The 55,881-nt window shown below is 72.9% G+C and carries 56 protein-coding genes, 1 tRNA gene, 1 pseudogene and 1 riboswitch (1 of these 59 only partly in view); of the genes and pseudogenes, 40 read left to right on the top strand and 18 right to left on the bottom strand.

The window, feature by feature from the left end; genetic code table 11:
* Positions 1-30 precede the first annotated feature (30 nt).
* Positions 31-954, top strand: coding sequence for a site-specific tyrosine recombinase XerD (locus D9V37_RS12765; protein ID WP_456299571.1), 924 nt, complete (start codon positions 31-33; stop codon positions 952-954).
* On the opposite strand, the gene D9V37_RS12770 is transcribed toward D9V37_RS12765, so the two are convergent.
* The gene (locus D9V37_RS12770; RefSeq protein ID WP_147455939.1) at positions 896-2,203 is read right to left on the bottom strand and encodes a lipopolysaccharide biosynthesis protein; all 1,308 of its coding nucleotides are present in this window, start codon (positions 2,201-2,203) and stop codon (positions 896-898) included. The two genes, D9V37_RS12765 and D9V37_RS12770, sit on opposite strands and share 59 nt — an antisense overlap.
* A 47-nt stretch (positions 2,204-2,250) precedes the next feature.
* Here D9V37_RS12770 and D9V37_RS12775 point away from each other — a divergent pair, with 47 nt between their 5' ends.
* Positions 2,251-3,120, top strand: a complete 870-nt coding sequence (locus tag D9V37_RS12775; RefSeq protein WP_121806577.1) for a glycosyltransferase — start codon at positions 2,251-2,253, stop codon at positions 3,118-3,120.
* A gap of 11 nt (positions 3,121-3,131) precedes the next feature.
* Here the strand turns inward: D9V37_RS12775 and D9V37_RS12780 are convergent, their stop codons facing one another.
* Positions 3,132-4,205: a methyltransferase domain-containing protein gene (locus D9V37_RS12780; protein ID WP_121806578.1), complete on the bottom strand. Its 1,074-nt coding sequence runs from the start codon at positions 4,203-4,205 to the stop codon at positions 3,132-3,134.
* Positions 4,206-4,218: 13 nt separating this feature from the next.
* Here D9V37_RS12780 and rfbC point away from each other — a divergent pair, with 13 nt between their 5' ends.
* Positions 4,219-4,773, top strand: a complete 555-nt coding sequence (rfbC, locus tag D9V37_RS12785; RefSeq protein ID WP_121806579.1) for a dTDP-4-dehydrorhamnose 3,5-epimerase — start codon at positions 4,219-4,221, stop codon at positions 4,771-4,773.
* Here rfbC and D9V37_RS12790 read toward each other — a convergent pair.
* Genes D9V37_RS12790 through D9V37_RS12805 form a run of 4 tightly spaced genes read right to left on the bottom strand, consistent with a single transcriptional unit; the run spans position 4,762 to position 8,513 of the window.
* On the bottom strand, positions 4,762-5,793 hold the full coding sequence (locus D9V37_RS12790) for an NAD-dependent epimerase/dehydratase family protein (protein ID WP_121806580.1): 1,032 nt from the start codon (positions 5,791-5,793) through the stop codon (positions 4,762-4,764). The two genes, rfbC and D9V37_RS12790, sit on opposite strands and share 12 nt — an antisense overlap.
* A 16-nt stretch (positions 5,794-5,809) precedes the next feature.
* Positions 5,810-6,451 carry a PIG-L deacetylase family protein gene (locus tag D9V37_RS12795; RefSeq protein WP_121806581.1) on the bottom strand — a complete coding sequence of 214 codons (642 nt, stop codon included), beginning with the start codon at positions 6,449-6,451 and terminating at the stop codon, positions 5,810-5,812.
* Positions 6,448-7,269, bottom strand: coding sequence for a glycosyltransferase family protein (locus D9V37_RS12800; RefSeq protein WP_121806582.1), 822 nt, complete (start codon positions 7,267-7,269; stop codon positions 6,448-6,450). Before D9V37_RS12800 ends, D9V37_RS12795 begins: the two co-directional genes overlap by 4 nt.
* Positions 7,266-8,513, bottom strand: a complete 1,248-nt coding sequence (locus D9V37_RS12805) for a class I SAM-dependent methyltransferase (RefSeq protein WP_121806583.1) — start codon at positions 8,511-8,513, stop codon at positions 7,266-7,268. The genes D9V37_RS12800 and D9V37_RS12805 overlap by 4 nt, the downstream gene beginning before the upstream one ends.
* Before the next feature lie 586 nt (positions 8,514-9,099).
* Here D9V37_RS12805 and D9V37_RS12810 point away from each other — a divergent pair.
* From D9V37_RS12810 to D9V37_RS12875, 14 genes are all read left to right on the top strand, one after another.
* A complete protein-coding gene (locus D9V37_RS12810; protein ID WP_121806762.1) occupies positions 9,100-10,026 on the top strand; it encodes a ParA family protein in 927 nt (308 codons plus the stop codon).
* A gap of 2 nt (positions 10,027-10,028) precedes the next feature.
* Positions 10,029-10,346 (top strand): hypothetical protein, encoded by a 318-nt coding sequence (locus D9V37_RS12815; RefSeq protein ID WP_408636201.1) that lies wholly within the window; start codon positions 10,029-10,031, stop codon positions 10,344-10,346.
* Between the two features lie 24 nt (positions 10,347-10,370).
* Complete coding sequence (locus D9V37_RS12820) at positions 10,371-11,222, top strand: segregation and condensation protein A (protein WP_121806585.1); 852 nt, start codon at positions 10,371-10,373, stop codon at positions 11,220-11,222.
* The gene (gene scpB / locus D9V37_RS12825) at positions 11,215-11,880 is read left to right on the top strand and encodes an SMC-Scp complex subunit ScpB (protein ID WP_121806586.1); all 666 of its coding nucleotides are present in this window, start codon (positions 11,215-11,217) and stop codon (positions 11,878-11,880) included. Before D9V37_RS12820 ends, scpB begins: the two co-directional genes overlap by 8 nt.
* Positions 11,873-12,601 (top strand): pseudouridine synthase, encoded by a 729-nt coding sequence (locus D9V37_RS12830; protein ID WP_121806587.1) that lies wholly within the window; start codon positions 11,873-11,875, stop codon positions 12,599-12,601. Before scpB ends, D9V37_RS12830 begins: the two co-directional genes overlap by 8 nt.
* A 97-nt stretch (positions 12,602-12,698) precedes the next feature.
* A complete protein-coding gene (locus tag D9V37_RS12835; RefSeq protein WP_121806588.1) occupies positions 12,699-13,835 on the top strand; it encodes an ABC transporter substrate-binding protein in 1,137 nt (378 codons plus the stop codon).
* Entirely contained in the window at positions 13,828-14,703 is an 876-nt protein-coding gene (locus D9V37_RS12840; RefSeq protein WP_121806589.1) for an ABC transporter permease, read from the top strand. The genes D9V37_RS12835 and D9V37_RS12840 overlap by 8 nt, the downstream gene beginning before the upstream one ends.
* Positions 14,700-15,500: an ABC transporter permease gene (locus tag D9V37_RS12845; protein WP_121806590.1), complete on the top strand. Its 801-nt coding sequence runs from the start codon at positions 14,700-14,702 to the stop codon at positions 15,498-15,500. Before D9V37_RS12840 ends, D9V37_RS12845 begins: the two co-directional genes overlap by 4 nt.
* A gap of 47 nt (positions 15,501-15,547) precedes the next feature.
* Entirely contained in the window at positions 15,548-16,588 is a 1,041-nt protein-coding gene (locus D9V37_RS12850) for an ABC transporter ATP-binding protein (RefSeq protein WP_198412533.1), read from the top strand.
* Positions 16,585-17,643 (top strand): prephenate dehydrogenase, encoded by a 1,059-nt coding sequence (locus D9V37_RS12855; protein WP_121806592.1) that lies wholly within the window; start codon positions 16,585-16,587, stop codon positions 17,641-17,643. Before D9V37_RS12850 ends, D9V37_RS12855 begins: the two co-directional genes overlap by 4 nt.
* A 25-nt stretch (positions 17,644-17,668) precedes the next feature.
* Positions 17,669-18,331, top strand: coding sequence for a (d)CMP kinase (gene cmk, locus D9V37_RS12860; RefSeq protein WP_232524901.1), 663 nt, complete (start codon positions 17,669-17,671; stop codon positions 18,329-18,331).
* Complete coding sequence (gene der, locus D9V37_RS12865; protein WP_121806594.1) at positions 18,324-19,664, top strand: ribosome biogenesis GTPase Der; 1,341 nt, start codon at positions 18,324-18,326, stop codon at positions 19,662-19,664. Before cmk ends, der begins: the two co-directional genes overlap by 8 nt.
* A gap of 62 nt (positions 19,665-19,726) precedes the next feature.
* Positions 19,727-19,864, top strand: a complete 138-nt coding sequence (locus D9V37_RS12870; RefSeq protein ID WP_121806595.1) for a ribbon-helix-helix protein, CopG family — start codon at positions 19,727-19,729, stop codon at positions 19,862-19,864.
* Positions 19,861-20,235 carry a VOC family protein gene (locus D9V37_RS12875; protein ID WP_121806596.1) on the top strand — a complete coding sequence of 125 codons (375 nt, stop codon included), beginning with the start codon at positions 19,861-19,863 and terminating at the stop codon, positions 20,233-20,235. The genes D9V37_RS12870 and D9V37_RS12875 overlap by 4 nt, the downstream gene beginning before the upstream one ends.
* Before the next feature lie 112 nt (positions 20,236-20,347).
* Here the strand turns inward: D9V37_RS12875 and D9V37_RS12880 are convergent.
* Positions 20,348-20,421 (bottom strand) — tRNA-Pro (locus D9V37_RS12880).
* Between the two features lie 544 nt (positions 20,422-20,965).
* On the opposite strand from D9V37_RS12880, the gene D9V37_RS12885 reads away from it, so the two are divergent.
* Complete coding sequence (locus D9V37_RS12885) at positions 20,966-22,186, top strand: mechanosensitive ion channel (protein WP_121806597.1); 1,221 nt, start codon at positions 20,966-20,968, stop codon at positions 22,184-22,186.
* A 107-nt stretch (positions 22,187-22,293) separates the two neighbouring features.
* Positions 22,294-23,016 carry a TetR/AcrR family transcriptional regulator C-terminal domain-containing protein gene (locus D9V37_RS12890; protein WP_121806598.1) on the top strand — a complete coding sequence of 241 codons (723 nt, stop codon included), beginning with the start codon at positions 22,294-22,296 and terminating at the stop codon, positions 23,014-23,016.
* A 31-nt stretch (positions 23,017-23,047) separates the two neighbouring features.
* Here the strand turns inward: D9V37_RS12890 and D9V37_RS12895 are convergent, their stop codons facing one another.
* Positions 23,048-25,318, bottom strand: coding sequence for a putative bifunctional diguanylate cyclase/phosphodiesterase (locus D9V37_RS12895; RefSeq protein ID WP_121806599.1), 2,271 nt, complete (start codon positions 25,316-25,318; stop codon positions 23,048-23,050).
* Positions 25,319-25,565: 247 nt separating this feature from the next.
* Positions 25,566-27,335 (bottom strand): EAL domain-containing protein, encoded by a 1,770-nt coding sequence (locus tag D9V37_RS12900; protein ID WP_121806600.1) that lies wholly within the window; start codon positions 27,333-27,335, stop codon positions 25,566-25,568.
* A gap of 189 nt (positions 27,336-27,524) precedes the next feature.
* Here D9V37_RS12900 and D9V37_RS12905 point away from each other — a divergent pair, with 189 nt between their 5' ends.
* Genes D9V37_RS12905 through D9V37_RS20080 form a run of 6 tightly spaced genes read left to right on the top strand, consistent with a single transcriptional unit; the run spans position 27,525 to position 33,834 of the window.
* Positions 27,525-28,625 carry a glycosyltransferase gene (locus tag D9V37_RS12905; protein ID WP_158604465.1) on the top strand — a complete coding sequence of 367 codons (1,101 nt, stop codon included), beginning with the start codon at positions 27,525-27,527 and terminating at the stop codon, positions 28,623-28,625.
* A gap of 50 nt (positions 28,626-28,675) precedes the next feature.
* The gene (locus tag D9V37_RS12910) at positions 28,676-29,722 is read left to right on the top strand and encodes a glycosyltransferase (protein ID WP_232524902.1); all 1,047 of its coding nucleotides are present in this window, start codon (positions 28,676-28,678) and stop codon (positions 29,720-29,722) included.
* Positions 29,719-30,741 (top strand): glycosyltransferase, encoded by a 1,023-nt coding sequence (locus D9V37_RS12915; protein WP_121806603.1) that lies wholly within the window; start codon positions 29,719-29,721, stop codon positions 30,739-30,741. Before D9V37_RS12910 ends, D9V37_RS12915 begins: the two co-directional genes overlap by 4 nt.
* On the top strand, positions 30,738-31,544 hold the full coding sequence (locus tag D9V37_RS12920) for a glycosyltransferase family 2 protein (protein WP_121806604.1): 807 nt from the start codon (positions 30,738-30,740) through the stop codon (positions 31,542-31,544). The genes D9V37_RS12915 and D9V37_RS12920 overlap by 4 nt, the downstream gene beginning before the upstream one ends.
* Positions 31,541-32,530, top strand: coding sequence for a glycosyltransferase family protein (locus tag D9V37_RS20270; RefSeq protein ID WP_158604466.1), 990 nt, complete (start codon positions 31,541-31,543; stop codon positions 32,528-32,530). Before D9V37_RS12920 ends, D9V37_RS20270 begins: the two co-directional genes overlap by 4 nt.
* A complete protein-coding gene (locus tag D9V37_RS20080; protein ID WP_158604467.1) occupies positions 32,527-33,834 on the top strand; it encodes a glycosyltransferase in 1,308 nt (435 codons plus the stop codon). The genes D9V37_RS20270 and D9V37_RS20080 overlap by 4 nt, the downstream gene beginning before the upstream one ends.
* Before the next feature lie 175 nt (positions 33,835-34,009).
* Here the strand turns inward: D9V37_RS20080 and D9V37_RS12935 are convergent, their stop codons facing one another.
* The gene (locus D9V37_RS12935) at positions 34,010-34,429 is read right to left on the bottom strand and encodes a hypothetical protein (protein ID WP_147455941.1); all 420 of its coding nucleotides are present in this window, start codon (positions 34,427-34,429) and stop codon (positions 34,010-34,012) included.
* 97 nt (positions 34,430-34,526) lie between these two features.
* Here D9V37_RS12935 and D9V37_RS12940 point away from each other — a divergent pair, with 97 nt between their 5' ends.
* Genes D9V37_RS12940 through D9V37_RS12950 form a run of 3 tightly spaced genes read left to right on the top strand, consistent with a single transcriptional unit; the run spans position 34,527 to position 37,233 of the window.
* The gene (locus D9V37_RS12940; RefSeq protein ID WP_158604468.1) at positions 34,527-35,558 is read left to right on the top strand and encodes a GDSL-type esterase/lipase family protein; all 1,032 of its coding nucleotides are present in this window, start codon (positions 34,527-34,529) and stop codon (positions 35,556-35,558) included.
* Between the two features lie 32 nt (positions 35,559-35,590).
* On the top strand, positions 35,591-36,661 hold the full coding sequence (locus tag D9V37_RS12945) for an SGNH/GDSL hydrolase family protein (protein ID WP_121806608.1): 1,071 nt from the start codon (positions 35,591-35,593) through the stop codon (positions 36,659-36,661).
* A 50-nt stretch (positions 36,662-36,711) separates the two neighbouring features.
* Entirely contained in the window at positions 36,712-37,233 is a 522-nt protein-coding gene (locus D9V37_RS12950; protein ID WP_121806609.1) for a hypothetical protein, read from the top strand.
* Positions 37,234-37,239: 6 nt separating this feature from the next.
* Here D9V37_RS12950 and D9V37_RS12955 read toward each other — a convergent pair whose 3' ends face one another.
* On the bottom strand, positions 37,240-37,677 hold the full coding sequence (locus D9V37_RS12955; RefSeq protein WP_121806763.1) for an HNH endonuclease: 438 nt from the start codon (positions 37,675-37,677) through the stop codon (positions 37,240-37,242).
* 124 nt (positions 37,678-37,801) lie between these two features.
* Here D9V37_RS12955 and D9V37_RS12960 point away from each other — a divergent pair, with 124 nt between their 5' ends.
* From D9V37_RS12960 to D9V37_RS21055, 6 genes and pseudogenes are all read left to right on the top strand, one after another.
* Positions 37,802-38,404, top strand: coding sequence for a CDP-alcohol phosphatidyltransferase family protein (locus D9V37_RS12960; RefSeq protein ID WP_121806610.1), 603 nt, complete (start codon positions 37,802-37,804; stop codon positions 38,402-38,404).
* Complete coding sequence (locus D9V37_RS12965; RefSeq protein ID WP_121806611.1) at positions 38,388-39,239, top strand: DUF881 domain-containing protein; 852 nt, start codon at positions 38,388-38,390, stop codon at positions 39,237-39,239. Before D9V37_RS12960 ends, D9V37_RS12965 begins: the two co-directional genes overlap by 17 nt.
* Positions 39,236-39,568 carry a small basic family protein gene (locus D9V37_RS12970; RefSeq protein ID WP_121806612.1) on the top strand — a complete coding sequence of 111 codons (333 nt, stop codon included), beginning with the start codon at positions 39,236-39,238 and terminating at the stop codon, positions 39,566-39,568. Before D9V37_RS12965 ends, D9V37_RS12970 begins: the two co-directional genes overlap by 4 nt.
* On the top strand, positions 39,561-40,346 hold the full coding sequence (locus tag D9V37_RS12975; protein ID WP_121806613.1) for a DUF881 domain-containing protein: 786 nt from the start codon (positions 39,561-39,563) through the stop codon (positions 40,344-40,346). The genes D9V37_RS12970 and D9V37_RS12975 overlap by 8 nt, the downstream gene beginning before the upstream one ends.
* 10 nt (positions 40,347-40,356) lie before the next feature.
* Positions 40,357-40,743 (top strand): glycine cleavage system protein GcvH, encoded by a 387-nt coding sequence (gene gcvH / locus D9V37_RS12980; protein WP_121806764.1) that lies wholly within the window; start codon positions 40,357-40,359, stop codon positions 40,741-40,743.
* 129 nt (positions 40,744-40,872) lie between these two features.
* Positions 40,873-40,920: pseudogene (locus tag D9V37_RS21055) on the top strand (hypothetical protein); the annotation flags it as partial.
* A gap of 8 nt (positions 40,921-40,928) precedes the next feature.
* On the opposite strand, the gene D9V37_RS21060 reads toward D9V37_RS21055, so the two are convergent.
* A complete protein-coding gene (locus tag D9V37_RS21060) occupies positions 40,929-41,174 on the bottom strand; it encodes a hypothetical protein (RefSeq protein WP_456299572.1) in 246 nt (81 codons plus the stop codon).
* A 48-nt stretch (positions 41,175-41,222) separates the two neighbouring features.
* Between D9V37_RS21060 and D9V37_RS21065 the strand changes: the two genes are divergently transcribed.
* The 6 genes from D9V37_RS21065 to D9V37_RS13010 all read left to right on the top strand — a co-directional run bounded on the left by D9V37_RS21065 (position 41,223) and on the right by D9V37_RS13010 (position 47,761).
* On the top strand, positions 41,223-41,384 hold the full coding sequence (locus tag D9V37_RS21065; RefSeq protein WP_456299570.1) for an FHA domain-containing protein: 162 nt from the start codon (positions 41,223-41,225) through the stop codon (positions 41,382-41,384).
* An 18-nt stretch (positions 41,385-41,402) separates the two neighbouring features.
* The gene (ftsR, locus tag D9V37_RS12990) at positions 41,403-42,143 is read left to right on the top strand and encodes a transcriptional regulator FtsR (protein WP_121806614.1); all 741 of its coding nucleotides are present in this window, start codon (positions 41,403-41,405) and stop codon (positions 42,141-42,143) included.
* 19 nt (positions 42,144-42,162) lie between these two features.
* Positions 42,163-42,705 carry a bifunctional nuclease family protein gene (locus D9V37_RS12995; RefSeq protein ID WP_121806615.1) on the top strand — a complete coding sequence of 181 codons (543 nt, stop codon included), beginning with the start codon at positions 42,163-42,165 and terminating at the stop codon, positions 42,703-42,705.
* A 155-nt stretch (positions 42,706-42,860) separates the two neighbouring features.
* Positions 42,861-43,457, top strand: coding sequence for a MerR family transcriptional regulator (locus tag D9V37_RS13000; protein ID WP_121806765.1), 597 nt, complete (start codon positions 42,861-42,863; stop codon positions 43,455-43,457).
* Between the two features lie 20 nt (positions 43,458-43,477).
* A riboswitch (glycine riboswitch) is annotated at positions 43,478-43,572 on the top strand.
* A 71-nt stretch (positions 43,573-43,643) separates the two neighbouring features.
* Entirely contained in the window at positions 43,644-46,511 is a 2,868-nt protein-coding gene (gene gcvP, locus D9V37_RS13005) for an aminomethyl-transferring glycine dehydrogenase (RefSeq protein ID WP_121806616.1), read from the top strand.
* Positions 46,508-47,761: a serine hydrolase domain-containing protein gene (locus D9V37_RS13010; RefSeq protein WP_121806617.1), complete on the top strand. Its 1,254-nt coding sequence runs from the start codon at positions 46,508-46,510 to the stop codon at positions 47,759-47,761. The genes gcvP and D9V37_RS13010 overlap by 4 nt, the downstream gene beginning before the upstream one ends.
* A 96-nt stretch (positions 47,762-47,857) precedes the next feature.
* Here D9V37_RS13010 and D9V37_RS13015 read toward each other — a convergent pair whose 3' ends face one another.
* The 6 genes in view from D9V37_RS13015 to D9V37_RS13040 are tightly spaced (at most 58 nt apart) and all read right to left on the bottom strand, a layout consistent with a single transcriptional unit that may run on beyond the window.
* Positions 47,858-49,240 carry a TldD/PmbA family protein gene (locus tag D9V37_RS13015; RefSeq protein ID WP_121806618.1) on the bottom strand — a complete coding sequence of 461 codons (1,383 nt, stop codon included), beginning with the start codon at positions 49,238-49,240 and terminating at the stop codon, positions 47,858-47,860.
* A complete protein-coding gene (locus D9V37_RS13020) occupies positions 49,240-50,784 on the bottom strand; it encodes a TldD/PmbA family protein (protein ID WP_121806619.1) in 1,545 nt (514 codons plus the stop codon). The genes D9V37_RS13015 and D9V37_RS13020 overlap by 1 nt, the downstream gene beginning before the upstream one ends.
* Positions 50,775-53,795: an AAA family ATPase gene (locus D9V37_RS13025; RefSeq protein WP_121806620.1), complete on the bottom strand. Its 3,021-nt coding sequence runs from the start codon at positions 53,793-53,795 to the stop codon at positions 50,775-50,777. Before D9V37_RS13025 ends, D9V37_RS13020 begins: the two co-directional genes overlap by 10 nt.
* Positions 53,796-54,941, bottom strand: coding sequence for an exonuclease SbcCD subunit D (locus tag D9V37_RS13030; RefSeq protein WP_121806621.1), 1,146 nt, complete (start codon positions 54,939-54,941; stop codon positions 53,796-53,798).
* A gap of 58 nt (positions 54,942-54,999) precedes the next feature.
* Entirely contained in the window at positions 55,000-55,836 is an 837-nt protein-coding gene (gene fdhD / locus D9V37_RS13035) for a formate dehydrogenase accessory sulfurtransferase FdhD (protein WP_121806622.1), read from the bottom strand.
* On the bottom strand, positions 55,833-55,881 hold the 3' portion of the coding sequence (locus tag D9V37_RS13040; RefSeq protein WP_198412534.1) for a sensor histidine kinase. Its footprint extends 1,349 nt past the window's final position; only the last 49 of its 1,398 coding nucleotides appear in the window; the start codon falls outside the window, past its right edge; it ends in the stop codon at positions 55,833-55,835. The genes fdhD and D9V37_RS13040 overlap by 4 nt, the downstream gene beginning before the upstream one ends.

The following is a 55,881-nucleotide window of genomic DNA, read 5'->3' on the forward strand; positions in this document are numbered from 1 at the left end:
GACCAGCCTCGAGGACGTCCTGTCCTGAAGCTGGACCAGGCCGTTCGGACCTACCTCGACCACCTCAGCGTCGAACGCGGGGTGGCCGCCAACACCCTGACCTCCTACCGTCGCGACCTGCGTCGCTACGTCGGCTACCTCGGCGCGCTCGGAGTCGACGACCCGGTGGAGGTGACGCCGGCCCAGGTGACCGGCTTCCTCATGGCGCTGCGCGAGGGCGACGAGGACCACCCGCCGCTCTCGGCCAGCTCGGCGGGCCGGGCGGTCGTCGCCGTGCGCGGCTTCCACAAGTTCGCGCTGCGCGACGCCATCACCACGACCGACCCCTCGGCCGGCGTCCGCCCGCCCCCGCCGGCCAAGCGACTGCCCAAGGCCCTGCCGCTGCCTGACGTGGAGGCGATCTTGGCCGCCGGGGGAGAGGGCACCGCCCTCGCCGCTCGCGACCGCGCGCTGCTCGAGGTCCTCTACGGCACCGGCGCCCGGATCTCCGAGGCGGTGGGCCTCGACGTCGACGACCTCGATCTCGACCCGGCCCACGAGCCGGGCACCGTGCTGCTGCGCGGCAAGGGCGGCAAGGAGCGGCTGGTGCCGGTCGGCTCGTACGCCCGCGAGGCGGTGGCGGCCTACCTCGCCGGCCCGCGCACCGATCTGGTCTCGGCCACCCGGAGCACGCCGGCGCTGTTCCTCAACGCCCGCGGCGGCCGGCTCTCCCGGCAGAGCGCGTGGACGATCATCACCAAGGCCGCCGAGCGCGCCGGCGTGACGGCGGACGTCTCGCCGCACACGCTGCGCCACTCCTTCGCCACGCACCTGCTCGAGGGCGGTGCGGACGTCCGCGTCGTGCAGGAGCTGCTGGGCCACGCCTCGGTGACCACGACGCAGATCTACACGATGGTCACCGTCGACGCGCTGCGCGAGGTGTACGCAGCGGCCCATCCCCGCGCTCTCGACTAGAGGATCCGACCAGGTCGAGCATCGCGAGGACGGCCAGCACCACCTGGATCACCAGGTAGCCGGCACCGAGCAGGGCCAGGCCGCGGCCGGTGGGCGCCACGCCGGCCAGGGCGACCAGGCTCAGCGCGCTGGCCCAGTGCAACGCAGCCATGTGGCCCACCCGGTCGCGGGCGAAGTGCACCGCGGCGACCAGCACGACGACCGCCCGCAGCAGCGCACCGCTCACCACCAGCCGGAGCATGGTCTGCCCCTCGGCGGCGTAGAGCGGGCCGAACAGCTGCAGCAACGGGTGCGCGAGCAGCCCCGCGACGAGCAGTGGTCCGGCGAAGAGCGGCAGCACCCGGCGGGCGGCCTGGCCGAACATGCGCCACGAGCCGCCACGGAGCCGGACGACGGCCGCGTTGCCGAACCCGATGCTGGCCACGTCGAGGGCGTTGAGGCCGAGCCAGACCACGGCGAAGACCGCTCCGGTGGCCGCGCCGTAGCGGGCCACGACCACCACGGGCACCAGGTTGTTGAGCAAGGTGGTGCCCATCATCGCGAACCAGGTGCCGCCGGCGGTCAGCGTCGCCTCCCGACGAGTCGGCAGCCGACCCGGGCCCGTGGCCCGGTGGGCGTTGCGCAGCAGGCCGGCGCTGACCGCGACCACGCACAGCGCGGTGCCGATGACCCACGACAGGATCAGCCCAAGCGCCCCGAACCGGTCGGCCAGTAGCACCAGCAGGCCGATGCGGACGATGCCGAAGCCCACGTTCTCCACCGGCACCCAGCGCGCGGCGCCCAGGCCGGTGAGCACGAAGTCCTGGACGTGGAAGAGCATCCACACCAGCGCCGCCACGACGAAGAGCGCGCGGCCGCCGACGGGACCCAGGCCGCTCCAGCGGTCCACCGGCGCCACCAGCGTCCAGAGCACGGCCGCCACCAGGCAGGAGGCCAGCGCGCCGGCGTAGACCCGGCGCAGCAGCCGTGGCGCGAGCGAGCCGGCGTGGGTGAGCCAGCGCATCGCGGCCTGGCTCAGTCCCAGCTCGGCGATCGCGGCCACGAGCAGGAAGCCGTTGACGAACGCGGCGGCGTGCCCGACCTGGGCCGGGTGCAGCAGCCGGGCCGCGAGCAGCCAGCCGACCAGCCCGATGAGGGCGGTGAACATGGCGCTGGCCCCCAGCGCCGCGCCGTCGCGGAAGAAGGCGCGGATGTCTGAACTCTCCGACTTGACCGGTTCTGTCTGGCTAGCATGGACGTGGGTGCTCATGCCGGGGCGCCCGTTCGGTCGTTCGTCGCGTCGGGGGAGGTCGGGTCGTGGCCGGTCCGCGCGCCAGCGTCGTCGTCCCGGTCTACCAGGCCGAGCGGCACGTCGAGGAGACGCTGCGCAGCGTGCTGGCCCAGACCTACGCCGACCTCGAGGTCGTCGTGCTCGACAACGCCTGCACCGACGCGACCCCGCACATCCTGGCCCGCTACGCCGACGATCCCCGGCTGCGCGTGGTGCGCAACGCCACCGTGCTGCCGCTGGCGGAGAACTGGAACGCCGCGGTGTCCCTGGCCACCGGCGACCTGGTCAAGGTGGTGTGCGCCGACGACCTGGTGCACCCCGACATCGTCGCCCGGCAGGTCGCCGCCTTCGAGGCCGACCCGGGCCTGGCCCTGGTCTCCTGCCGGCGCCACATCGTCAGCGAGGACACCCGTGTGATCGCCAGCGACCGGGGCCTGATGGGACTGACCGGCCGGCACTCGGGACGCGAGACGGTGCGCCGCGTGGTCCGCAACGGCGGCAACCCGATCGGCGAGCCCGGCTGCGTGATGTTCCGCCGGGTCGACTTCGACTCGACCGGCGGCTTCGACGCCAGCCTGGTCTTCCCGATGGACATCGACATGTGGGTGCGCCTGCTGAAGTTCGGCGACTTCCACGGCCTGCCCGACTCGCTGGCCGCCTTCCGCGCCGGCACCGGCAGCATCTCCGCCGGCGTCACCGCGGCCATGTACGCCGACCAGCGCCGGCTGACCGACCGCCTGGGCTCCGATCCGTTCTGGCAGGTCGACCGCACCAGCCGGCTGCTGGGCCGGGCGGGCAACGTCAGCTCGCAGCTGCGCCACCGGGCGCTGTTCTTGGCCTCGGCCCGCGCCAACCGTCGCTTCGGCGCCGGGCGTGAGCTCGACTGGTCGCTCTAGCGCAGCCGGCGTCAGCACGGCGCGGCCCAGCGTCCCTCGAGGCTCGGCAGGGCGTGGCCCACCTCGCGGGCGAGGTCGGGCAGCAGCAGCCACACCCGCTCGGGGTCGGCGGCGACGAGCTCGGTAGGGGAGACGATCGGCACCCGCGTCCCGGGCATGGTGCGCCCCTGCTTGCCCGGCGAGGCGTCGGCCACGGCCAGCAGCCGGTCGGGGGTGGCCCCGGCCCGGTGGAGCACCGCCACCGCCCGCGACGCGGCGCCGTAGGCGTACCAGGACCCGCCGGCCAGCGCCTCGGCGAGGGCGTCGGTCTCGGCGTCGGCCGCCTGCTGCAGCGAGCGGAGCGCAGTGGCGTCGGTGACGCCGATCCGGGCCTCCCGCTCGAGCATGGCGCTCACCCACTCGTCGGGCACGGCGTCGCGGCTCGCGGCCAGCAGCACGGTGCCGCCGTAGAGGTCGAACTCCCAGACCGTCGCGGGCGCCAGGCCGACCTGGCCGAGCAGCGTGCCGAGCGCGGTGAGCGAGTAGTAGCCGGTGTGGCCGTGACGCAGCGAGCTCCACTGCCCCTGCTCGACGATCGTGGCGAGGCTGTGGAAAAGCAGCAGCAGGACGCCGTCGTCGGCCAGCCGATCGGCCCGCTCGCGGATGGCGGCCGCCTGGTCGGGCTCGTGCATCAGGCCGAAGGTGTCGACGACGACGTCGGCCCGCTCCTCGGCGTCGAGCCAGCCGTAGGGCCGCAGCAGCGACAGCCACGACCCGCCGTGCGGCGAGCCGAACTCCACGACGCTGCGCGCGCCCGGGTACGCGGCCGTGACCAGGTCGACGGCGATCGCGGCCTGGTCGCGCAGCGCCTGCGGCTCGACGGCCAGCGGCTCCTCCGCCGCGGTGTCGTCCTCGGCCAGCTGGGCCAGGCCACACGCGGGGCACAGCCACATCGCCAGCGGATGCAACGCGTCGGGCACCGGTGCGTCGGGCAGCGGGAAGTCGTCGGCCGCCGGCACCGGGCCGAGGTCGAGCACGACGTCGCCCGCGCCGCCGAGGGCGCCGCACGCGGCGCAGTGGAGCTCACCTGGGGCCGACTCACCCATTACCGTCACTCCTATGCGGGTCGAGACCACGGCGCTGGCCGGGCTGCTGGTGCTGGTCCCGGACGTCCGCCACGACGAGCGCGGCTTCTTCACCCGGACCTTCGAGGTCGACCTGGCCCGCGCCCACGGGCTGGACCCGGACGCGTTCGTGCAGGACAGCCAGTCGCGCTCGCGCCAGGGCGTGGTCCGCGGCCTGCACGGACGCGGCGGAGCCGGCGAGGCCAAGCTGGTCCGCTGCGCGAACGGCGCCGTGCACGACGTGGTGGTCGACATCCGTCCCGGCTCGGCCACCTTCGGCCGCTGGCTGGCCACCCGGCTCGACGACGTCGAGCACCGCCACCTCTACATCCCCGCCGGGTTCCTGCACGGCCACCAGACGCTGACCCCGACCGCCGACGTCTGCTACCGCATCGACCGCGAGCACAACCAGGCCGAGGACCTCGCGGTCCGCTACGACGACCCCGACCTGGGCGTCGAGTGGCCCGCCCCGGTCACCGTGGTCAGCGACCGCGACGCCCACGCGCCGTCCTGGCAGCACCTGCAGCACCTGCTCGCCTCAGACCAGTGAGACCAGCGGCCGCATCGCGGCGTCGATCTGACCGGCCCGCTGCCGCTCGGTGAGCACGTGGAGCCGGACGTGGTCGTGGCCGAAGGCGTGCGCAGTGAGGCCGAGCTCGTCGTAGGCGGCGGCCAGCTCGGCGGCGCCGGCCGCGATGTCCCAACGGCACTCCCAGTGCGGCAGTGCGGATCGGATGGCCGCGAAGTCCACGCGGTAGGAGCGCGGGTCGCCGCCGTGCTCGCCGGTGATGTCGAGCACCGAGCCGGGCACGGCGGCCGCGACGTGCTCGGCGATCTGGGCCACGGTCACGTTGTTCTTCTCGTGTCCGACGTTGAAGGCGCGGTCGTGCACGGCTTCGCGCGGCGCGGTCAGGGCCGCCTCGAAGGCGGTCGCGATGTCCTCGGCGTGGACCAGTGGGCGCCACGGGGTGCCGTCGCTGAGCACGGTGACGCGCCCGGTCAGCACCGCCGAGCCGACCAGGTTGTTCAACACGATGTCGGCGCGCAGCCGGGGCGAGAAGCCGAAGGCCGTGGCGTTGCGCAGGTAGACGGGCTCGAAGGACGCATCGGCCAGCGCGTGCAGGTCCTCCTCCACGCGCACCTTCGACACCGCGTACGGCGTGACCGGGTGCAGGTCGGCGCTCTCGTCGACCAGGATCTCGCCCGCAGCGCCGTAGACCGAGCAGGTGCTGGCGTACAGGAAGCGCCGGACGCCGGCCTGCTTGGCCGCCCTCGCCAGCCGCACCGACGCCTCGTGGTTGATGTCGTAGGTGATCTGGGGGGCCAGCGAGCCCAGCGGGTCGTTGGACAGCGCCGCGAGGTGCACCACGGCCTCGAAGCCGGCCAGGTGGTCGGGCGTGACGTCGCGCAGGTCGACGTCGAGGCCGGGCGGGTCGAGCGGCGCGGGACCGAGGACCCGGTCGGCGAAGAGCCCGGTGTCGAGGCCGACGACGTCGTGGCCGGCGTCGCGCAGGACGCGGGTCATGACGGTGCCGAGGTAGCCGAGGTGGCCGGTGACGAGAACGCGCATGGTCAGCAGTGCTCCTTCAGGACAGGGTGAGGACGGTCTTGTCGGTGACGAAGCCTTCGGCGTAGCGCTCGTGGCACTGCGCGCCCCGCACCCGCATCAGGGCGCGGAAGGCCTCCTCGTCGAACCAGTCGTGGGCGGACTGGGACGGGTAGCTCTTCTCGATGACGGCCACCTTGGTCGCGACGACGTCCTCGTCGGCCGGGACCAGCACGGTGGTGACGGGCAGGTCGCTCTCCCACTTGAGGATCTCGTAGCCCAGGTGCAGCGCCGAGCGGAATGCCGTCGGCACCAGCTCGCCGAGCAGCCGGTGGTCCTGGTGGGCGTCGTGACGCTGGGGCGAGAGCACCAGGTCGGTGCTCCCGATCGCGGCGAGGCGTTGCAGGGCGTCCTTGACCCGGTCGCGGTGGTCGGGCAGCCGGCCGTCGGGCAGGTCGAGCACGCTCAGCCGGACGTCGGCGTCGGGCAGCATCGTCGCCAGCGCGTCGTGCTCCTCCTGCTCACGGGCGGTGCCGCCGCCGCTGAGCACCAGGGCACGCACGACCAGACCCGGGTTGGCCGCGGCCAGTCGCAGCACCGTGGCGCCGCAGCCGATGGCGATGTCGTCGCAGTGGGCGCCGACCAGTGCCAGCTCGCGGACGCCGTCCAAGCGCAGTCTCACCGCACGGCCTCCAGCGCCGGGAACGGCGCCGGGGGACGCTCCCAGACCGCCCAGGGGCGCTGCCCGCCGGCCCACAGCGCGTCGAGCTCGGCGCGCTCCTTGAAGGTGTCGGCCGGCTTCCAGAACCCGGTGTGCTCCTGCGCGATGAGCCGGCCCTGCGCGGCCAGGGCGCTGCAGGCGTCCTCCACCAGGTCGCCGTTCTCCGGCAGGTGGTCGAAGACCTCGGGGGAGAGGACGAAGTAGCCGCCGTTCACGCGCAGCGGCAGGTCGGCGGCCCGGTGGATCCGGTCGACGCGGATCGGGCCCTCGTCCAACGGCATCGGCTCGACGTAGTGGAACGAGCTGGGCGGCGGGACCACCATCATCGACGCCGCCGCGCCGGTGGTGTGGAAGCGCTCGACCATGGTGTCCAGCGGGGCGTCGGTGAGGACGTCGGCGTAGTTGGCCAAGAAGGGCTCGCCCGGGCTCAGGTGCTCGCACACCCGCCGCAACCGCTCGCCGATCGCGGTCTCCAGGCCGGTGTCGACGAAGGTGATCGTCCAGTCGGCGATGTCGCTGCCGAGCAGCTCGACGCGACCCCCGCGCAGGACGAAGTCGTTGGAGGCGGTCTCCTGGTAGTGGACGAAGTAGTCCTTGATCGCGTTGCCGCCGTAGCCCAGCGCCAGCACGAACTCGGTGTGGCCGAAGTGGGCGTAGTAGCGCATCACGTGCCACAGGAGCGGCCGCGGGCCCACCAGCTGCATCGGCTTGGGCAGCCCGGCCCCGTCCTCGCCGCGCATCCGCATGCCGTAGCCACCGCAGAACAGCACGACCTTCATCGCTCGACCCCGATCGTGCCGGCCTTCTCCACGGTGAGCTGCGGGAGCGGGTAGACCAGCCGCGCGCCCCACTCGGCGGTGTGCGCGAGCTGGGCGTCGATCTCGGTCTTGAGGTTCCACGGGAGCACCACGATCACCTCGGGCCGCAGCGTGTCGATCACGTCGGGATGGTGGATCGGGATCCTCGTGCCTGGGGTGAAGCGGCCGTGCTTGTAGGGGTTGCGGTCGACCAGGTAGGGCAGGAGGTCGGGCCGGATCCCGCAGAAGTTGAGCAGCGTGTTGCCCTTGCCGGGGGCGCCGTAGCCCGCGACCCGGACGCCGTCGCGGGCGCACTCGACCAGGAACGCGACCAGGTCGCGCCGGATCCGCGCCACGCGGTCGGCCAGGCCCAGGTGGCCCTCGACGGTGTCGAGACCGACCCCCGCCTCCCGAGCGATCACCTCGGCGACGGCCGGCGCCACCGGGGCACCGAGCTCCTCGGGCCGGGCCCAGAGGCGGATCGAGCCGCCATGGGTGCTCAGCTCCTCCACGTCGACCAGCCGCAGCCCGCCGGTGGCCAGCGCCCGCTGTGCGGTCAGGACCGTGTAGTACTGGAAGTGCTCGTGGTAGATCGTGTCGAACTGCGCGTGCTCCATCAGGTGCAGCGCGTGGTGGACCTCGATGGAGACCCAGCCGTCGTCGGCGACCAGGTCGCGCAGCGCGCGGGTGAACCCGATGAGGTCGGGGATGTGGGCGTAGACGTTGTTGGCCACGACCAGGTCGGCGGGTCCGTGCTCGGCGCGCACGGTCGCAGCGACCTCCTCGGAGAGGAACTCCGTCAGCGTCGGGACGCCGACCTTGCGGGCCTCGGCGGAGACGTTCACCGACGGCTCGATGCCCAGGCACCGCACCTGGTCGGCGACCACGTGCTGGAGCAGGTAGCCGTCGTTGGAGGCGACCTCGACCACGAAGGAGTCCGCGCCCAGTCCGGCCCGGCGCGTGGCGTCGTCGACGAAGGTGCGCGCGTGCTGGACCCAGGAGTCGGAGTAGGAGGAGTGGTAGGCGTACTCGGTGAAGGTCTCGGCCGGCGTGATCAGGGCCGGGATCTGCAGCAGGAGGCAGTCCGCGCAGACCCGCAGGTGCAGCGGGTAGGTGGTCTCCGGGAGGTCGAGCTGCCCGGGCATCAGGAACGACTCGCACGGTGGCGTCGCCCCCAGGTCCACCACACTGCGCAGATCCTCTGCGCCACACAACCGGCACTGCACGCGCGATCGCCCCCGATCCGAATCCCCCGCGACGTCCCCCGACGTCGCATCTCGCCCATGGTCGCCCATCCGGTGCGAAGTACGCACGCGAGCGCGGGCAAGAGCGGGGAAGTCTGACCGTTCGGCCGATCCACAGAAGCCGCGATACGGACAGAACGGACGCCTAGACCGGATCGTTTCACACAGGTGTGAGACGCGCCGCAGGGCTCCTTGGAGCCCGGTTGTCGCGACGCATAGGCTCCCAGACAGCAACGAGGACACGCCGTGCAGTCGACCCTGTGATCGGGACCGGCTCGGGTCCGGACCGAGAACGAGGAGGCCGCCGATGAGCGGTGGGTACGACGAACGGCACGAGCCCGGCAGCGGGTCCGAGGGCCGGTCGTCCACCCACGTCGAGGACCACGCGCCGCGGCCTCCGCGCCAGCGCGGGGCCGGATGGGGGGACCGGATGGACGAGGGACTGATGGACCTGCGGGGCACTGGCCGCGTCGGCCCTGGACATGGGCCGGGTAGCGGGTCGAACGGCGCCGCTCCCACCTACGACGACGTCCTGGCCGAGGCGCGGCGCAAGCGCGCCGCCTCCGGGATGCCGGCCACGAACCTGCCGCCGCCGCCGGCTCCGCCGGCCAAGCCCGCCGCCCCGAAGGTCGACGCCGCCGCGGCCCGCAACGTGCCCCCGGGACCGACCGGGCGGCCGATGCCGGTCATCCCGGAGCCGCCGACGCTGGACCACCACGGCCCCGCACGCGTGGTGTCGATGTGCAACCAGAAGGGCGGCGTCGGCAAGACGACCACCACCATCAACCTCGGGGCCGCGCTGGCCGAGTACGGCCGCAAGGTGCTGCTGGTCGACTTCGACCCGCAGGGCTCGCTCTCGGTGGGTCTGGGCATGAACCCGCACCAGATGGACCTGACGATCTACAACCTGCTGATGCAGCGCGACGTCACCTTGCACGACGTCGTGGTCCCCAGCGGCATCGAGGGCATGGACCTGCTGCCCTCCAACATCGACCTCTCCGCGGCCGAGGTGCAGCTGGTGCACGAGGTGGCCCGCGAGCAGACCCTCCAGCGGGTGCTGGCGCCGGCGCTGCCGCACTACGACGTCGTGCTCATCGACTGCCAGCCCTCGCTCGGCCTGCTCACGGTCAACGCGCTCACCGCCTCCGACGGCGTCATCGTGCCGCTGGAGTGCGAGTACTTCGCGCTGCGCGGGGTGGCGCTGCTGAAGAACACGATCGACAAGGTCTCCGAGCGGCTCAACCCCCGCCTGGAGATCGACGGGGTGCTGGGCACCATGTTCGACGGCCGGACACTGCACGGCCGCGAGGTCATGGCGCGGCTGGTCGAGGCGTGGGGCGACACCGTCTTCCACACCGTCATCCGGCGCACCGTGAAGTTCTCCGACTCGACGGTGGCCGGCGAGCCGATCACGACCTACGCCTCGAGCTCCTCGGGAGCGGTCGCGTACCGGCAGCTAGCCAAGGAGGTAGTGGCACGGTGGTCCGCCGAGTAAGCATGCCCTCGGCCGACGACCTGTTCCGGCCGACGAGCACGACCGACGAGGAGCAGCCGGCGACCGCCGCTCCCGAGATGGGAGCGGGCACCGACACGGGGCGCTCGCCCAGCGGCCGCGTGCGCCACGACGAGAAGATGACCGTCTACGTCACCGCCGAGGAGCTGCTCGACATCGAGTCCGCCCGCCTCTCGCTGCGCAGCCGCCACGGCGTCGCCGTCGACCGCGGCCGACTGGTGCGCGCGGCCGTCGCGCTCGCCCTGGCCGACCTCGAGGCCGAGGGCGAGGACAGCCGGCTGCTGCGACGCCTGCGCGAGTAGCGGCCCTGCGCAGATGAGCTGCCCATGAGCACCGAGACCGCCTTCGAGCTGCGGCTGGACAACTTCGAGGGTCCCTTCGACCTGCTGCTGAGCCTGATCTCCAAGCACCAGCTCGACGTCACCGAGGTCGCCCTCTCCCAGGTCACCGACGAGTTCATCGCCCACGTGCGGGCCGGGGGCTCGGTCTGGGACCTCGAGCAGACCACGTCCTTCCTGCTGGTCGCCAGCACCCTGCTCGACCTCAAGGCCGCCCGGTTGCTGCCGCAGGGCGACGTCGAGGACGAGGAGGACCTCGCGATGCTCGAGGCCCGCGACCTCCTCTTCGCCCGGCTGCTGCAGTACCGCGCGTACAAGCAGGTGGCCTCGGTGCTGCAGCAGCGGCTGGCCACCGAGTCGCGTCGCTACCCCCGCGCCGTCGGGCTCGACGAGCGGTTCGCGACGCTGCTGCCCGACGTGCTGATCGGGCTGGGGCTGCAGGAGTTCGCGGCCCTGGCCGCCCGCGCGCTGGAACCCAAGCCCGAGCCGCAGCTCTCGCTGGCTCACATCCACGCCACCACCGTCAGCGTCCGCGAGCAGGCGGCGGTGGTGGTCGAGCGACTGCGTCGCACCGGCACCGCGACCTTCCGGATGCTCGCCGGCGACGCCCCCGACGTCTTGACCCGGGTGGCGCGCTTCTTGGCGCTGCTCGAGCTGTTCCGCGAGGGCGCGGTGGGCTTCGAGCAGGTGACGCCGCTGGGCGAGCTCACCGTGCGCTGGACCGGATCGGATGACGACGAGGTCGAGATCACCGACGAGTTCGAGGGGGCGCTGGCCGAGGGGCCGCACCCCTTCCCCGAGAGCGGCGGTGCCGACGAGGATGATGGTTCCGATGAGTGAGCAGGAGTCCGAGCAGGTCCTCGACGTACCCGTCGCCGAGCTGCGCCCGGCGCTGGAGGCCGTTCTCATGGTGGCCGACCAGCCGCTGGACGACCTGACCCTGGCGCAGGCGGTCGGTCACCCGGTCGAGGCCGTGAGCGACGCGCTGGCCGCCCTGGCCGCGGAGTACGAGGAGCAGGGTCGCGGGTTCGAGCTGCGCGCGGTGGCCGGCGGCTGGCGCTACTACACGCGCGAGGCGCTCGCGCACGTGGTCGAGCGGTTCGCGCTGGAGGGCCAGCAGGCCCGGCTCACCCAGGCGGCGCTGGAGACGCTCGCCGTCGTGGCCTACCGCCAGCCGGTCAGCCGGGCCCGGGTCTCCGCGGTGCGCGGGGTCAACGTCGACGGCGTGATGCGGACGCTGCTCACCCGCGGCCTGGTCGAGGAGGCCGGCAGCGACGAGGCCAGCGGCGCGCACCTGTACCGCACCACCGGGTACTTCCTCGAGCGCATCGGCGTCTCCTCCCTCGACGAGCTGCCCGAGCTCGCCCCGTTCCTGCCCGAGCTCTCCGACATGGAGCACGAGCTGGAGCAGCTGGCCACGCCCGCCGCCCCCGCGTCAGAGTCCGCCGAGTCCCCGACCACCGAGACCCAGCCCGACCAGCCCCCCGCGGATGGCTGAGCCGGTCCGGCTGCAGAAGCTGCTGGCCTCCTCGGGCGTCGCCAGCCGCCGCAAGTGCGAGGAGCTGATGCTCGCCGGCCGGGTGGAGGTCGACGGCGAGGTGGTCACCCGGCTCGGCACGTCGGTCGACCCCGAGGTGGCCGTGGTACGTGTCGACGGCCGCCGGCTGCCGCCCGCGAGCGCCCACGTCTACCTGGCCCTGAACAAGCCGCGCGGCGTCGTGTCGACCATGTCGGACCCGCAGGGGCGCCGCACCCTGGGCGACGTCGTGGCCGACCGGCCCGAGCGGCTCTTCCACGTCGGCCGGCTCGACACCGACACCGACGGCCTGATCCTGCTCACCAACGACGGCGGCTTCGCCCAGCGGCTGGCCCACCCCTCCTACGAGGTCGACAAGACCTACGTCGCCGAGGTCGAGGGGGCCGTGGACCGCGCGACGCTGCGTCGGCTGCGCGACGGGGTGAGCCTGGAGGACGGTCCGGTCACCGTGAGCGCGGCGAAGCTGCTGGACGCGCAGGGCGGCCGCAGCATCGTCGAGCTGGTGATCCACGAGGGCCGCAACCGCATCGTGCGGCGGCTGCTGGACGCCGTCGGGCACCCGGTGCGGCGGCTGACGCGCACGCGCATCGGACCGGTGGGCCTGGGGCAACTGCGCAGCGGATCGCTACGCGACCTGACCCGCGACGAGCTCGGCGACCTGCTGGACCGCACCGAGTTGTAGCCCGATTGTCCCCGGGATGGATTACGTTCATCCCGGCGCCGCCGGACGGTCACACGGCCGACGGCGACCTGACTCCTGACGATCGGAGGTTCGCCCCATGATGAACACGCGGCTTCGAGCAACCCTCACGCTGGCGACGTCGGCCCTCGTGGTGAGCGCGGTGGCGGCCTGCGGGCCGCCCGAGAGTGGGGACAAGAGCGGCACCACCAGCTCCGGGGTCAAGGTCAGCGCCGCGACCTCCGCGAAGGACTTCGGCGGCATGAGCGCGCTGGTGAAGGCGGCGAAGAAGGAGGGCAAGCTCAACGTCATCGCGTTGCCCCCGGACTGGGCCAACTACGGCACCATCATCTCGACCTTCGAGAAGAAGTACGGCATCAAGATCACCTCGGCGCAGCCCGACGCGGCCAGCCAGGACGAGATCAACGCCGCCAACCAGCAGAAGGGCAAGAGCACCGCCCCCGACGTCTTCGACCTCGGGCAGTCGGTGGCGCTGGCCAACACCTCGCTCTACGCGCCCTACAAGGTCTCGACCTGGTCCACCATCCCGGACTCCTTCAAGGCCGGCGACGGCGCCTACGTCAACGACTACGGCGGCTACATGTCGATCGGCTACGACTCCTCCAAGGTGCCTGCCGTCACCGCGGTCTCGGACCTGTTGAAGTCGGCCTACAAGGGCAAGGTGGCGCTCAACGGCGACCCGACCCAGGCCGGCTCGGCGTTCTCGGCGGTCATGATGGTCTCGCTGGCCAGCGGCGGCTCGGCCGACGACATCGGTCCCGGCGTCGACTTCTTCAAGAAGCTGAAAAAGGCCGGCAACTTCCTGCCGCTGGACCCCACTCCGGCGACCATCGAGTCGGGTCAGACCCCGGTGGTCTTCGACTGGGACTACCTCAACGCGGCCGAGACCAAGAAGCTCCCGAGCTGGAAGGTGATCGTGCCCTCGGGCTCGCCGGTGGCGGGCTACTACTACCAAGCCATCAGCAAGGACGCCCCGCACCCGGCGGCCGCACGGCTGTGGGAGGAGTTCCTCTACTCCGACCAGGGTCAGAACCTGTGGCTGGCCGGCGGCGCCCGGCCGGTGCGCGCCGACGCCATGGTCAAGGCCGGCACCATCGACTCCTCGCTCTACGACGCGCTGCCGAAGGTCGAGGGCACCGCGGTCACGCCGACCGACGACCAGAACACCAAGGCCGCGGCCTACCTGTCGAAGAACTGGGCGAAGGCGGTTGGCTGAGGCCGCCGCGGGGCGGGGGCGGCGCGCCGGGGCCCGGTTGCGGGAGGGCGCGCCGCTGCTGCCGTTCTTCGCCTACCTGGTGATCTTCCTGGTCATCCCGACCGTCGCGGTGCTGGTGGGCTCGGTCTATCTCGACGGATCGTTCTCGTTCGGCCGGATCCACGAGCTGTTCTCCTCCACCGCGCTCGCGGCGCTGTGGAAGAGCGTGCTGCTCTCGGCCAGCACGGCGGTCGTGGGGGCGGTGCTGGGGGCGGTGCTGGCCTGGCTGGTGGCCAGCAGCCCGCCGACGTCGGTGCTGCGACGGATGATGCTCTCGCTGTGCAGCGTGCTGGCCCAGTTCGGCGGCGTCGCGCTGGCCTTCGCCTTCGTGGCCACCGTCGGCAGCACCGGCGTGCTGACGCTGTGGGTGGCGCACCTGGGCGTCGACCTGGCCGGCTCGGGCTGGCTCTACACCCTCACCGGGCTGGTGCTGGTCTACACCTACTTCCAGATCCCGCTGATGGTGATCGTCTTCCTGCCCGCGCTGGAGGGGCTGAAGGCGCAGTGGCGCGAGGCGGCGGTGAGCCTGGGCGCCACCGGCTGGCAGTACTGGCGCCAGGTCGCGGTGCCGCTGCTCACGCCGGCGTTCCTGGGCTCCATGCTGCTGCTGTTCGCCAACGCCTTCGCCGCCTACGCCACCGCGGCGGCGCTGGTGAGCATCGGCAGCCCGATCGTGCCGCTGCTCATCCGGCAGGCGTTGACCAGCGAGGTGGTGCTCGGGCAGTCGGGCTTCGCCTACGCGCTGGCCCTGGAGATGATCGTCGTCGTCGCGGTGGTGATGGTGGCCTACACGCTGCTGGTGCGGCGCACCTCGCGGTGGCTGCGATGACACGCCGGACGAGGGCGCTGCGCGTCGTGCTGCTCGTGCTGTTCGGGATCTTCTTCCTGCTCCCGATCTACGCCTCGGCGCTGTTCAGCCTGCGCCGACCCGGCGGCGGTCACTCGATGGCGGCCTGGACCGCCATCGTCTCCGACGACCAGCTCTACCCGGCGGTGCTGGTCTCGCTGGGGCTGGCGTTCGTCTCGGTGGTGCTGATGCTGCTCCTCTTGGTGCCGACGATGATCTGGGTGCGGCTGCGGGCCCCGTGGGCCAGGCGACTGGTGGAGTTCCTGTGCCTGCTGCCACTGACGATCCCGGCGCTGGTCATCGTCGTCGGGCTCAAGGGTGTCTACGCCTGGGTCACCTACTTCCTCGGCTTCATCGGGCTGGGGGAGTCCGCGCTGGCGCTGACCTTCATCTACGTCGTGCTGACGCTGCCCTACGCCTACCGCGCGCTGGACACCTCGCTCTCCGCGATCGACCTCCAGACGCTGGCCGAGGCGGCCCGCTCGCTGGGCGCCGGCTGGACCGCCACCATCACCCGCGTGGTGGTGCCGAACATCTGGTCCGGGATGCTCTCGGCCTCGTTCATCGCCATCGCCGTGGTGCTGGGGGAGTACACCATCGCCTCGCTGATGGGCTACCAGAACCTGCAGGTGGTGATCGTGCTGCTGGGCAAGACCGACGGACCGACGTCGGTGGCGGCGTCGCTGGCCACCATCCTGCTCGGCTTCGTGCTGCTGCTGGTGCTCTCGCTGGCCACTCGCGGTCGCCGTCGTCATGTCGTAGGAGGAGCGGTCCGATGAGCCAACGCCCGACAGAGCGAACCCCGTCTGACCGGTCCCGCCCCGGCGTGAGCGTCGAGCTCACCGACCTGACCCGCACCTACGGCCAGGTCAACGCCCTCGACGGTCTCACCCTTCGCCTGGAGCCGGGCGAGCTGGTGGCACTGCTGGGCCCCTCGGGCTGCGGCAAGACCACCGCGCTGCGGATCCTGGCCGGCCTGGACGAGGCGACGTCGGGCACGGTGGCGGTCGACGGCCAGGACCTCACCTCCGTGCCGGCCAACAAGCGCGACATGGGCATGGTCTTCCAGGCCTACAGCCTCTTCCCGCACCTCACCGTGCTCGACAACGTCGCCTTCGGGCTCAAGCTGCGCGGCGACGACCGCACCAACCGTCACCTGCGCGCGGCGGAGATGCTCGAGCTCGTCGGGCTCTCCGAGCACAGCGAGAAGTACGCCAGCCAGCTCTCCGGCGGCCAGCAGCAGCGGGTCGCCCTGGCGCGCGCCCTCGCGATCCGGCCTCGCGTGCTTCTGTTGGACGAACCGCTCTCGGCCCTGGACGCCAAGGTGCGGGTGCAGCTGCGCGAGGAGATCCGGCGGGTGCAGCTCGAGGTGGGCACCACGACGCTCTTCGTGACCCATGACCAGGAGGAGGCGCTCGCGGTCGCCGACCGCGTCGGGGTGATGAGCCACGGCCGGCTGGAGCAGATCGCCGCACCCGCGGAGCTCTACGCGCACCCGGCCACCCCGTTCGTGGCCGAGTTCGTGGGCCTCAACAACAAGGTCCCGGCCGTGGTCAGCGCCGGCAAGGCCGAGGTGCTCGGCGTCCAGGTCCCCACCCTGGTGGGCTCGGTCGAGGACGCCGGCCTGGCGATGGTGCGCCCGGAGTCGCTCTCGGTGCGCGCCGACTCCGAGGGCACCGCCTCGATCACGTCGGTCGCCTTCCTCGGTCCCATCTCACGGGTGCACTGCACCCTGGCCGACCAGACGCCGGTCATCGCCCAGCTCACCAGCTCGCAGGCGCGCGACCTGGCGCCCGGGCAGCGCGTGAGCCTGGAGGTCGAGCCCGCGCCCGTGCTCGTCGTGCCGGCCGCGACAATGGGGGCGTGAGCGCACCGCAGCCGGTCCTGATCGTCGGCGCCGGCCTGCTCGGCACCTCGATCGGCCTGGCCCTGAGCGGGGCCGGGCGCGAGGTCTGGCTCAGCGACGCCGACCCCGACCACGTCAGGACCGCGGCCGGCCTGGGCGCCGGCGTCGCCTACGTCGAGGGCGCGGTGCCGGCGCTGGTGGTGGTGGCCGTGCCGCCGGGCGCCATCGCACCGGTCGTCGCCACCGCGCTCGGCTCGGGTGCCGTGGTCACCGACGTCGGCAGCGTGAAGGCGCACCCGCTGGCCGAGATCGCCGCCCTGGTCGACGGCGCCCGGCTCGCCCGCTACTGCGGCAGCCACCCGATGGCCGGCAGCGAGCGCTCCGGTCCGCTCGCCGCGAGCGAGTCGCTGTTCGAGGGCCGTCCCTGGGCGATCACGCCCCACGACACCACCGCACCGGAGGCGCTGGCGGCGGTCGAGGACCTGGTCGCCACCTGCGGCGCCGTGGCGCTGCGCTTCGCCCCGGACCACCACGACCAGGCCGTCGCGCGTACCTCGCACCTGCCGCACCTGATGGCGGTGCTGGTCGCGCGCCGGTTGGCCGACGCCGCCCCCGACCAGCTCGCGCTCTCGGGGCAGGGCGTCCGCGACGTCACGCGCATCGCCGGCAGCGACCCGGTGCTGTGGCGCCAGATCATCGGCGGCAACGTCGCGGCGCTGCGCGCGCTGCTGAGCGACGTGCGTACCGACCTCGAGCGGATGATCGAGGACCTCGACGACAGCGAGGCGCTGCAGGCACTGCTGCAGCGCGGCGTCGAGGGCACCCGCGCGATCCCCGGCAAGCACGGCGGCGAGGCCGCCCCCACCGAGGCGGTCTTCGTGTCGGTGCCCGACCACCCGGGCGAGCTGGCGCGGCTCTTCGGCGACGTCGGCGAGATCGGCACCAACATCGAGGACCTGCGCATCGACCACGACCCGGGTCGCCCGGTCGGCCTGGCCGAGCTCCAGGTCGCCCCTGCGGCAGCCGCCGGGCTGCGCGATGCGCTGGAGTCCAGGGGCTGGGCCGTCCACCGGTAGTCGGTCACAGATAGGCTTCCCGCCCGTGGATGCTCACGTCGTGGTCGCCGTCGACGGGCCGTCGGGCTCCGGGAAGTCCAGCACCGCCCGGGGCGTCGCGCGGACGCTCGGGCTGCGCTACCTCGACACGGGTGCCCAGTTCCGCGCGATGACGCTGTGGATGCTCGACCACGACGTCGACGTGGCCGACCCCGCCGCGGTGGCGGCGTGCGTCGCCGAACCGCGCATCGAGTCCGGCACGGACCCCGACGACCCCACCATCGACCTCGACGACGCCGACGTCGGCCAGGCGGTGCGCAGCGACGACGTCACCGCGGCCGTCTCCGCCGTGGCGTCGGTGCCCGAGGTCCGCCAACGGCTGCTGGACCTGCAGCGCGAGTACATCGGCGCCGGCGGCATCGTGGTCGAGGGCCGTGACATCGGCTCGGTGGTGGCGCCCGAGGCCGGGGTGAAGGTCTACCTCACCGCCGACCCCGCCGCGCGGGCCGCCCGCCGTCGCGCCGAGGCGGGGGAGGGGTCCACCACCGCCTCGGAGCAGGACCTGCTGCGCCGCGACCACATCGACTCCTCGCGGGTCACCGCTCCGCTGACCCGCCCCGACGGCTCGGTGCACATCGACACGACCGGGTTCACGCTGGCCGAGGTGGTGGCCCAGGTGGTCACGCTGGTGAAGGACGACGATGACTGAGCAGCCACCGCAGCCGGGCCAGCCGCTCCCGGTGCTGGCCGTCGTGGGGCGCCCCAACGTCGGCAAGTCCACGCTGGTCAACCGCATCATCGGCCGCCGCGAGGCGGTCGTGGAGGACCGGCCGGGTGTCACGCGCGACCGGGTCTCCTACGACGCGGTGTGGAACGGGCGCCAGTTCACCGTCGTCGACACCGGCGGCTGGGACCCCGATGCCCGCGGGCTGGCCGCCCAGGTGGCCGCGCAGGCCGAGGTGGCGGTCTCGGTGGCCGACGCCGTGCTGTTCGTCGTCGACGCCGCGGTCGGCATCACCGACGCCGACGAGGCCGTCGTCCGGGTGCTGCGGCGCTCGAAGAAGCCCGTGGTGCTCGCGGCCAACAAGGTCGACGACCAGCGCGCCGAGGCCGAAGCCCACGGGCTGTGGAACCTGGGGCTGGGGGAGCCGCAGGTGGTCTCCGCGCTCCACGGCCGCGGCTCCGGCGACCTGCTCGACGCCGTGCTCGCTGCGCTGCCCGAGACGCCGCCGGAGTCGTTCGAGGAGGTCGGCGGCCCGCGCCGGGTCGCGATCGTCGGCAAGCCCAACGTCGGCAAGTCCTCGCTGCTCAACAAGCTGGCCGGCTCCGAGCGCGTGGTGGTCGACGACGTCGCCGGCACCACCGTCGACCCCGTCGACGAGCTGATCGACCTCGGCGGCCGCGAGTGGCGCTTCATCGACACCGCGGGCATCCGGCGCCGGGTCAAGGAGGCCTCGGGCCAGGAGTACTACGCCTCCCTACGCACCGCGACCGCCATCGACCGCGCCGAGGTGGCCGTGCTCGTCGTCGACGGCTCGCACCCGATCTCCGAGCAGGACCAGCGCATCATCCGCACCGTCGCCGAGGCCGGCCGTGCCCTGGTCATCGCCTTCAACAAGTGGGACCTGGTCGACGAGGAGCGCCGGCACTACCTCGAGCGCGAGATCGAGCGGGAGCTGGTGCAGGTGCAGTGGGCGCCCCGCATCAACATCACCGCCCGCACCGGCTGGCACGTCGACCGCCTCGTGCCCGCCCTCGACTCCGCACTCGCAGGCTGGGAGACCCGGGTCGGCACCGGTGCGCTCAACTCCTTCTTCGGCCGCCTCGTCGCCGAGCACCCGCACCCGGTCCGCGGCGGCCGGCAGCCGCGTGTGCTCTTCGCGACCCAGCCCTCGACCGCTCCGCCGACCTTCGTCCTGTTCACCACCGGCAAGCTCGAGGCCTCCTACCTGCGCTTTATCGAGCGCCGGCTGCGCGAGGAGTTCGGCTTCGTCGGCACCCCCGTGCACGTCCAGCAGAAGCCGCGAGAACGCCGGAAGTGACCGGTGGCGGCCCGGTCGGGGTCGTCCGCGCGACACGCCCGGGTCGGTGCTAGATTGCTAGCATGGCGAAGCAGCAGTTCAACGTGTACCTCGACCCCGAGACAGTGCGTCTGATCAAGCACCGCGCCATCGACGAGCAGATCTCGCTCTCGGACCTCGTCGAGAAGATGTGTCGCCGCTACATCCAGGAGAATCGATGAGCGAGCCCAGCCTCACCTTGCAGCCGATGGTCCACGTCGAGGACATGGGCGCCTCCGTCGCCTTCTACGAGGCCCTGGGAGCGGAGCTCCTGCACGGCTCGCGCGACGGCGACTTCGCCATGCTTCGCATCGGGAGCAGCCAGCTCTCCTTGCTGGCCCACCCCGCGAACCCCGAGCAGAACGAGGGCACCGTCGAGCTCAACTTCGAGTCGACCGGTAACTTGGACGACCTCGAAGGGCGACTACGAGCTGCGCACGTCGACATCGCCCAGGGCACCAGCGACGAGGGCTTCGGCCGGCAGCTCCAGCTCCGCACGCCGGACGGTCTGCTCGTGAAGATCAATGAACTCGACCAGGAGCTTTACGGCTGAAGGTCCGCACGTGTGCGCCGTTGGTACGCAGATGGATTGCCCACCAGCCCCGAAGATGCCGAGACCGCTTCCCAGCCTTCGGGAAGCGGTCTCCGACCTGCGTTCTCTTCGGTCGGGCTGACAGGATTTGAACCTGCGACCCCTTGACCCCCAGTCAAGTGCGCTACCAAGCTGCGCCACAGCCCGAATGCCCGCCTGAGCGAGCGATCGGAACCTTACCGCAGCAGGTGCGAGCACCCCGCATCCTGGGTCGGGCAGGGCTCCGTGGTGTCGGCGTTGGTCGAGGGTGTGCAGGGGCGGTGCCGTCGGGTGCGGTCCTGGTGATGGTGGTCGTTGGCGCGTTGCCAGTGCCAGGGGTGTGCCAGTGGTGGGGGGCCCGCCCGGCCGGCACCAGCCACGACCACCGCCCCGCACGCCGGCCCGTGACCCGGACGCCGATCGCAGCGGCCAATCCACCCCACCCGGCGTAGCCAGCCAAGACCAGTGACGCCACCAACCCTGAAGGCCGGGAAGCCGCAGCCCCGAGCTGCACGCACCCACCCGACCGGAGTCTCATGGGTTTGGTCTTGAGACGGTCGCGGGGCGACCTCCTCAACCGGCGCCCCCACTCCCCGGTCGCGAAGGTCCATGTTTCGGGTGAGCACCCTTCTCAGGCTTACGTTGTAAGCCTAGTCTCTCCTGCCATGACCGACACCGCAGGCGTGCCGGCCCCTATCAGGAGACGAATACTGTGACTGTCGACGATTTCGACTTCCCGCAGCTGATCATCCGGGTGGTCGCAGCAGCGGTCATCCTCCTCGCGACGTGGTTGATCGCGCGACTGATCAAAGGGGTGCTGACCAAGCAGCTCGAGCGGGCCGCGTTCATCAAGAAGCAGGGCAAGGACGGCGAGACGCTCGCCGAGTCGCTGGGCACCATCGCCTCGCTCGTGGTGTGGCTGCTGGGTCTGGTCGCCGTGCTGAACCTGTTCCGGCTCACGCAGGTGGTCTCGCCGATCCAGGACTTCCTGAGCAGGATCCTGGCGGTGCTGCCCGGCGTGATCGGGGCGGCGCTGATCCTATTCATCGGGTTCGTGCTGGCCAAGATCGTGCGGCAGCTGGTCGAGGTGTCGCTGCGCACGGCCGGCGCCGACCGGTGGCTCGCACGACTCACCGACGACCACGACGCGTCGCCGACCGGTTCGGCCGCAGGTACGACCTCCAGCAGCCCGCAGCTGTCGAGCATCGCCGGCCAGCTGGCGTTCGGGCTGATCATGATCGTGGTGGCGATCTCGGCGCTGCAGGTGCTCGGCATCCGTGCCATCTCCGAGCCCGCCACCTCGATGCTGCAGCAGATCCTCGACGCCCTGCCCCGCATCCTGGCCGCCGCCGTGCTGCTGGGCATCGGGTACTTCGTCGGCCGTCTGGTGGCACCGATCCTGGAGTCGACGCTGCGTGGCTTGGGGGTGGACCGCTCGGTCTCCGAGCTCGGCCTGAACAGCTCCACGCCGCCCTCGACGATCGTGGCCCGCATCGTGCACGTCGCGATCGTGCTGTTCTTCGCGATCGCCGCGACCCGCGTGCTGGACTTCCCCGAGGTCACCAACATCTTGAACACCGTGCTCGCGGTGGCCGGTCGCGTCGTGTTCGGCGCGGCCGTGATCGCCGCCGGCGTGGTGATCGCCAACGTCGTGGCCCGGCTGGTCGAGGGCCGCACGGGCACGTACCTGCGGTGGGTGACGATCGCGCTGTTCGTGGCGATCGGGCTGCGCTCGATGGGGCTGGCCGACTCGATCGTCAACCTCGCCTTCGGGTCGGTGGTCGTCGGGGCCGCCGCCGCGGCTGCCCTCGCGTTCGGGCTCGGCGGCCGGGACGCCGCGGCTCGCGAGCTCGACCGGCTGCAGAGCCGGACCGCCACGCCCGGTACGGCGACCGGTGGCGCCGGCGCTTCGGGCGACGGTCCGGTCTCCTAGGCGGGATCCGCTGCACGCCCGGCCCGGTCCGTCACGCCACACTCGTGTGATGGGCCGGGTCGCGGCGTCCGGCGATATCCTGGCTCGACCATGGCAGGTAAACCCAGGTGACCAACGAGCCGCCGGACGCGGACCTGGCGGTGGTCGAGGGCCAGGAACCGCCGTCCGCCCGGACGCCGCTCTCACGAGAGCGCATCGTCGGAGCCGCCTTGTCCTACATCGAGTCCGACGGCATGGCCGGGCTCACCATGCGACGACTCGGCGCGATGCTCGGCGTCGAGGCGATGTCGCTCTACCGGCACATCCCGGGCCGCGAGCAGCTCCTCGACGCGGTCGTCGAGGCCGTCCTGGCCGAGATGGACGACGACCCCGACGTCATCGACGCACCCACCCACGGGTGGCAGGACTTCGTGCAGCGCATGGCGCACGGCATCCGGCGCGTCGCCCTCGCCCACCCCAAGGCGTTCCCGCTGGTCGCCTCGCGGCCGACCGAGGCGCCCTGGCTGCGACCACCCCTGCGCAGCGTCGACTGGGTCGAGCACTTCCTGTGCGGCCTGATCGAGGAGGGGTTCACCGAGCAGGGCGCGGTCGAGGCCTACCGCGCCTGCTCCAGCTTCCTGCTGGGGATCTTGCTGCTGGAGGTCGCGACCCTCGGCGCCGACCTCGGTCCGCTCGACGTGCTCGAGGAGGACGGCGACGCCGACCTCTCGGCCCACCCCACCGTGCACCGGCTCCGAGGGTTGCTGCAGGAGGACCACTCGGCCGCGGAGTTCGACATCGCGTTGGAGGAGCTCATCAACCGATTGGCCCTGATCCGCAGCGAGCAGTGACCGCCAGGGGTCCGCAGGGTCGGCAGAGGTATCAGCCGTGCACCGGTGCGGGCACCTCGGACGAATGAACGGGTGCTCGCGCCTCCAGCCAGTCCTCGAACTCGTCGACCCTCATCGGGCGACCGATGTGGTAGCCCTGCATCACGTCGCAGCCGAGGCGCTCCAGCTGACGGAGCGTCTGCTCGTCCTCGACCCCCTCGGCGACCACTGCCAGCCCCAGGTTGTGGGCGAGGTCGACGGTGGACCTGACCAGGACGGCGTCGTCGGGCTCGCGCACCATGTCGCGCACGAAGGAGCGGTCGATCTTCAGCTCGCGGGCCGGAACCATCCGCAGGTGGCTCATCGAGGAGAAGCCGGTCCCGAAGTCGTCGAGGGAGAGCGGGATGCCGTCGTCGGCCAGCTCGGTGAGCACCGCCAGCGCACGACGTGGATCGTGCATGACCGCGCTCTCGGTCACCTCCAGCCGTAGTCGGCCCGGCGCGACCGAGTACCGGTCCAACGACGTGCGCACCTGGTGGACCAGACGGCGGTCGTACAGACTCCGGGCCGAGAGATTGACGGCCACCGAGATGTCGCGTCCCGCGGCCGACCAGGTCTGCATCTGGGCACAGGCCAGGTCGAGCACCCTCGAGGTCAGCGGACCCACCAGCGCGGTGTTCTCGGCCACGTGCAGGAACGAACCCGGCAGCAGCAGACCGTGACGCGGGTGCTGCCAGCGGACGAGCGCCTCGACGCCGCACAACGCACCGGTCGTCACCTCGACCTGCGGCTGGAAGAAGACGACCAGCTCGTCGTTCTCCAACGCCCTGCGCAGCTCGCCGAGGAGCCGGACGCGGTCGGAGGGCGGGGCGATCTCGGCCGCCGTCAACGTGACCAGCCCGCTCGAGGTGCTCTTGGCCTCGTGCATCGCCAGGTCCGCGCGGCGCAGGACCTGCTCGGCGTCGTCCTGCTCGGCGCTCGCGAGCCCGATGCTGACCTCGACGTCGACCGGGAGCCCGCCGAGGTCGAAGGTGCGGTGCAGTGCTCGGAGCGTCTGGTGGCAGCGTGCGGTGACATCGGTGGCGTCCGCGGCGTCGCCGAGCAGGATCGCGAACTGGTCGCCCGCGATGCGCACCAGCAGGTCGTCGGCTCGCAGCGACTCGCCCAGCCGCCGGGCGACGGCCTGGAGCAGATGGTCACCCAGATCGTGGCCGAGGCTGTCGTTGATGTCGGCGAAGCCGTCGAGGTCCACGACCATCACGGCCACACAGCTGTCCCGATCCGTCAGCTGCTGCGTGAGGCGCTCGACCAGTACGGCTCGGTTGGGCAGTCCGGTCAGGGCGTCGTGGGTGTAGTGGCGAAGCACCTCCTGCTCCAGGCGGTGCCGATCAGAGACGTCGGAGAGCAGGGCCATCACGCCGTGCAGCTCACCGGCCGGGGTGTGCGTTGCGCTGGCGGATACCTCGAGCCGAACGGTGTCGCCGTCCGGTCGCGTCCACCCCAGGTACGACAGCGGCAGTGCCTCCCCGGCCTCGAGCCAGGAGAAGACGGCGTGCAGGTCCAGCGGCCGGTCGGCACGCTGGGGGAGGGGAGCGCCGACCACGTCGGCGGCGCTGAGTCCCAAGATGGTCTCGGCCGACTTGCTCCACAGGCTGACCAGACCCTGCCGGTCCACTTCGACGATGGCCGCGGGTGAGGCGTCGATGAGTCCCTCGAGCCGGGTGGCCAGAGCGGTGCGGGCCGCCTCGTGGGCGGCCATGAGGTCGGTGTGGAGCCGGGCGTGCTCCAAGGCGGTCGAGGCCTGGGCGGCGAACAGCTCGAGCAGGGCGTACATCTCCTGCGTGGGCTCGAGGCCGCCCGGCGGCAGGTCGACGCTCAGGACCGCCAGGAGACGTTCGTCGGGTGAGTAGAGCGGAGCGAAGAGGGAGTCGAGCTCGTGCCAGGCCCGGCGGCCGTCCGCCGAGGGTTCGACGGCGGACGGCTCGGGGACCCACGACGGCACCAGGTCCTCGTCCCAGACGTCCGCCTGGTCGTGGCGCAGCAGACGCAGAGCATCGGTGGGCCCGAGCGCCTCGGCGGCGGCCAGCATCCGGTCCCACTCCGACCGCGGCGAACGCAAACCCTGGAGCGCGGTCACCGCGGCCGGCTCGCCCGACACGGCGGTGACCTCGAGACTCCCGTCGCGCTGCACCATCGAGATCGCGGCCACCCCGAACCCCAGGCCGGCGACCACACCATGGGCCACGGCGGCCATCGTGTCCTGCAGCTGGAGGCCCGCACTGAGGCCGGCCATCAGCCCTCGTAGCTCCTGCAGGGTCGACATCGCCGACGACGCGACCGGCGCCGGTGCGGGGTCGGGTCGGGCAGCACGGTGCCCTTCGCGGACCGGTGGTGCTTCCTGGGACACGTCTGACTGCCTGGATCGTCGACTCGAGCCGGTGGCTCCTGTCTCCAGCGTAAAAAGAGCGCGCACCTTTTGTCGGGATTACGCGATATTCATGCGTCGGCGTTCGCGCGCCCGCGATCGGTGCGGGTGGATCGGTGCAGGTCGGCTCCGCACCGCCGCCGCGTCAGCAGCTGACGGTCAGGCTGCCGTCGGCGTCGCGGTCCTCGTCCGCCCCGGCGGCGGCAGCGTCCGGACCGCTCGGCCGGACCGCGGCACCGCTGGCGACGGCCACCCCCAGCGCGTGCATGAGCTCCAGTTGCTCGGGCCGGTCCATGCGCAGCGCGACCAGGGCGACCTCGAGCTCGACGGCCATGGTGGCCAGGGCGGCCACGAGCGCCCGCGCCTGCGACGAGCTCTCGGCGTCGTCGGTGAGCAACGGGTCCAAGACGATCGCGTCGGGTCGAATTGATGCAAGCACGTCGAGCTGGACCAGGCCGGCGTCGTCGAGCCGCAACGCCAACGACGCGCCGTGGAGTCGCAGCTCGTCGAGGATCTGGCGCAGCCGGCGGGTCAACACGTCGCGCCGGGACCAGATGAGCTCCAGGGTGATGTCCCGGGTGCCCTCGAGGAGGATCTCGTCGAGAAGAGCGCGGTTGTCGTTGTCGAGCATCGCGCGCGCCGACGTCGCCAGCCACAGCCCGCTGCCGGCGGGCACCTCGTGACGCGCCTGCGTCATGCGGACCAGGTCGTCGTGCTCGAGCGTGCGGGCCAGGCCGAGGTCGACCGCCTCGTCGAAGACCGTCTGCGGGTTGCGCGGGGCGCCCCAGGGGTCGACGAACTCGGCCATGACGCGCCAGCTCCGCTGCCGGCCGGTGGCCAGGTCGACGACCGGTTCGAGCCGCGCGCTGCGCCTCTCCTCGCCGAGACGGTCGAGGAAGGCGGCCCGCTCGACGCCCAGCTGCTCCTGGTTGCTCTGCTCGATCGCCAGCTCCGAGCCGATCATCGCGGCGATCGCACTCAGACCGGCCAGCTGCTCGTGGGTCAGCGGCGAGGACGGGTCGGTGCTGAGCCCGCACAAGGTTCCGTAGAGCTGGCCGTCGGGGAGCATGACCGGCGTGCCGCAGTAGGCGCCGACGCCGAGCGCCCGGGTGATCGGGAGCGCCGCGGTGAACGGGTTGGACTCCAGGTCGGGCACCGAGGGCGGGATCGTGCCCGCGAGCACCATCGAGCAGTAGCCCTCCTCGCGGGGGAAGGAGATCCCCTCGTCGAGGCCGGGGGCGTCCGGAGCGGCGTCGAGGTAGACCACGTCCTCGCGCGCACCGTCCAGGTGGGAGAGGAAGACCAGGTCGGTGCCGACGACGTCGCGGGCCGATGCGAGCAGCCGGCGGATCGCTGGGGATCCGTCGGCGTTGTCGGCGGCGGCGTCGTCGTCTTGGCGCAGGTGGCGGGTGAGCATCTCCAGCGCCCGGAAGCGCCGCACCCGGTGCACCACCTCGGCGCCGACGCCGGCCAGCGTGTGCGTGAGCAGCTCCTCGGGCTCGCCGAAGCTGCCGCGCTCGGCGTGACGCGCCACGAAGGCGGCGCCCACGATCTGCCCCTCGATGCTCATCGGCACGCCGAGCAGCGGGCCTGCCGCGTGATCGGTGGGCGTCAGTCCCATCGACCTCAGCAGCGCGTCGCCACGGTCCAGGCGCAGCAGGAGACGCCCGGCGAGCAGCTCCGCGGCGGCGCCGGTCGGTCGGAACGGGCGATCGACCACCTGCGGTGCCAGTGACTCGCCGGCGGCGCGGTGGACCAGGAGCAGCGGCGAGCCGTCGGTGCCGATCAGCAAGAAGACCACCGCGTCGGCGCCGAGCACCGGCAGCGAGAGCGCAGCCAGAGCGCTCAGCGTGGAGGTCTCGTCGGCGGCATGGGCCAGCGACGCGACGACCTCGAGCTCACCGGCGCCGGACATGGATCAATCGTACAAATTGGCTGGAGGTCCGGTGGCGAAACACCCAAGCCCGCACCGTCACACCAGAGCACCCTCAAAGATGCGGTCGCCGGGTGGCTGCGACTGCCACGCTGCGGACGTGCCCACGTCCATCACGCCCGTTCGCCGCGGAACTCGGTGAGGTCCTCCACGTCGATACGCCTCATCTCGGTGCCGGCGAACCATCCGTACCCCCGAACCATCCACGCTGCCCTGCCCGGCGGACCCGGGCTGCACGTGCAGCCCGACCCCGACCCCGACCGGCCCGAGCAGCCGGCGGGGGACCGATGGTGGCCGCATCGGCTGCTGGAACCGGCGTGGCTGGCGCGCTGCGACTTCGACCTGGTGCACGTGCACTTCGGTTTCGACCACCGCACACCCGAGCAGCTCGAGGAGCTCGCCTCGTTCCTCCAGGGGTCCGACCGGCCGCTGGTGCTGACGGTCCACGACCTGCGCAGTCCCCACCAGGGTGATCCGTCGGTGCTGGACCGCCAGCTCGACGTCCTGGTGCCCGCGGCCCGGGTCGTGGTCACGCTCACGCCGTGGGCGGCGCGGCGTATCCGCGAGCGGTGGGGCGTCTCGGCCCTCGTGCATCCCCACCCACCGCTGGTGCCGGTCGAGCAGAGCCGGCGGTACCGAGTCGAGCGGCTGCGCCGAGCCCAGGTGGAGCCGGCGACCCCACCCGTGGTCGCGGTGGCGTGCAAGTCGCTGCGCGAGAACTGCGAGCCGCTGCGGCTGCTGCCTGCCCTCGAGCGCGCCGTTGGCAGCGGAGGTGCCCGGCTGCGGGTGCTGGTGCACCGTGGTGTCGTCTCGGCGCCGGCCACCCAGCGTGAGCGCCGTGTCCGCGACGGTCTGTGGGAGGCGGCGGACCGCGGCGTCGAGGTGGTCGCGCACGACCCGATGTCGGACGAGGAGCTGTGGCGGGCCGTGTCCGAGCACGAGGTCGCCGTCCTCCCCTACCGGTTCGGGACGCACTCGGGCTGGCTGGAGATGTGCCATGACCTCGGCACCTTCGTCGCGGCCCCCGGCTTCGGCGGGTACGCCGACCAGGGCGCCGACGCGATCTACACCGCCGACGAGGACCGCGTGGACGAGGCGAGCCTCGAGCGGGCGGTCACCGCGCTGATCGACCGCAGCCGGCAGGGGGCGCTGGCCGGTGACTCGGCCCGCGTCCAGGCCGAGCGCCGTCACCGCGCCGCCGCGTGGCACACCGCCCTCTACGCACACCTCGTGGGCGCCGACCGGGTGCCGGTCCTGAGCGGGTCGCGGTGATGACCGGGTCGACCACACGACGGCGAGCCGGCCGACGACTGACCATCTGCGTGGTCGCCTCGAGCCGCTTCCCGATCGTCGAGCCGTTCGCCGGCGGCCTGGAGGCCCACACCCACACGCTGGTGCTCGCGCTGCGGGCCCGGGGGCACCGGGTGATGCTGTTCGCCGGACCGGGCTCGGACCCCGTGCTGGGCGCCGACCTCCTCGACGTGCCCCAGCTCGTGGTGAGCGAGTCCGCGCGTCGAGACGTCGCCGCGCCTCCGCAGCTGTGGATGCAGGAGCATCACGCCTACTTGGGCCTCATGCTCGCCCTGGCCGCCCGCACCGACGTCGACATGGTGCACAACAACAGCCTGCACCACCTGCCGGTGGCGATGGCCTCGACGCTGCGGGTCCCGGTCGTCACCACCCTGCACACCCCGCCGCTGCCGTGGCTGGAGTCGGCGGTGGCCCTCGCCCCGAAGGGCTCAAGCTTCATCTCGGTCAGCGACGCGACGCGCCGCAGCTGGGCGCACGCGGTGCCCTCGACGGTCGTGCACAACGGCGTCGACACCGACTTCTGGGGCTACGGCACCGGCGGGGAGCGCGCCGTGTGGAGCGGGCGGCTGGTGCCCGAGAAGGCTCCCCACCTGGCGCTCGACGCCGCGCGCCGCGCCGGCCTGACCGTCGACCTCTACGGCCCCCTCGTCGACGCCGGGTACTTCGCCCGCGAGGTGGCGCCCCGGCTGGGTCCCGACGCGACGTACGGCGGTCACCTGGACCGGCGCCGGCTGCGTGCGCGTCTGCAGCGGGCCGCGGTCGCCCTGGTCACGCCGGTCTGGGAGGAGCCGTTCGGCCTGGTGGCCGCCGAGGCGATGTCGACCGGGACCCCGGTGGCGGCCTTCGACCGCGGCGCGTTGGGCGAGGTGGTCGGGTCCCGGGGCGGGTGCCTGGCCCGCGCCGACGACGTCGACGACCTGGCCCTGGCGATCCGCGGGGCGCTCGCCCTGCCCCGGCCCGATGTGCGCCGCTACGCCCAGGAGCGCTACGGCATCGAGGCCATGGTCGATGGCTACGAGGCGGTCTACGACGATCTCGTCCCGAGTGCCGCCTCGTGACGAGCCGGCTCACGGTGGGCTACTACGTCCACCACCAGGGACTGGGACACCTGCAGCGGGCGCGCAACCTCGGCGACCGGTTGCGCGCGACCGGTCTCGAGGTGGTCGTGCTCTCCAGCCTGCCCCGGCCGGCCGACCTCGACGAGTCGACGCTCGGCTGGGTCGAGCTGCCCCGCGACGACGAGGACGCGGCGACCGCGGTCGATGCCACAGCGCACGGCCGGCTGCACTGGGTGCCACGTCACCACGACGGGCTGCGCCGCCGGATGTCGCTGCTCTCGCGGTGGCTGGACGAGGCCCGACCGTCGCTGCTGATCAGCGACGTCTCGCAGGAGGTGGCCCTCCTCAGCCGGCTCCACGGCGTCCCGGTGCTCTCCGTCGTCCTCCCCGGTGATCGCGGTGACCGGCCCCACCAGCTGGGCCTGGGGGTCTCCGATCGGCTGGTCGGGTTCTGGCCGGCGACGGCCACCTCGATGGTCAGCGGCCTGCCCGCCACCGCCGCCAGCCGGCTCGTCGCGCTGGGCGGTCTCTCGCGCTACGCACCGGCCGAGGCCGCCCGAGCGCCCGCCGGGCGGCGGCGCGTGGTGGTGATGGCCGGTCGCGGTGGCGACGCCTGGACGCCCCGGGAGCTGGACGACTTCGGTGCCCGGCTCGAGGGTTGGTCGGTGACGGCGCTCGGCCCCGGGCACTGGGTCGACGATCCCTGGCAGGAGCTGTGCGCGGCCGACGTCGTCGTCACCCGCGCCGGTCAGTCCTCGGTGGCCGAGGTGGCGGCCTCGCGGACGCCGGCGGTCGTCATCCCCGCCCCGCGACCCCATCTCGAGCAGGCGCACACCGCAGCGCAGCTGGCCTCCGGCTCCTGGCCGGCGCTGGTGCTCGAGGACCTACCCGGCCCCCAGGCTCCGCAGGTGCTCGCCGCGGCGGCGCAGCTGGACGGTGAAGCCTGGGACTCCTGGTGCGACGGCCGGGCGGGGGACCGCTTCGTCGAGGTGGTGGCCGCGATGGTCGAGGGCCGATGACCGAGCAGGGCTTGGCCGTGATCACGGTCGTGCACGGCCGCCACGACCACCTGAGGCGCCAGGAGCGGTCGCTGCTGCGGGGTCGCCGGCCAGACGTGCGGGTCGTCGTGGCGATGGACGACGCGGACGTCGCCGACCTGGTGCCCGGCGCGGAGGTGGTACGGCTGGGTCGCGGCACACGAGGGCTCCCGCTCGCGGCAGCCCGCAACGCCGGGGCCGACGCCGCCCTGGCCGCCGGCGCCCGACGGCTGGTCTTCCTCGACGTCGACGTGCTCGTCGACAGCGAGACGCTGGCCGGCTACGCCGCGGCCGAGCCCGACCCGCTGGCGGTCTGGTGCGGACCGGTGACCTACCTGCGACCGGAGGACCGGCCCTACGACCCCGCGACGCTGCCCGGCCTGCACGCGCCGCACCCGGCCCGTCCCGATCCCGGACCCGGCGCGGTGGTGGGCGAGGACCGCTGGGAGCTGTTCTGGTCGCTCTCGTTCGCCCTCGACGCCGAGGGCTGGCGACGCAGCGGGGGCTTCGACCCCAGCTATGAGGGCTACGGCGGCGAGGACACCGACTTCGGGCAGCGGCTGGCCGCGAACGGCATGCGGCTGAGGTGGAACGGGTCCGCCCGCGGCTACCACCAGTGGCACCCGGTGGACAGCCCACCGCTCGGCCATCGCGAGGACATCGTCCGCAACGCCGGCATCTTCCACGACCGGTGGGGCTGGTGGCCGATGACCGGCTGGCTGGAGCAGCTGCGCGAGATGGGTGCGGTGGAGGTCGTCGACGGTCGGTGGCAGGTGTGCCGGTGAGCGCGCCGCCGGTCCACCTGCTGCTCGGCCCGCCCCGGCACGGGGTGCGGCTGATCGGCGCCCAGCTCGCCGAGGAGGTCGGCGCCGTCACCACGACGTCGTGGCGCGCGGCCGCGGCCGGTCGCCAGGTGCACGTGCACCTCAACGCCGCTCTGCTCGGCGAGGACCCCGCAGCGTGCCTGGCCGCGCTCGCCGAGCTGCACGAGCGCACCCGGCTGACCCTGACCCTCCACGACCTGCCGCAGGCCACGGACGGTGCCGGCTTCGCCCGCCGCCGAGACACCTACCGACTGCTGCTGAGCCGGTGCAGCGGATGGGCGGTGTCCTCCCACCACGAGCTGACGCTGGCGCGCGAGCACCTCGACGCGGGCGAGGGGGGACTGGTGGCGCCGCTGCCGATCATCGCGACGAGCCGGGCCGGCCGGCAGCGCCCGCCACAGGGAGCGAGATCGGCGCCGCCGGGTCGGCCGCTGGTCGCCGTGGCCGGTTTCGTCTACCCGGGCAAGGGCCACGCCGACGTGCTCGCCGCGGTGGCCCGACTGGGCCGCGACCAGCGCGCCGACGTCGTGGCCCTGGGTGCGCCGGCCCCCGGCCACCGCGGCCTGGTACGCGACCTGCACGAGCAGGCGGCCGGTGCCGGCGTCGGCCTCCGGGTGACCGGCTACCTCACCGATGCCGGGCTGGAACGCTGGCTGCGCCGGGTCGACGTCGCGGTGTGCGGGCACCGCAACGTCTCGGCCTCAGGCTCGACCAACCTGTGGATCGCGGCCGGACGCCGTCCGTTGGTGCGAGAGGGCCGGTACGCGCGCGAGATGGCCGCGCTGCGCCCCGGCTGCACGCGTCTCTACGACGACGAGGGGCTCGCCGAGGCCATCGCCTCGGACCTGCGCGACCCGGCGTCGACCTGGTTGCCGCAGCACGTCGCGACCACCCCGCACCTGTGCGACACCGCGGCGATCTACCGCGCCTGGTGGTCCGAGCGGTGAGCGCCCCGCCCTGGGGACGCGGGGTGGCAGGCAACGCCTGGGACGAAGCCACGGGCGGACCACACCCCCCCGCCCGCTCGATCAGCGTGGTGGTCACGCACTACGAGCAGCCGCGGCAGCTGGAGCGGACGTTGACCGCCCTGGCCCGCCAGAGCGTCGGCCCGGTCCAGGTGGTGGTCGCCGACGACGGTTCATCGCCCCCGCCGGTGCCGCGCCCGGGCGTGGACGTCGTCACCCAGCCCGACCGCGGGTTCCGGGCCGCAGCCGCCCGCAACCGGGCGGCTGCCCGCTGCACCGGCGAGCTGCTGGTGTTCCTCGACGCCGACACCACACCGGAGGAGCAGTACCTCGAGCGGCTCACCGCGCCGCTGCTGCACCATCCCGAGCTGCTCGTGGTCGGGCGCAGGCGTCACGCGGACCTCTCCGACGCTCCGCCCGCGGCGCGGCTCCCCGACGCCGCGCAGGACCGCGTCCTGGCCGAGCCGGAGTGGCTCTCTCGCGGCTACGAGGAGACCGCGGACCTGCGGCGGGCCGACGCGACGTCCTACCGCTACGTGATCGCTGCGGTCATGGCCTGCAGCCGCTGGTGGTTCGACGAGATCGGCGGCTTCGACGAGTCCTTCGTCGGCTACGGCGGCGAGGACTGGGACCTGGCCCACCGCAGCTGGCGCCACGGCGGATTGGTCGGCCGTGTCGGCGAGGCGGTCGCCTGGCACGACGGACCGGCGGTCGGCGAGCCGGGGCGCCCGAGAGGCACCGCAGCGGACCAGCTGCACGAGACCACGGCGATCGCCGCCCGTCTCAACGCGCCCGGCGCCGGCTACCGGGCTCTGCTGGCCGGTGAGCCCTCACTCGTGGTCACCGTGAGCGCCGAGCTGACTCCTACGCAGGTGCTGGTGGCCGCTGACGCCGTGCTCAGCGGGCTGCCCACCGCCCACGTGGCCCTGCCCGCGGACGCGGCTGCGCTGGTGGCCTCCGACCCGCGGGTCGTCGCCGAGGCCGATCCCGGGCCGCAGGCGTGGCTCGACCACGCCTACGCCTGGCACCTGCACCTGGCGCTGCCGGCGTCCGGTCCTCCGAGCGCCTGGGCCGCCGCCGTCGAGCACGCCGGCGGTTTCGACGCGTCCGCCATCACCGTGCTGACCGGGAGCCGAGGGCAGGTCGTCGGGTCGCTGCACGATCTGCGCCAGTACCGCCGTGCGCGCCGCTGGCCGCCCGGTGAGGTGCCGGTGGGGCAGACCTCGGTCCACGTCGACCTCGACGACGCGAGCCGGCTCTCCCTGCAGGCCTGGCTCCAGGACTGACGGGCGCGGAGCGATGTGAGGGCGCACCATTCCACAAACCCTCTACAAAAGCAACATTTCGGTCATACTGTTCTCATCGTGGTCGTGGAGAGGCGCCGCGCGGGGGTGGGCGCCTCTCCACGACCATGCTCGAGCCGGTGCGGATCGGCTCCGCCGGCCGTCCCTCGCCACCAGGTCAACCACAGCGGACGGCGCGGGCTCCGTCGCGTCGCAGCGTGGCGGTGTCGGCGCGTGTCACCGACATCGCGAACCAGCGCGGGCCCTCGGTGTAGCTGCCCTCCTCGAAGCACGACTCGAGCTGGGCCAGGTAGTGGTCCCGATCGGCGCGGGAGTCGAAGGCCAAGAACACCACCCGGTCCTCGAACGCACTGCGGTTCTGGCACAGCCCGACCCAGTAGGGCCGGCTGTCCTCGATGACGCGCATGCGGCCGCCGCACAACCGCTGGTCGAGCGAGGCGACGACGGCGCGACGCCCGGAGCCGGGGTCGAGGTCCTTGGCCACGCCGGCCCGGCCGCACCCGGTGGCCAGGCACGGCACCAGGATCAGCGACACGAGGGCACGAGAGCCACGGCGTCGCTCGGGACGATCGGACACCACCCCATCGTCACCCAGGGCGGATGTGACCTGTGATGCGTGAGCACTTTGTCCATTCCTGGGACTGCGGCGAAGATCCTGCCTAGATTCCTGCCTCGTGACCGTCCGGCTCCTCGCCCTGCTGACCAGGGGAGTGCTCGTCGCGGTCCTGCTGGCGCTGACGGCCCAGGCGCACGCGGGCGCCGCGACCACGGGTCCGGTCCGGATCCTGCTCAGCGGTGACTCGATCACCCAGGGCTTCGACGGCGACTACACGTGGCGCTACCGGCTCTGGCAGGAGTTCCAGGCCCAGGGCGTGCCGGTCGACTTCGTCGGCTCGCGCAGCCTGCCGTACGTCGCAGCGGGCTTCAGCACCTCGCACTACCTCGACCCGCACTTCGACACCGACCACTTCGCCTTCGGCGGTGCCCGGCTGGCGTGGCTGGCCACCCAGATCCAGGCCGAGGTGGCCACGCAGCAGCCCGACGTCGTGGTCGTCGCCGCCGGGGTCAACGACCTGCGCTACGGCGACACCCCGGCCCAGACCGCCGATGCGCTGCGGGCCTACGTCGCCGGCGTGCGCGCGGCGAAGCCCGACACCCAGATCATCGTCTCGCCGGTGCTCGGCGCGTTCATCCGCGGCGTGCCGGGACTACCGGCCGCGATCACCGCCTACGACGCCATGCTGCCCGCCTTGGTGCAGGAGCTCTCGACGCCGCTGTCGCCGGTGACGCTGGCCGACACCACCGCGGGCTGGTCCCCGGTCACGGACTCCTACTACTACCTCCACCCGAACCCGACCGGCGAGACCCTCATCGCCCAGCACATCGCCGAGGCGCTCCAGCAGATTGGCGTGCTGCCCCAGGTCGGCCAGATCTACCGCCCCGTGGTCTGGCATCGCGACCTGACGGCCGTGGTCCGGGTGCGCCACCACCGGGTCAAGATCTCCTGGGACCGCGAGTCGCTGACCGGCGTACGGATCTGGCTCAGCCGCGTCGGCGGCCCTCGCGCCCGGTTCCAGCCCGGCCGGTTCCGCGCCGGTCACCGGACGCTGCGACTGCCCGCGGGTCGCTACGAGGTGCGGCTGGTGGCCATTCGGCACGCGATGGTCTCGCCGCTCGGCCCGGCGACCCGGTTCCGCGTTTCGTGATCGGCGGGCCCGGTCATCTAGCATGTCGGCCCGTGAAGCGGGTCGTGCGCGGAGGCATCGGGGTCGCCGTGCTGGCGACCGCGGCGTTCTCGGTGACGGTGGCCGGCGTCGACGGGTCGGCCCACCAGGAGCCGCAGCGCGTCGCCTCGACGTCCGTGCCGCACCACCCCAAGCTGCGCGTGCTGATGGCCGGGGACTCGATCACCCAGGGCTTCAACGGCGACTACACCTGGCGGTTCCGGCTCTGGCAGGAGTTCCGCCGCCAGCACGTGCCGGTCAACTTCGTCGGCAGCCGGCACCTGCCCTTCGTGCAGGAGGGCTTCGACACCTCCTCCTACGCCGACCCCCACTTCGACACCGACCACTTCGCCATCACCGGCACCATGCTCAGCTCGCTGGCCGCGCGGATCCGGGGCGAGGTCACCCGCGAGCGCCCGGACGTGCTGGTGCTCGAGGCCGGAGTCAACGACCTGCTCCACGGGCGCACGCCGGAGCAGACCGACCAGGCGCTGCGCGAGGCGATCACCCAGGCGCGGGCCGCGGCGCCGGACCTGAAGATCGTCGTCCTGCCGGTACTGGGAGTGCAGCGCAGCCGGCCGGTCGACATCCACGAGCAGATCCGGGCCTACGACGCGCTGCTGCGCGCCACGGTGAGCGAGCTCTCGACCACGACCTCGCCGGTGGTCATCGCCCACACCCGCGACGGGTGGGACGTCGAGCGCGACACCTACGCCGGCCTGCACCCGAACCCGACGGGCGAGGCCCTGATCGCCGGTCACGTGGCCGAGGCGCTGGTCAGCCTCGGCGTGCTCACCGAGGAGCCGGGCAGCGCCCCCGACGACGTGTGGCGGCGCAACCTGGAGGCGGTCGTGGCCGACGAGGGCGGCCGGGCGGTCGTCACCTGGGACACCCAGGCCCTCACCGGTGCCCGGCTGCGCTGGCGTGAGGCGGGCGGCGTGTGGCGGGTCGTGCCGCGCGACGTCGCCGACGGTCACTTCGAGACCCGGCTGCTCGCAGCCGGGACGTACGAGTTCCAGCTGCAGGCCGTGCGCAAGCGGATGATCTCGCCCTACGGGCCGACCACCACGCTGACCGTCCCCTGATCCGGCCCGGATCCGTCCCCTGATCGCGCCGGGTCGGGGAGACTGCGGGGGTGACCTCCCGTTCGGTGCTGACCGCCGCCGCTGTGGTGCTGGCCGGTCTCGCGGTGCTCGGGATGGTGCTGCTCGGCGCCAGCCTGCTCCACCACGACGACGCGCGGCCCCGCGCGGCGACCGCGACCGCCTCGTCCTCGGCCAGTGCACTTCCCACCCGCGCGCTGGGCGAGACCTCCGCCCCGGCCACCGCGACGCCCACCCCGGTGCTGCCCAGTGCCCAGGACATGAAGAACTTCCTCGTGCAGTACCTCGACACCGCCACCGCCGACCAGGCCTCGGCCTGGCAGGCGCTCACCCCGGCGTTCCAGGCCGCCAGCGGCGGGTTCGGCTCCTATCGGGCGTTCTGGGGCGACATCACCCGCGCCGACCCCAGCGACATCACCGTCTCGCCCGTCGACGGCGTCGTCGCCTACCGGGTCACCTACACCCACCGCGACGGCCGCGTCACGACCGACGCCACCCGGCTGCGGCTGGTCCAGGCCGACGGGGTCCTCAAGATCGACGCCGAGGCGCGCTAGTGTCCCTCAGCCCGCCACCTGGGCACGGGTGGGCACCCAGGGCTCGACGAGCAGCCGCATCCCGGCCTCCTCGGGGGTGCGATTGGCCTTGCGGCCGTTGCAACCGCCGCAGGCGGTCACGGTGTTGAGCCAGGTCGACCCGCCGCCGCGCGAGATGGGGACGACGTGGTCGAGGGTGTGGCCGGGGCCGCCGCAGTAGGCGCACCGGTGCCGGTCACGACGCAGCACCGAGCTGCGGCCGTAGACGGCCGGGCGGTGCATCCAGCTGGTCACGACGTAGCGGACCAGGCGCACCACCTTGGGCCAGCGATGGGGCCCGATCATCCGGTCGTCGAGAGCCTCCTCGACCACCGCGACCTCGCGGAACAGCATCTTGACCGCGTGCTTGAAGGAGACCTGGTGCAGCCGCTCGTAGGAGGCGTTGAGCACGATGACGGTGGTCATGGCCACCACCTCCGCCCTGCCCATGGCCGACCCGCGGTCCGGCTCGGTCCCAGCATGGCAGACGGTTACAGTGCAGCAGCGTCACGTCGAGTGAAATTCACGTCGCGCAGGTGCAGGAGGTGCAGTGTCCGTCGACTCCGCGACGTCGCGCGTCTGGACGGTGCCCAATCTGCTCAGCGCTCTGCGGCTGTTCGGCGTGCCCGTGTTCTTGTGGCTGGTGCTGGGTCCCGAGCTCGACGGGCTCGCGCTGGTGGTGCTGATGCTCTCGGGCATCACCGACTACCTTGACGGCTTCTTGGCCCGCAAGCTGGGCCAGACCTCGCGGCTGGGGGAGATCCTCGACCCGGTGGCCGACCGGCTCTACATCCTGGCCGTGGTGGTCGGGCTGGGCTGGCGCGAGATCATCCCCTGGTGGATGGTGCTGGTGCTGCCGGCCCGCGACGCGTTCTTGTGGTGCCTGGTGCCGTTCCTGCGCACCCGCGGCTACTCCGCGCTGCCGGTGCACTTCCTGGGCAAGGCGGCCACCTTCAACCTGCTCTACGCGTTCCCGCTGCTGCTGCTCGGCGACGGCAGCGGCGTGATGGCACTGCTGGCGGAGGTCTTCGGGTGGGCCTTCGCCATCTGGGGCATCGGGCTCTACTGGTGGGCCGGTCTGCTCTACGCCTGGCAGGTGCGACGGCTGCTGGCCGACCGGAGCAGACGGGCTCCCGGTGTCGTCGCCCGCTGACCGCGACCGCGAGCAGGCCGGCGAGCAGCAGGAGCGGATCAGCCAGGGCCTGATCGCCTACCTCTCGGGCCACGCGATGGACGAGGACTACGGCTGGATCACCCGCAACCAGCCGGCCACCGGCGGTCGCGGCGCCCGGGTGGCGGCCACCGTGACCCTGGCGGCGTTCGGGCTCCTCGTGCTCACCGCGGCGACCCAGACCAGCCGCAGCGCGGTCACCGTCGCCGACGAGCGGACCCAGCTGATCGAGCAGATCACCGCCCGACGGCAGAGCCTCGACTCCCGGATCGACACCGCCCGACGGCTCACCGAGCAGAACCAGGTCCTGACGCGCGCGGCGGGCACCACGGCCAGCGCGGCACTGCTGGCGCGCGTCGAGCGCCTGGCCCTGCTCACCGGGCAGAGCGCGGCCCACGGGCGCGGCGTCACCGTCGTCGCCGACGACGCCGCGAACGCCGACTCCGATCGCGAGCGGGTGCTCGACAAGGACCTGCAGCGGCTGGTGAACGCGCTGTGGGAGGCCGGTGCCGAGGCGATCAGCATCAACGGGCAGCGGCTGACCAACCTCAGCCCGATCCGGCAGGCCGGCACGGCGATCAACGTCAACTTCATCCCGCTCCGCCCGCCCTACCGGCTGCTGGTGCTCGGCGACCCCGACCGGCTGCCGTCGCGGTTCGCCGCGACCACCGACGGGGCGGCATGGTTTGATCTCGAACGCGAGGTCGGGCTGCGGCTGAGCATCACCAAGGCGACGAGACTGTCGCTGCCGGCGGCGGGGGAGCAGACGCTGCGCTACGCCCAGCCGGCCACGCAGAAGCAGGGAGGGGCGTCGTGATCGCGGTCGTGGGTCTGGTGGTCGGCATCGTGCTCGGGCTGGTGCTCAAGCCAGACGTGCCGCTGTGGCTCGAGCCCTACCTGCCGATCGCCGTCGTGGCCGCCCTCGACGCCGTCTTCGGCGCGCTGCGCGCGTTCCTCGATGGGATCTTCAACGACAAGGTCTTCGTCATCTCCTTCGTCAGCAACGTCGTGATCGCCGCGCTCATCGTCTTCGTGGGCGACAAGCTCGGCGTCGGCGCGCAGCTGTCCACCGGCGTCATCGTCGTGCTGGGGATCCGGATCTTCTCCAACGTCGCCGCGATCCGGCGCCACATCTTCCATGCCTGAGAGATTCGGCGCTGAGAATCTCGGCGCCGAGAGATCCGACGCCAACAGATTCGACGCCGGGAAGGCCGACTCCCGCGCGCGGCTGCTGGCCACCCTGCGCCACCCCTCGCGCGGCCAGGCGGTCGGCGGCGTGCTGCTGGGGCTGCTCGGGTTCGCGATGGTCACCCAGGTGCAGTCCAACGAGCGCGACGACACCTACGCGGGGTTGCGCACCTCCGACCTGGTCCAGGTGCTCAACGGTCTCAACGCCCAGTCCCGCCGCGCCGACAGCGAGATCGCCGGACTCGAGCGCACCCGGCGTCAGCTCACCGATCAGACCCAGGCCCGGCAGGCGGCCGTCGACCGCGCCAAGGACCAGGCCCAGACCCTGGGCATCCTGGCCGGCACGCTGCCCGCCGAGGGACCGGGCATCCGGATCACCGTGAACGACCCGGAGGGCAAGGTCAGCCTGAACAACCTGCTCGACGCGGTGGAGGAGCTGCGGGCGGCCGGTGCCGAGGCGATGGAGTTCGACGACTCGGTGCGGGTGATCGCGCAGACCTCCTTCGAGCAGGACGACTCCGGGCTGCTGGTGGACGGGCACCAGGTCGACCCGCCGTACGTCATCGACGTCATCGGCGACCCGTCCACCCTGTCCAGCGCGCTCAACTTCCCGCTCGGCTTCAGCTACGACGTCAAGGCCAACGACGGGTCGGTCAAGGTCGACAAGCCGACGACCGTCAAGGTCTCCTCCACCGTCCCGGCCACCGCGCCGACGGACGCCACCTCGGGGCAGTAGCGTGTCGCCGGTGATCCCAGAGGACCTGAAGTACACCGCCGAGCACGAGTGGGTGCGCCAGCCCGGTCAGCAGGAGGGTTCGGTGCGGGTCGGCATCACCGACTACGCCCAGGACCAGCTCGGCGACATCGTCTACGTCCAGCTGCCCGAGGTGGGCACCACGGTCGCGGCCGGCGACTCCGTGGGCGAGCTGGAGTCGACCAAGTCGGTCAGCGAGATCTACGCCCCGGTCGGCGGCGAGGTCGTCGCCCGCAACGAGTCGCTCGACGCGACCCCCGAGCTGGTCAACTCCGAGCCCTACGCGGAGGGCTGGCTGTTCGAGGTCGTGCCGTCGGACTCCAGCGAGCTCGACGCGCTCCTCGACGACGCCACGTACTCGGCCGGTCTCGACGGCTGAGGGTCCAGGACCCGGACCCGGCGTGGCGGCCGCCGCGACTTGATAGGTTCGCCCTCTCAACCTCCACTGGCGGTTGAAGGGCCGGACACCCGGCAGCACCCATCTTCGGCAAGCAGGAGGACCGAGTCGATGCCGTTCTGCACCCAATGCGGACACGAGAACCCCGGCGAGGCCCGCTTCTGCTCTCAGTGCGGCTCGCGCCTGGAGCCGGCCACGACCGCCCCGGCGCCGGCCGTGCCGGTCGAGGAGCCCGACGCCGCCGACAGCTCGGCGACGATCACCTTCGGGCTCGGCGGGGGCAGCGCCACCCCGGCGCCCGCTCCGGAGACCGAGGAGCACGCCGCGCTCGACGCCGATGAGGCCGCCGCGGTGGACGCGCTGCCCCAGGGCAGTGCGCTGCTGGTGGTCCAGCGCGGTCCGGGGGCCGGCAACCGCTTCCTCCTCGACCAGGACGTGGTGACCGCCGGGCGGCACCCCGAGTGGAGTTCCGTCGCACCGCCGAGGGCTACACGGTCAGCGACGTCGGCAGCCTCAACGGCACCTACGTGAACCGCGACCGCATCGACGAGAGCGCGTTGAGCAACGGCGACGAGGTGCAGATCGGCAAGTTCCGGCTCGTGTACTTCGCCGGCGACGAGTAACCGCGTCGTGGCGCCACGATGACCTCGGCAGCCCCCTCCCGCCGCAGCATCGGGGAGGCGCTCGCCCAGCTCAAGCAGGAGTTCCCGGACCAGGACATCAAGGAGTCCAAGATCCGGTTCCTGGAGTCCGAGGGCCTGGTGCACCCCGAGCGGACGCCGTCGGGCTACCGCAAGTACTCCGACTCCGACATGGACCGGCTGCGGTTCATCCTGCGGGCCCAGAAGGAGAACTACCTCCCGCTGCGGGTCATCAAGGAGCAGCTGCAGGCCCTCGACGAGGGGCGCGACCCGGCCGGACCGCGGGGGGCCGGCGTCGGGCCGGTGCTGCCGCGACTGGTCAACGCCGACGACGGCACGCCGACCCCGGACTCCTACGGCAGCAGCGCCGGCGACGATCGGATCTCGCGCCGCGAGCTGGTCAAGACCGCCGGCATCACCGACGAGCTGCTCACCGAGCTGGAGTCCTACGGCCTGGTGCGCCGGCGCACCGGCTCGCCGCACTACGACGGCGACGCCTTGGTGGTGGCCCGGACCGCCGGCGAGCTGGCCGCATTCGGCATCGAGCCGCGCCACCTGCGCTCGTTCAAGACCGCCGCCGATCGCGAGGTGGGCCTGGTCGAGCAGGTCGTGGCCCCCATCCGACGCAGCCGCGAGGAAGGCGCCGAGGGGCGCGCCGCGCAGTCGGTCAACGAGATCGCCGCGCTCTCGGTGCGGCTGCACGCCTCGCTGGTCAAGATCGGGCTGCGGTCGCTGCGGTAGAGCAGCGTAGGGTCGAGCCGTGCGTGAGGTCGAGGTCGTCGGGGTCCGGGTGGAGATGCCCAGCAACCAGCCGATCGTGCTGTTGCGGGAGTCCTCGGGGGAGCGCTACCTGCCGATCTGGATCGGTGCGGTGGAGGCCACCGCGATCGCCTTCGCCCAGCAGGGCGTGGTGCCGCCGCGGCCGCTGACCCACGACCTCCTCAAGGACGTCATCGACGCCACCGGCAACGACCTGGCCGAGATCCGGATCACCGAGGTCCACGAGGGCGTCTACTACGCCACCTTGGCCTTCGCCTCCGGGGTCGAGGTGAGCGCCCGTCCCTCGGACTCGATCGCGCTGGCGCTGCGCACCGGCACCCGGATCGTGTGCGCGGAAGACCTGCTGGAGACCAGCGGGCTGGCCGTGGGCAGCCTCGAGGAGAGCGACGAGGCCGGCGAGGGGAGCGGCTCGGGGGAGCCGATCAGCGAGGGCCAGCAGGAGGACGAGGTCGAGCGGTTCCGCGAGTTCTTGGACCAGGTGACGCCCGAGGACTTCGAGGAGGAGGGTCCCTCCACCTCGTGAGCAACCTCAACGTCAACTTGAGGGTGAAGGTTTCCGACACGCCGCGCGTCGTCTTTGCCAAGGGCGCGGAGGCGGCCGTACCGTCGTTGCTCGTGGTTCGACGAGGATCACGGGTGTAACTCCACGGTTGTGGTACGAAAGGCTGACTCATGGCGATGGGCAACGGCAAGGACCTCGAGACCTCCCAGGTCGACGGGGCCAGCCTCGAGGCGGCCAGCGCCGCCGAGCAGCAGGGTCTGCTGTTCAGCGACGACGTCTCGCCGCTGCCCGACGACCTCGGCTACCGCGGTCCCATGGCCTGCAACGCCGCCGGCATCACCTACCGCCAGCTCGACTACTGGGCGCGCACCGGACTGGTGGAGCCCACCGTCCGCGGGGCCACCGGGTCGGGCACTCAGCGGCTCTACTCCTTCCGCGACATCTTGCTGCTCAAGGTGATCAAGCGGCTGCTCGACGCCGGCATCTCGCTGCAGCAGATCCGTACCGCGGTGCAGCACCTGCGTCAGCGCGGCACCGACGACCTGACCCGCGTGACCTTGATGAGCGACGGCGCCAGCGTCTACGAGTGCACCTCCAACGACGAGGTCATCGACCTGCTCCAGGGCGGGCAGGGCGTCTTCGGCATCGCCATCGGCGGCGTCTGGCGCGAGATCGAGGGCTCGCTGGCCGAGCTGCCCAGCGAGCGCGCCGGCGAGGAGACCCCCGCCGACGACGAGCTCGCCGTGCGGCGGCGGGCCCGCAGCGCCGGTTGAGCTAGACTCGACGCTGCTGACGATCCCGCACGGGAGAGTCCCCACGCAGGTGGTGGGGCGCCGAAGGGGCAACACTCCCCGGAACCTCTCAGGCGCAAAGGACCGTGCTGGTCAGGCACCTCAGGAGCTCGCATCGACGCGGGTGACTGAAGGGGAGGCAACCGACCGCCACCCCCGGGAGCCTCGTTGTCCGACCACCTCACGCTCGATCAGCTCGGCGAGCAGTCCTTCGCGATCCGCCACATCGGCCCCGACGAGGCCCAGGTAGCGACCATGCTGCGCGCCGTCGGGCACGACTCGCTCGACGCACTGATGGCCGCGGCCGTGCCGGCCGGCATCCGCCAGGAGCTGCCGCTCGACCTCGGCGCCGCCCGTACCGAGGCCGAGGTGGCCGCCGAGCTGGCGGCCCTGGCCGCGCGCAACCGGCCGCTGGAGCCGATGATCGGGCTGGGCTACCACGGCACGCTCACGCCGCCGGTCATCCGGCGCAACGTGCTCGAGGACCCCTCCTGGTACACCGCCTACACGCCCTACCAGCCCGAGATCTCCCAGGGCCGGCTCGAGGCGCTGCTGAACTTCCAGACGATGGTCGCCGACCTCACCGGGCTGCCGACCGCCAACGCCTCGCTGCTGGACGAGGGCACCGCCGCGGCCGAGGCGATGACGCTCGTGCGGCGGGCGCGTCCCAAGGCCGCCGGCCCGTTCGTCGTCGACGCCGACGCGCTGCCCCAGACCATCGAGGTGGTGCGCACGCGCGCGGCCGCGATGGGCATCGAGGTCGTCGTGGCCGACCTGGCCGAGGGCCTGCCCGACGGCGAGGTGTGCGGGGCGCTGCTGCAGTACCCCGGCGCCTCCGGCCGCATCCTCGACCCGCGTGGGCTGGCCGAGGACGTCGCCGACCGCGGTGGTCTGCTCGTCGTGGCCGCCGACCTGCTCGCGCTCACGCTGCTGGAGTCGCCCGGCGAGCTCGGGGCCGACGTGGTGGTCGGCAGCACCCAGCGCTTCGGCGTCCCGCTGTTCTACGGAGGACCGCACGCCGCGTTCATGGCGGTGGCCCAGGGGCTCGAGCGTCACCTGCCCGGCCGGCTGGTCGGCGTCTCGGTCGACAACGCCGGGCACCAGGCGTACCGGCTCGCGCTGCAGACCCGCGAGCAGCACATCCGCCGCGACCGGGCCACCAGCAACATCTGCACCGCGCAGGTGCTGCTGGCCGTGACCGCCGCGATGTACGCGGTGTACCACGGTCCCGAGGGGCTCAAGGCGATCGCGCAGCGCACCCACCGGTGCGCCGCGGTGCTCGCCGCGGCCCTGCAGGAGAGCGACGTCGAGGTGGTGCACGGCGCGTTCTTCGACACCGTGCTCGCCCGGGTGCCCGGTCGCGCCGAGGCCGTCGTGGCGGCCGCCCGCGAGGCCGGGGCGCACCTGCGGCTGGTCGACGCCGACCACGTGGGCGTCTCGTGCTCCGAGCGCACCGACCTCGACGTCGTGGCCTCCGTCCTCGGCGCGTTCGGCGTGAGCGCCGCCGAGCTGCCCGAGATCGACGGCCGCACCCCCGACGCGCTGCCGACCGAGCTGCTGCGTCGCACGGCGTACCTCGACCACCCGGTGTTCAACACCCACCGCTCCGAGACCGCGATGCTGCGCTACCTGCGCCGGCTCTCGGCCCGCGACTACGCGCTGGACCGCGGCATGATCCCGCTGGGCTCGTGCACGATGAAGCTCAACGCCACCACGGAGATGGAGCCGATCAGCCTGCCCGGCTTCGCCGACCTCCACCCGTTCGCCCCTGCCGAGGACGCGGCGGGGTACCGGGAGCTGGTCACCCAGCTGGAGGGCTGGCTGGCCACGGTGACGGGCTACGACCAGGTCTCGATCCAGCCCAACGCCGGCTCGCAGGGCGAGCTGGCCGGCCTGATGGCGATCCGCGGCTACCACCGGGCGCGTGGCGAGGGGGCCCGCACCGTCTGCCTCATCCCGTCGTCGGCCCACGGCACCAACGCGGCGTCCGCGGTGATGGCCGGGATGCGCGTGGTGGTGGTGAAGGCGACCGACGAGGGTGCGGTCGACCTCGACGACCTGCGCGCGCAGTGCGAGACCCACCGCGACGACCTTGCCGCGATCATGGTCACCTACCCCTCCACGCACGGCGTCTACGAGGACGGCATCACCGAGCTGTGCCGGATCGTGCACGAGGCCGGTGGCCAGGTCTACGTCGACGGCGCCAACCTCAACGCGCTGCTCGGCTACGCCAAGCCCGGTGAGTTCGGCGGCGACGTCTCGCACCTGAACCTGCACAAGACCTTCTGCATCCCGCACGGCGGCGGCGGTCCCGGCGTCGGCCCGGTGGCGGTGCGCGAGCACCTGGCGGCGTACCTGCCCTCGCACCCGGTGCACCCCGACGCCGACCGTCGCGAGGGCATCGGCCCGATCAGCGCAGCCCCGTACGGTTCGGCCGGCATCCTGCCGATCTCGTGGGCCTACCTGCGGCTCATGGGCGGCGCCGGGCTCACCCGGGCCACCGCCGTGGCGGTGCTGGCCGCCAACTATGTCGCCGTGCGGCTGCGCGAGGCGTTCCCGGTGCTCTACACCGGCCACAACGGCCTGGTGGCGCACGAGTGCATCCTCGACCTGCGCGGGCTGACCAAGGCCACCGGCGTCAGCGTCGACGACGTCGCCAAGCGACTCATCGACTACGGCTTCCACGCCCCGACGATGAGCTTCCCGGTCGCCGGCACGCTCATGGTCGAGCCCACCGAGAGCGAGGACCTCGCCGAGCTGGACCGGTTCTGCGACGCGATGGTCGCGATCCGTGCCGAGATCGACCGGGTCGCCGCGGGGGAGTGGACTCCGGAGGAGTCGCCGCTGCGGGGCGCTCCCCACACCGCGGAGGCGGCGCTGTCGGGCACGCTGGGCTACGACGCGATGCTCGCCGCCTTCCCGGCCGGAGCCGACCCCGACAAGTACTGGCCGCCGGTGGGTCGCATCGACCAGGCCTACGGCGACCGCAACCTGTTCTGCGCCTGCCCGCCGGTGGAGGAGTTCGCGGCCGGATGAGCGCACCGGCCACGCTGCTGGGGCAGGCGCAGCGCGAGGGCCGGCTGCCGTCGATGGTCGGCGGCCTGGTGCGCGGCGGGGAGCTCGCCTGGTGCGGCGGCGTCGGCGAGGTGCCCGGACCGGTGAGCGACACCCAGTACCGGATCGGCTCGATCACCAAGACGCTCACCGCCGTGCTGCTGCTCCAGGCGCGCGAGGCCGGGCTGCTGCGGCTCGACGCGCCACTGTCGACGTACGTGCCCGAGGCGCCGTTCGGTGACCGGACGCTGCGTGGGGTGCTCTCGCACAGTGCCGGGCTGCCCGCGGAACCCGCCGGCGCGTGGTGGGAGCGCTACGGTCGCGGCGACTTCGCCTCGCTGGCGGTCGAGAACGCCGACCTCGCGCCGATGGCCGACGAGGGGGTCGAGTACCGCTACAGCAACCTGGGGTTCGGGTTGCTCGGCGAAGTGACCGCGCGCGTGCTCGGTGCCTCGTGGACGTCGTTGGTACAGACCCGGATCCTCGACCCGCTGGGGATGAGGCGCACGTCGTACGCACCGGTCGCGCCGCGGGCCCAGGGCTGGAGCGTCGCGCATCTGACTGGCGAGCTGTGTGCGGAGCCGGACTCCGACACCGGCGCGATGGCGCCGGCCGGGCAGCTGTGGAGCACGGTGGCCGACCTGGCGACGTACGCCGGGTTCGTGCTGCGCGGGCACCCCGACGTGTTGCCGCTCGCGGTGCTGCAGGAGGCCTCGACCGAGGTACTGCCGGGCTCCGGCTACGGGCTGGGGTTCCGGATCTCGCCGACCGGCCTGGTCGGCCACACCGGCACCATGCCCGGCTTCATGGCCTCGTTCTTCTGCGACCGCGCCGCCGGCACCGCCTACGTCGGCTTCGCCGACGCCACCACCGGCCAGCGTTCGCTGCCGCTGGCCACCGCGATGCTCGAGGCGCTGGCCGCGGGGGAGTCCCTCGACCCGCAGCCCGGCCGGGTGCCGTGGCGCCCCACGGCCGCCGTCCCCGCCGACGTCGCCGAGCTGCTGGGCCCGTGGTGCTGGGGCGAGCGGGCCTTCGAGCTCCGCTGGAACGACGAGCAGCTGGAGCTGGTCGAGCTGCGCGGCGACGTGGCCTACGAGGAGTACCACCTGCACGAGGGCCGCTGGACCGGCACCGACCGGACCGAGCTCGAGGTGGTGCGCGGTCCCGCAGGTACCGTCGAGCGGCTGGTCACCGAGACCTACGAGTTCACCCGGACCCCGTCCGGGCGGTGAGGCGGCGGGCGGTGGGGTGGTTTCGACGCGCCTGCTCGCCAGGGCTCGCAGAGCTGCTCAACCACCGGCTTTCGGCGCGCCCACCGCCGACGGCGGCTACAGGGCCTCGCTCACGCTCGACATGTTGAAGTCGGGGATGCGCAGGGCCGGGGTGGCGGTGCGGGAGAAGTAGTCGTCGCCCCACTCGCGGCTGAAGCTGGGCTGCGTGGCCGAGGCGGCGGAGAAGCGGCGCAGGAGGTCGACCGGGGACTCGTTGAAGCGGAAGTTGTTGACCGCGCCGGTGATCTCGCCGTTCTCGACGAGGTAGACGCCGTCGCGGGTGAGGCCGGTGAGCAGCAGGGTCTGGGGGTCGACGACGCGGATGTACCACAGGCAGGTCAGCAGCAGGCCGCGCTCGACGTCGCGCACCAGGTCCTCCCAGCCGCCGGTGGCTCCGTCGATCTCCAGCACGAGGTTGTCGATGCCGGGGGTGACCGAGAGCCCGCTCATGGCCGCGGAGTGGCGGGTGGTGATGAGCGAGGTCAGCACGCCGTCGTCGAGCCACGGGGTGCGGGTGAGGGGGAGGCCGTTGTCGAAGACGCTGGCGTTGCCCGAGGAGGAGGTGGCCACCTCGAAGGGCGCGCACTGCAGGGCCGGGTGGCCGGGGTCGGAGTACAGCCCGACGCCCTCGCGAGCGATCCGCTCGCCGACACGAGTGCCGCCGGTGCGCCCGGAGTAGACGGTCTGGCCCTCGAAGCTGTCGCGGCCGCCCATGGACCAGTACGCGTCGATCATCAGGTCGGCGACGGCTGCCGGCGGTAGGATGGTGTCGTAGCGACCGGCGGGGAGGTCGACGCGGCGCTCGGCCCAGCCCAGGCGGGTGACCAGGGTGTCGGCCATCGTGTGCGCGTCGACGTCGGCGAAGTCGCGGGTGGCCCCGCCCACCCAGGCGCTGGCGGTGAGGTCGGCGGTCTTGCCGGTGCAGCCGTAGTGGCCGGTCGGCTGCTCGTGCCGCAGCCGCAGTCCGGTGGAGGAGGCGAGGTAGGTGGTGCCGACGCCGTGGCTGACGAAGCCGTAGAGCACGCGGTTCTCGGCCTCGGCCCGGCCGAACTCCTCACCCAGCTCGCCCGCGAAGCCGGCGAAGACGTCGATCGAGGTCTGGCCGGGAGGCAGGTCCCAGTCGGCGGCGGCGTCGCCCTCCACCAGCGGGTTGCGGTCCTCGGCGGGCTCGGCCGCACGACAGGCGGCGTCGGCGGCCTCGACCAGGGCGGTGACCTGCTCGGTGGTGGCGGCGGTGCCCGAGACCGAGGCGGTGGCGCCCTCGCGGACGGCGACGACGGTGACGCCGACCTCGTGCATGACGCCGTTGGTGGTGAGCGTGTTGTTGGCCCAGCGCAGGTTGGTAGAGGTGGCATCGCCCACCACGACGACGCACTCCGGCGAGGTGGTGGTGGCCAGCGCGTGCTCGGCCAGTTCCTGGGGCGTGGCGTAGGCGGGCATCAGGCGGTCCCCTCCTCGGCGGTGTTGAGGATGCGGACGCCGCGGAACAGCGCGCTCGGGCAGCCGTGGCTGACGGCCGCGACCTGGCCCGGCTGGGCCTTGCCGCAGTTGAAGGCCCCGCCCAGGACGTAGGTCTGCGGCCCGCCGACCGCCTCCATCGAGCCCCAGAAGTCCGTGGTGGTGGCCTGGTAGGCGACGTCGCGCAGCTGGCCGGCGAGCCGGCCGTTCTCGATGCGGTAGAACCGCTGCCCGGTGAACTGGAAGTTGTAGCGCTGCATGTCGATCGACCACGACCGGTCGCCCACGACGTAGATCCCGCGCTCGACGTCGGCGATGAGCCCGTCGGTGCTCGGACCGTCGGGGTCGGGCTGCAGCGAGACGTTGGCCATCCGCTGGATCGGGATGTGGCCGGGGGAGTCGGCGTAGGCGCAGCCGTTGGAGCGACCGCCGTTGAGCTCGGCCCCGTAGTTGGCGGCCATCGGCCGGTCGAGCTGGTAGCCCACCAGCACGCCGTCGCGGACGATGTCCCAGGCCTGGGTGGCCACGCCCTCGTCGTCGTAGCCGATCGTGGCCAGGCCGTGCTCGGTGGTGCGGTCGCCGGTGACGTGCATGACCGGCGAGCCGTACTGCAGCGTGCCCAACCGGTCGAGGGTGGCGAAGGAGGTGCCGGCGTAGTTGGCCTCGTAGCCCAGGGCGCGGTCGAGCTCGGTGGCGTGGCCGATCGACTCGTGGATGGTCAGCCAGAGGTTCGAGGGGTCGACCACGAGGTCCCAGGTGCCGGGCTCGACCGACGGCGCGGCCAGCTTCTCGGCCAGCAGGCCGGGCAGCCGTTTGACCTCGTCGTCGAAGTCCCAGGCGTCGGGTCCCGCGACGTACTCCCAGCCGCGCCCGGCCGGCGGCGCGATGGAGGCCATCGAGTCGAAGGTGCCGCTCGCCGCGTCGGTGCCGTGCACCTCCAGGCCCGGCTGCAGCCGCACCCGCTGCTGGGTGGTCGTGGTGCCGGTGAGGTCGGCGTAGAACTTGTTCTCCTGCACCTGCTGCAAGAAGCCGCTGGCGTGGGAGACCTCGGGGGCCGCGACCAGCCGCGAGGTCCAGTGCCGGAACGCGTCGACCTTCTCGGCCAGGGGCACCTCGAGCGGGTTGACGTCGTAGGCCGAGCACCAGGCCGCTTCGCTGTAGACCGGCTCGGGCGCCAGCTCGATCGGGATGCGCGTCATCCGCGCCGCCACCTGCGCGACGCGCACCGCCTGCTCGGCCACGGTGATCGCGGAGTCGCGGCTGAGCACGACCCCGGAGGCGAAGCCCCAGGCGCCCTCGTGCAGCACCCGCACCGCGAAGCCGAGGTCCTGGCTGTCCTCGGCGCCCTCCAGGACGCCGTCGCGCACCGAGAAGTCCTGGTAGCGCACCCGCTCGAAGCGGAAGTCCGCGTGGGCGACGCCGAAGTCGCGGGCCCGGTTGAGGGCCGCCTCCGCCATCCGCCGGAAGGGCAGCGCGGTGAAGGTCGGGTCGATGCGTGCGGCCGGGTCCGCAGGCGTCAGCGACATGCGGGCGAGCCTAGACCGAGCTCCAGCCAGGACCCCTCACGGCCCTTGTGCACGCGCAGCTGGGCGGGGATCCGGGTCTGCAGCTCGGGCACGTGGCTCACCACGCCGACGACGCGACCGCCCGAGCGCAGCTCGTCGAGGGTGTCCATCACCAGCTCCAAGGTGTCGCCGTCGAGCGAGCCGAAGCCCTCGTCGACGAAGAGCGTGTCGAGCACGACGCCGCCGGCCTCGGCGCTCACGACGTCGGCCAGGCCGAGCGCCAGGGCCAAGGAGACCAGGAACGTCTCGCCGCCCGAAAGCGTGACCGGGTCGCGCAGCGCGTCGGTCCAGAGGTCCTGCACCAGCAGGCTCAGCCCGCCGCGCCGCTCGCCGACGCCGCGCCGTGCGGTGTGCTCGAGCAGGTAGCGGCCGCCGGTCATGGGCGTCAGTCGCTCGTTGGCCGCGGCCACGACCTGGCCCAGCCGGGCCGCCAGCACGTACGCCGAGAGTCGCACCTGGGCGGTGTTCTCGGGTCCCTTGCCCTCGGCCAGCTCGCTCAGCGACCGCACGACGGCGTAGTCCTCGCGCTCGGGGCGCCATGCCGCGAGCAGCTCGTGCAGCGCCGCGCCCTGCTCGACCAGCCGGGCGTGCTGTCGCGCGGCGACGTCGGCCGCGGTGGTGGCCCGGGCGTGCGCGACGGTGGCCTGGTGACGTCGCGCCTCGAGCCCGCCGACGTCGACGGGCGTCGCCTCGGCGGCCTCACGCACCTCCGGATCGGCCAGCGTGGCACTCACCGCCGCCTCGTCGCGGGCCCGGCGGGCGGCGGCCTGCTCCAGGTCGGCGACACCGTCCGGCTCGAGCTCGGCCCCCGCCGCCTCGACGACGTCGGCGAAACCCTGGGCACGCGCCACCTCGTCGGCGTGCGCGTCGGCTGCCTCGGCGTGGTCGAGCAGCTGGCGGTGGCGGGCCAGGGCGTCGCGCGCGGCGGCCAGCGAGCGTGCGGCCCGCTGTCCGCTGCGGGCGTGCTGCTGCACCGAGGCCACCACGTCGTCCTGGGCGGCCTCGCCCTGCAGCACCTCGGCCAGCTCGGCCAGCAGTCGCTCGACGACCCGCTCGGCCGTGGTGTGCTGCTCGACCGCGACGGCGAGGTCGGCCTCGGTGCGCCCGGCCTGCTCGCGGGTGGCCGCGAGGTCCTCGCGCAATGAGGCCACGGTCTGCTCGGACTCGGCCAGCCCGCCGCGGGCGTCCTCGGCACCGGCCAGCTCCACGCGGGCGACCTCCAGGGCCGAGACCGTCTCGGCCTCGGTGTGCTCGGCCAGCTCTTCGGTGATCGCGGTCAGCCGTCCGGTGTAGCTGCGGACCTGGTCGCGGTGGGTCTCCAGCAGCACCTCGGCGTCGTCGAGCGCCGACTGCGCTTGCTGCTCGGCGTCGTCGTCCGGGGCGCCGGCCGCCGGCACGGCCGGATGGGGGTGGTCGTGCGAGCCGCACACCGGACAGCTCGCACCGACGGCCATCGCCGAGGCGAGCTCGGCCGCCATGCCGAGCAGTCGCTCCTCGCGGACGTCGAGCAGCCGCTGGCGCAGGTCGAGCACGACCACCTGCTGCTGGTCGCGCCGGGCGGTGAAGTCCTCGACCTGGAACTGCAGCTCTGTCATCGTCGCGAACCGGGAGACCCGGCGGGCCAGGGCGATCAGCTGCTCGCGCACCGCCTGCTCGCGTGCGGCCAGGGCGGCCCGCTCGGTCAGTGACCGCTCCGCGAGCGCCACCTCGCCGGGCAGCGCGGCCGACCGCTCCGCCAAGGCGTCGCGGCGTGCGGTCAGCTGCCGCACACGGTGGCCGAGCTCGTCCAGCCGGGTCCGCACGTCGGCGAGCTCGCGGGCGCGGGGCACGAAGCCGTTGGCCAGGGCGGCGCGCTCGGCCGCGGCCACGGCACGACGGTCGAGGGTGGCGGGGTCGGGGGTCTCCTCGCCCGGGAGAGCGGTCACCTCGGCGAGCGCGCGGTCGAGGGTGGCCGCGGCGGAGGCCACCTGGTCGTGCGCACGTTCGGCGGCCCGCCGCGGCTCGGTGACCAGCGCGGCCCTGCGCGCGGCCGCGAGCCGGGCGGCGTCGCGACGGTGGGCGGCCAGGTCGGCGTCGAGCTCGGCCCGGCGGCGGGTGGCGACGGCGTGGCGCTCGCGCAGCCCGGCGATCCGACGCCCGGCCGACTCGGCGGCCACCGCCGCGTCGAGGTCGGCGGTGGCGCCGACCAGGTCGGCGGCGGTGAGCGTCGTTCGCTCCGCGGCGGCGGCGTCGAGCCCGGCGAGCCATACGTCCACCTCGCGCTCGTCGACCGCGAGGCCGAGGTCGTCCCACGCGGGCAGCGGGCTGGCGGTGGTCTCGCTGACGCGGTGGAGCAGCCCTGCCACCTGCGCCTGCCGCGCCTCACCGGAGCGACGCAGCGTCGCGCGGCGCTCGGCCAGCCAGCGCTCGACCTCCTCGAACCGGTGCGTCCGGAACAGCCGCGTCAGCACGCGCTGGCGGTCCTCCGACGACGCGCGCAGGAAGGTGTCGAACTGGCCCTGCGGCAGCATCGCGACCTGGGTGAACTGGGGCAGCGTCATGCCGAGCAGGTCGCCCACCAGCGCACCGGCCTCGTCGAGCCGCGTGGCCCGCGCGACCCAGCGCCCCGCGACGTGCTCCTCCACCAGGGCCGACGGCTGCTCGGTGGTGGTGCCCGCGCCGCGCTTCTTCGGTCGCTGCCAGGCGGGAGAGCGGGTGAACCTCAGCCGCCGCTCGCCGACGCTGGCCTCCAGCACCACCCGCGGCGCGACGCCCTCGGCGGCGAAGTGGCTGCGCAGCGACCTGGCCCGGCCGCGGTCGGTGGGCACGTCGCCGTAGAGCGCGAAGCAGACGGCGTCGAGCACCATCGTCTTGCCGGCGCCGATGTCGCCGCAGAGCAGGAACACCTGCGCCTGGCCGAGGGCGTCCAGGTCGACCTCGACCGTGCCGGCGAACGGCCCGAAGGCGGTGATCTGGAGGGAGTGCAGCCTCACTCAGACCTCCCGTGCCACGTGCTCGCAGGCGGCCAGCAGCAGCGCGGACTCGGCCTCGTCGGCCACACGGCCACGGACCTCGTGCACGAAGTCGAGCGCGATCTCGTGGTCGGAGCGACCGGGGGCGAAACGTGCCGAAGGCAGCGCCGGCGTGCTCGGCGAGCTCGGCTCGAAGGCCAGCGAGAGCAGGTGCGGGAACCGGCGCTGCAGGCGCGGGAGCGCTCCTGGCGGGCGGACGTCGTCGGTGAGGCTGGCCTGCACCCAGGCGCCCTCGGCGCCGGCGTGCCGCGGCGAGGTGAGCAGCTCCTCCAACGTCCCCCGCAGCCGGGCCAGCGGGCGGGGCACCGGAGCCGCGACGAACTCGGCGCCGCTCATACCGGAGGGACCGAGATCGACGAGCCAGCAGCCCTTGGTGTGGCCGGCCTCGGAGAAGGAGTAGGCCAGCGGCGAGCCGGAGTAGCGCACGGTCTCGCTCAGGGTGTGGCGGCCGTGCAGGTGGCCCAGCGCGACGTAGTCGGCGCCCGCGAAGGTGGCCAGCGGCACCAGCTGCACACCGCCGACCGAGATGTCGCGCTCGGACTCGCTGGGCGCCAGGTCGGCCGCAGCATCGGCGACGAAGGCGTGGGCGAGCACCACCGACCGGGCGGTGCGGGTGGCCAGATCGGCGCGCACCCGTTCCATCGCGACCACGAGCGCCGCGGCGTGGCTGCGGGCGGACAGCTGCCAGGGCTCGCGCAGGTGGTCGGGCTCGAGGTAGGGGATGCCGTGGACGGCCACCTCGCCGTGCTCGTCGTGCAGCAGCACTGGCACGCCGACGCCGTCGCTGTGCGTGCGCAGGTGCACCCCGGCCTGGTCGATCAGCCGCGAGGCGAACCCCAGCCGGAGCGCGGAGTCGTGGTTGCCGCTGGTGACGACCACCTCGGCGCGCGAGTCGGCCAGCCGCACCAGCGCGTCCTCGAACAGCTCCACCGCCTCCACCGGCGGCAGGGCGCGGTCGTAGACGTCGCCGCTGAGGACCACCAGGTCGACCCGCTCGGACTCGACCACCTCCAGCAGGTGGTCGACGAACGCAGCCTGGTGGGTGAGCATCCCGACCCCGAGGAACGACCGGCCCAGGTGCCAGTCGGAGGTGTGGAGGAGGCGCACGGGTTCACGCTAGGGAAGCCCACCGACGAAAGCCCGACCGCCACGCTCGGCCGACCGGTCAAATCGAGCCCGTGTAGACGACCGCGCGACCCTGGCGCACCCAGCCCAGCATCGGCAGCCCCGCCCGGTCGGCGAGGTCGACGGCCAGCGACGTCGGCGCCCCGACCGCCACCAGCGCACCGACGCCCGCGGCCACCGCCTTCTGCACGATCTCGAAGCCGATCCGGCCGCTGACGGTGAGCAGCCGGCCGGTGGTCGGCTCGTCGGCGAGCAGGCGCGCCCCGGTGACCTTGTCGACGGCGTTGTGGCGGCCGACGTCCTCGCGCAGCACGAGCAGCCGGCCGTCGGCGTCGAAGAGGGCCGCGGCGTGGAGACCCCCGGTGCGGTCGAAGAGCCGTTGCTGCTCGCGCATCGCGTCGGGGAGCCGGCGCAGCAGCTGGTCGTCGAGGTCGAGGCGGGGTGCTCGCGCCGGGCCGACGGCCGCGAAGACCTCCTCGATGCTCTGCGTCCCGCACACCCCGCACGCCGAGGAGGCCGCGGTGATGCCGGGATAGCGGGCTCCGGGGTCGCGCCGGGCCTCGCGCCGCAGGGTCGCGGTGACGACGTTGAGCTCCTGCTCCGGAGCGAGCGCGACGTCGGTGCAGTAGGCCACCTGGGCCAGGTCGTCGTGCTCGGCGACGACCCCCTCGTGGCGCAGCCAGCCGGCCGCCAACTCGAAGTCGTGGCCGGGGGTGCGCATGGTGACGCTGACCCGCCGCACCTCGACGCCCGGCTCGGCCAGCCGGATCTCCAGCGGCTCCTCGGTGACCACGCGGTCCTCATGGCGCGTACGCCGCTCGCCGTCGAGCTCGGTCACGCGGACCCGCACGCTCGGTCCGGGTCGGGTCGAGGTCATGGCTCCAGGTTAGGCAGCAGGTGAGACAGCGTCACCCGGAAGCGG

Origin of the sequence: Nocardioides mangrovicus (genome assembly GCF_003674065.1) — a bacterium.
Classification (GTDB): domain Bacteria; phylum Actinomycetota; class Actinomycetes; order Propionibacteriales; family Nocardioidaceae; genus Marmoricola; species Marmoricola mangrovicus.

Bases quoted from the DNA above. Each gene is read 5' to 3' on its own strand.
- D9V37_RS12770 (WP_147455939.1), bottom strand. From the start codon at position 2,203: ATGAGCACCCACGTCCATGCTAGCCAGACAGAACCGGTCAAGTCGGAG.
- D9V37_RS12780 (WP_121806578.1), bottom strand. From the start codon at position 4,205: ATGGGTGAGTCGGCCCCAGGTGAGCTCCACTGCGCCGCGTGCGGCGCC.
- rfbC (WP_121806579.1), top strand. From the start codon at position 4,219: ATGCGGGTCGAGACCACGGCGCTGGCCGGGCTGCTGGTGCTGGTCCCG.
- D9V37_RS12790 (WP_121806580.1), bottom strand. From the start codon at position 5,793: ATGCGCGTTCTCGTCACCGGCCACCTCGGCTACCTCGGCACCGTCATG.
- D9V37_RS12800 (WP_121806582.1), bottom strand. From the start codon at position 7,269: ATGAAGGTCGTGCTGTTCTGCGGTGGCTACGGCATGCGGATGCGCGGC.
- D9V37_RS12810 (WP_121806762.1), top strand. From the start codon at position 9,100: ATGCCGGCCACGAACCTGCCGCCGCCGCCGGCTCCGCCGGCCAAGCCC.
- D9V37_RS12815 (WP_408636201.1), top strand. From the start codon at position 10,029: ATGCCCTCGGCCGACGACCTGTTCCGGCCGACGAGCACGACCGACGAG.
- D9V37_RS12820 (WP_121806585.1), top strand. From the start codon at position 10,371: ATGAGCACCGAGACCGCCTTCGAGCTGCGGCTGGACAACTTCGAGGGT.
- scpB (WP_121806586.1), top strand. From the start codon at position 11,215: ATGAGTGAGCAGGAGTCCGAGCAGGTCCTCGACGTACCCGTCGCCGAG.
- D9V37_RS12830 (WP_121806587.1), top strand. From the start codon at position 11,873: ATGGCTGAGCCGGTCCGGCTGCAGAAGCTGCTGGCCTCCTCGGGCGTC.
- D9V37_RS12835 (WP_121806588.1), top strand. From the start codon at position 12,699: ATGATGAACACGCGGCTTCGAGCAACCCTCACGCTGGCGACGTCGGCC.
- D9V37_RS12845 (WP_121806590.1), top strand. From the start codon at position 14,700: ATGACACGCCGGACGAGGGCGCTGCGCGTCGTGCTGCTCGTGCTGTTC.
- der (WP_121806594.1), top strand. From the start codon at position 18,324: ATGACTGAGCAGCCACCGCAGCCGGGCCAGCCGCTCCCGGTGCTGGCC.
- D9V37_RS12870 (WP_121806595.1), top strand. From the start codon at position 19,727: ATGGCGAAGCAGCAGTTCAACGTGTACCTCGACCCCGAGACAGTGCGT.
- D9V37_RS12875 (WP_121806596.1), top strand. From the start codon at position 19,861: ATGAGCGAGCCCAGCCTCACCTTGCAGCCGATGGTCCACGTCGAGGAC.
- D9V37_RS12895 (WP_121806599.1), bottom strand. From the start codon at position 25,318: ATGTCGACCCTGCAGGAGCTACGAGGGCTGATGGCCGGCCTCAGTGCG.
- D9V37_RS12900 (WP_121806600.1), bottom strand. From the start codon at position 27,335: ATGTCCGGCGCCGGTGAGCTCGAGGTCGTCGCGTCGCTGGCCCATGCC.
- D9V37_RS12920 (WP_121806604.1), top strand. From the start codon at position 30,738: ATGACCGAGCAGGGCTTGGCCGTGATCACGGTCGTGCACGGCCGCCAC.
- D9V37_RS12955 (WP_121806763.1), bottom strand. From the start codon at position 37,677: ATGACCACCGTCATCGTGCTCAACGCCTCCTACGAGCGGCTGCACCAG.
- D9V37_RS12975 (WP_121806613.1), top strand. From the start codon at position 39,561: ATGCCTGAGAGATTCGGCGCTGAGAATCTCGGCGCCGAGAGATCCGAC.
- ftsR (WP_121806614.1), top strand. From the start codon at position 41,403: ATGACCTCGGCAGCCCCCTCCCGCCGCAGCATCGGGGAGGCGCTCGCC.
- D9V37_RS13000 (WP_121806765.1), top strand. From the start codon at position 42,861: ATGGGCAACGGCAAGGACCTCGAGACCTCCCAGGTCGACGGGGCCAGC.
- D9V37_RS13010 (WP_121806617.1), top strand. From the start codon at position 46,508: ATGAGCGCACCGGCCACGCTGCTGGGGCAGGCGCAGCGCGAGGGCCGG.
- D9V37_RS13015 (WP_121806618.1), bottom strand. From the start codon at position 49,240: ATGCCCGCCTACGCCACGCCCCAGGAACTGGCCGAGCACGCGCTGGCC.
- D9V37_RS13020 (WP_121806619.1), bottom strand. From the start codon at position 50,784: ATGTCGCTGACGCCTGCGGACCCGGCCGCACGCATCGACCCGACCTTC.
- fdhD (WP_121806622.1), bottom strand. From the start codon at position 55,836: ATGACCTCGACCCGACCCGGACCGAGCGTGCGGGTCCGCGTGACCGAG.